Source organism: Micromonospora inositola (genome assembly GCF_900090285.1).
In the GTDB taxonomy this organism is placed as follows: domain Bacteria; phylum Actinomycetota; class Actinomycetes; order Mycobacteriales; family Micromonosporaceae; genus Micromonospora; species Micromonospora inositola.
This window is the reverse complement of the sequence record NZ_LT607754.1, coordinates 4,322,321-4,378,661: the sequence shown is the minus strand read 5'-3', so window position 1 is coordinate 4,378,661 and position 56,341 is coordinate 4,322,321. Positions and strand designations below refer to the sequence as shown.

52 protein-coding genes, 1 pseudogene and 1 riboswitch (2 of these 54 cut by a window edge) are annotated in these 56,341 nt (G+C 72.4%); of the genes and pseudogenes, 19 read left to right on the top strand and 34 right to left on the bottom strand.

From position 1 onward, the window contains the following. The 3 genes from GA0070613_RS20835 to GA0070613_RS20825 all read left to right on the top strand — a co-directional run. Positions 1–118, top strand: partial view of an SRPBCC family protein gene (locus GA0070613_RS20835; RefSeq protein WP_089013833.1) — the end only. The gene continues 524 nt to the left of window position 1, outside the view; only the last 118 of its 642 coding nucleotides appear in the window; its start codon lies off the left edge, out of view; its stop codon occupies positions 116–118. 109 nt (positions 119–227) lie between these two features. Further along, positions 228–743 (top strand): NUDIX domain-containing protein, encoded by a 516-nt coding sequence (locus GA0070613_RS20830; protein WP_231929321.1) that lies wholly within the window; start codon positions 228–230, stop codon positions 741–743. Positions 744–828: 85 nt separating this feature from the next. After that, positions 829–2,133 carry a molybdopterin-dependent oxidoreductase gene (locus tag GA0070613_RS20825; protein WP_231929320.1) on the top strand — a complete coding sequence of 435 codons (1,305 nt, stop codon included), beginning with the start codon at positions 829–831 and terminating at the stop codon, positions 2,131–2,133. A 51-nt stretch (positions 2,134–2,184) separates the two neighbouring features. Here GA0070613_RS20825 and GA0070613_RS20820 read toward each other — a convergent pair whose 3' ends face one another. From GA0070613_RS20820 to GA0070613_RS20810, 3 genes are all read right to left on the bottom strand, one after another. Further along, positions 2,185–2,724, bottom strand: a complete 540-nt coding sequence (locus GA0070613_RS20820; protein WP_089013830.1) for an RNA 2'-phosphotransferase — start codon at positions 2,722–2,724, stop codon at positions 2,185–2,187. Positions 2,725–2,773: 49 nt separating this feature from the next. Next, a complete protein-coding gene (locus tag GA0070613_RS20815) occupies positions 2,774–3,847 on the bottom strand; it encodes a hypothetical protein (RefSeq protein WP_089013829.1) in 1,074 nt (357 codons plus the stop codon). Positions 3,848–3,990: 143 nt separating this feature from the next. Beyond that, positions 3,991–5,040 (bottom strand): aldo/keto reductase, encoded by a 1,050-nt coding sequence (locus GA0070613_RS20810; protein ID WP_089013828.1) that lies wholly within the window; start codon positions 5,038–5,040, stop codon positions 3,991–3,993. A 294-nt stretch (positions 5,041–5,334) separates the two neighbouring features. On the opposite strand from GA0070613_RS20810, the gene pgi reads away from it, so the two are divergent. Further along, positions 5,335–6,969 (top strand): glucose-6-phosphate isomerase, encoded by a 1,635-nt coding sequence (gene pgi / locus GA0070613_RS20805; RefSeq protein ID WP_089016088.1) that lies wholly within the window; start codon positions 5,335–5,337, stop codon positions 6,967–6,969. Between the two features lie 28 nt (positions 6,970–6,997). On the opposite strand, the gene GA0070613_RS20800 is transcribed toward pgi, so the two are convergent. From GA0070613_RS20800 to GA0070613_RS20780, 5 genes are read right to left on the bottom strand one after another with little or no spacing between them, the layout of a single operon-like run. Next, entirely contained in the window at positions 6,998–7,408 is a 411-nt protein-coding gene (locus GA0070613_RS20800) for a hypothetical protein (RefSeq protein WP_089013827.1), read from the bottom strand. A 50-nt stretch (positions 7,409–7,458) separates the two neighbouring features. Beyond that, entirely contained in the window at positions 7,459–7,800 is a 342-nt protein-coding gene (locus GA0070613_RS20795; RefSeq protein ID WP_089013826.1) for a GNAT family N-acetyltransferase, read from the bottom strand. 22 nt (positions 7,801–7,822) lie between these two features. Beyond that, a complete protein-coding gene (locus GA0070613_RS20790) occupies positions 7,823–9,544 on the bottom strand; it encodes an acyl-CoA dehydrogenase family protein (protein ID WP_089013825.1) in 1,722 nt (573 codons plus the stop codon). Then, complete coding sequence (locus tag GA0070613_RS20785) at positions 9,541–10,113, bottom strand: PadR family transcriptional regulator (RefSeq protein WP_089013824.1); 573 nt, start codon at positions 10,111–10,113, stop codon at positions 9,541–9,543. Before GA0070613_RS20785 ends, GA0070613_RS20790 begins: the two co-directional genes overlap by 4 nt. A gap of 44 nt (positions 10,114–10,157) precedes the next feature. Next, positions 10,158–11,378 (bottom strand): hypothetical protein, encoded by a 1,221-nt coding sequence (locus tag GA0070613_RS20780; RefSeq protein WP_231929319.1) that lies wholly within the window; start codon positions 11,376–11,378, stop codon positions 10,158–10,160. A gap of 280 nt (positions 11,379–11,658) precedes the next feature. On the opposite strand from GA0070613_RS20780, the gene GA0070613_RS20775 reads away from it, so the two are divergent. The 4 genes from GA0070613_RS20775 (at position 11,659) to GA0070613_RS20760 (ending at position 16,144) form a co-directional block, all read left to right on the top strand. Next, positions 11,659–13,218 (top strand): NAD(P)/FAD-dependent oxidoreductase, encoded by a 1,560-nt coding sequence (locus GA0070613_RS20775; protein ID WP_089013823.1) that lies wholly within the window; start codon positions 11,659–11,661, stop codon positions 13,216–13,218. Between the two features lie 82 nt (positions 13,219–13,300). Further along, positions 13,301–13,412, top strand: a riboswitch (SAM riboswitch). 266 nt (positions 13,413–13,678) lie between these two features. After that, complete coding sequence (locus tag GA0070613_RS20770; protein WP_089013822.1) at positions 13,679–14,551, top strand: ABC transporter substrate-binding protein; 873 nt, start codon at positions 13,679–13,681, stop codon at positions 14,549–14,551. 40 nt (positions 14,552–14,591) lie between these two features. Continuing rightward, positions 14,592–15,395: an amino acid ABC transporter permease gene (locus GA0070613_RS20765; protein ID WP_089013821.1), complete on the top strand. Its 804-nt coding sequence runs from the start codon at positions 14,592–14,594 to the stop codon at positions 15,393–15,395. Then, complete coding sequence (locus tag GA0070613_RS20760) at positions 15,392–16,144, top strand: amino acid ABC transporter ATP-binding protein (RefSeq protein ID WP_089013820.1); 753 nt, start codon at positions 15,392–15,394, stop codon at positions 16,142–16,144. Before GA0070613_RS20765 ends, GA0070613_RS20760 begins: the two co-directional genes overlap by 4 nt. Positions 16,145–16,150: 6 nt before the next feature. Here GA0070613_RS20760 and GA0070613_RS20755 read toward each other — a convergent pair whose 3' ends face one another. Further along, complete coding sequence (locus tag GA0070613_RS20755) at positions 16,151–16,825, bottom strand: hypothetical protein (protein WP_157746419.1); 675 nt, start codon at positions 16,823–16,825, stop codon at positions 16,151–16,153. 149 nt (positions 16,826–16,974) lie between these two features. On the opposite strand from GA0070613_RS20755, the gene GA0070613_RS20750 reads away from it, so the two are divergent. Beyond that, positions 16,975–18,084, top strand: a complete 1,110-nt coding sequence (locus GA0070613_RS20750) for an FUSC family protein (protein ID WP_089013818.1) — start codon at positions 16,975–16,977, stop codon at positions 18,082–18,084. 7 nt (positions 18,085–18,091) lie between these two features. Here the strand turns inward: GA0070613_RS20750 and GA0070613_RS20745 are convergent, their stop codons facing one another. The 7 genes from GA0070613_RS20745 to GA0070613_RS20715 all read right to left on the bottom strand — a co-directional run bounded on the left by GA0070613_RS20745 (position 18,092) and on the right by GA0070613_RS20715 (position 23,792). Further along, positions 18,092–18,781, bottom strand: coding sequence for a RibD family protein (locus GA0070613_RS20745; RefSeq protein WP_089013817.1), 690 nt, complete (start codon positions 18,779–18,781; stop codon positions 18,092–18,094). Continuing rightward, positions 18,778–19,431 (bottom strand): GTP cyclohydrolase II, encoded by a 654-nt coding sequence (locus GA0070613_RS20740; RefSeq protein WP_089013816.1) that lies wholly within the window; start codon positions 19,429–19,431, stop codon positions 18,778–18,780. Before GA0070613_RS20740 ends, GA0070613_RS20745 begins: the two co-directional genes overlap by 4 nt. A gap of 66 nt (positions 19,432–19,497) precedes the next feature. Continuing rightward, positions 19,498–20,469 carry a lysylphosphatidylglycerol synthase domain-containing protein gene (locus tag GA0070613_RS20735; RefSeq protein ID WP_231929855.1) on the bottom strand — a complete coding sequence of 324 codons (972 nt, stop codon included), beginning with the start codon at positions 20,467–20,469 and terminating at the stop codon, positions 19,498–19,500. Positions 20,470–20,559: 90 nt separating this feature from the next. Beyond that, the gene (locus GA0070613_RS20730) at positions 20,560–21,375 is read right to left on the bottom strand and encodes a class I SAM-dependent methyltransferase (RefSeq protein WP_089013814.1); all 816 of its coding nucleotides are present in this window, start codon (positions 21,373–21,375) and stop codon (positions 20,560–20,562) included. After that, positions 21,372–22,409, bottom strand: a complete 1,038-nt coding sequence (locus GA0070613_RS20725) for a glycosyltransferase family 4 protein (protein WP_089013813.1) — start codon at positions 22,407–22,409, stop codon at positions 21,372–21,374. Before GA0070613_RS20725 ends, GA0070613_RS20730 begins: the two co-directional genes overlap by 4 nt. Before the next feature lie 3 nt (positions 22,410–22,412). Beyond that, a complete protein-coding gene (locus tag GA0070613_RS20720) occupies positions 22,413–22,811 on the bottom strand; it encodes a 6-pyruvoyl trahydropterin synthase family protein (protein WP_089013812.1) in 399 nt (132 codons plus the stop codon). A gap of 3 nt (positions 22,812–22,814) precedes the next feature. After that, complete coding sequence (locus tag GA0070613_RS20715) at positions 22,815–23,792, bottom strand: zinc-dependent alcohol dehydrogenase (protein WP_089013811.1); 978 nt, start codon at positions 23,790–23,792, stop codon at positions 22,815–22,817. Positions 23,793–23,883: 91 nt separating this feature from the next. On the opposite strand from GA0070613_RS20715, the pseudogene GA0070613_RS20710 reads away from it, so the two are divergent. Further along, positions 23,884–24,585 (top strand): annotated as a pseudogene (locus GA0070613_RS20710) (CDP-alcohol phosphatidyltransferase family protein); the annotation flags it as partial. A 190-nt stretch (positions 24,586–24,775) separates the two neighbouring features. Next, positions 24,776–26,479, top strand: a complete 1,704-nt coding sequence (locus GA0070613_RS20705; RefSeq protein ID WP_157746418.1) for a sulfatase-like hydrolase/transferase — start codon at positions 24,776–24,778, stop codon at positions 26,477–26,479. A 15-nt stretch (positions 26,480–26,494) separates the two neighbouring features. Here GA0070613_RS20705 and GA0070613_RS20700 read toward each other — a convergent pair whose 3' ends face one another. The 6 genes from GA0070613_RS20700 to GA0070613_RS20675 all read right to left on the bottom strand — a co-directional run bounded on the left by GA0070613_RS20700 (position 26,495) and on the right by GA0070613_RS20675 (position 32,205). Beyond that, positions 26,495–26,782: a hypothetical protein gene (locus GA0070613_RS20700; RefSeq protein ID WP_089013808.1), complete on the bottom strand. Its 288-nt coding sequence runs from the start codon at positions 26,780–26,782 to the stop codon at positions 26,495–26,497. A gap of 119 nt (positions 26,783–26,901) precedes the next feature. Further along, positions 26,902–27,963 carry an ABC transporter ATP-binding protein gene (locus GA0070613_RS20695; RefSeq protein WP_408630958.1) on the bottom strand — a complete coding sequence of 354 codons (1,062 nt, stop codon included), beginning with the start codon at positions 27,961–27,963 and terminating at the stop codon, positions 26,902–26,904. Beyond that, a complete protein-coding gene (locus GA0070613_RS20690; protein WP_089013807.1) occupies positions 27,960–28,787 on the bottom strand; it encodes an ABC transporter permease in 828 nt (275 codons plus the stop codon). Before GA0070613_RS20690 ends, GA0070613_RS20695 begins: the two co-directional genes overlap by 4 nt. Next, the gene (gene modA / locus GA0070613_RS20685; protein ID WP_089013806.1) at positions 28,787–29,569 is read right to left on the bottom strand and encodes a molybdate ABC transporter substrate-binding protein; all 783 of its coding nucleotides are present in this window, start codon (positions 29,567–29,569) and stop codon (positions 28,787–28,789) included. The genes GA0070613_RS20690 and modA overlap by 1 nt, the downstream gene beginning before the upstream one ends. Further along, on the bottom strand, positions 29,566–29,967 hold the full coding sequence (locus GA0070613_RS20680) for a TOBE domain-containing protein (RefSeq protein ID WP_089013805.1): 402 nt from the start codon (positions 29,965–29,967) through the stop codon (positions 29,566–29,568). The genes modA and GA0070613_RS20680 overlap by 4 nt, the downstream gene beginning before the upstream one ends. A 162-nt stretch (positions 29,968–30,129) precedes the next feature. Next, positions 30,130–32,205, bottom strand: a complete 2,076-nt coding sequence (locus GA0070613_RS20675) for a heavy metal translocating P-type ATPase (protein WP_089013804.1) — start codon at positions 32,203–32,205, stop codon at positions 30,130–30,132. 281 nt (positions 32,206–32,486) lie between these two features. Between GA0070613_RS20675 and ygiD the strand changes: the two genes are divergently transcribed. After that, positions 32,487–33,356: a 4,5-DOPA-extradiol-dioxygenase gene (gene ygiD / locus GA0070613_RS20670; protein WP_231929317.1), complete on the top strand. Its 870-nt coding sequence runs from the start codon at positions 32,487–32,489 to the stop codon at positions 33,354–33,356. Between the two features lie 113 nt (positions 33,357–33,469). Here ygiD and GA0070613_RS20665 read toward each other — a convergent pair whose 3' ends face one another. The 6 genes from GA0070613_RS20665 to GA0070613_RS20645 all read right to left on the bottom strand — a co-directional run bounded on the left by GA0070613_RS20665 (position 33,470) and on the right by GA0070613_RS20645 (position 39,164). Next, positions 33,470–34,141, bottom strand: a complete 672-nt coding sequence (locus GA0070613_RS20665) for a TcmI family type II polyketide cyclase (protein ID WP_089013803.1) — start codon at positions 34,139–34,141, stop codon at positions 33,470–33,472. A 78-nt stretch (positions 34,142–34,219) separates the two neighbouring features. After that, positions 34,220–35,446, bottom strand: coding sequence for a cytochrome P450 family protein (locus GA0070613_RS20660; protein ID WP_089013802.1), 1,227 nt, complete (start codon positions 35,444–35,446; stop codon positions 34,220–34,222). Beyond that, on the bottom strand, positions 35,443–35,763 hold the full coding sequence (locus tag GA0070613_RS20655; protein ID WP_089013801.1) for a putative quinol monooxygenase: 321 nt from the start codon (positions 35,761–35,763) through the stop codon (positions 35,443–35,445). The genes GA0070613_RS20660 and GA0070613_RS20655 overlap by 4 nt, the downstream gene beginning before the upstream one ends. Further along, a complete protein-coding gene (locus tag GA0070613_RS20650) occupies positions 35,760–38,030 on the bottom strand; it encodes an FAD-dependent oxidoreductase (RefSeq protein WP_231929315.1) in 2,271 nt (756 codons plus the stop codon). The genes GA0070613_RS20655 and GA0070613_RS20650 overlap by 4 nt, the downstream gene beginning before the upstream one ends. 8 nt (positions 38,031–38,038) lie before the next feature. Next, positions 38,039–38,173: a hypothetical protein gene (locus GA0070613_RS34025; protein ID WP_269459003.1), complete on the bottom strand. Its 135-nt coding sequence runs from the start codon at positions 38,171–38,173 to the stop codon at positions 38,039–38,041. A gap of 250 nt (positions 38,174–38,423) precedes the next feature. Next, positions 38,424–39,164 (bottom strand): AfsR/SARP family transcriptional regulator, encoded by a 741-nt coding sequence (locus tag GA0070613_RS20645; protein WP_089016084.1) that lies wholly within the window; start codon positions 39,162–39,164, stop codon positions 38,424–38,426. A gap of 454 nt (positions 39,165–39,618) precedes the next feature. Between GA0070613_RS20645 and GA0070613_RS20640 the strand changes: the two genes are divergently transcribed. The 3 genes from GA0070613_RS20640 (at position 39,619) to GA0070613_RS20630 (ending at position 46,591) form a co-directional block, all read left to right on the top strand. Next, on the top strand, positions 39,619–42,840 hold the full coding sequence (locus GA0070613_RS20640) for an efflux RND transporter permease subunit (protein ID WP_089013799.1): 3,222 nt from the start codon (positions 39,619–39,621) through the stop codon (positions 42,838–42,840). A gap of 64 nt (positions 42,841–42,904) precedes the next feature. Continuing rightward, on the top strand, positions 42,905–43,363 hold the full coding sequence (locus tag GA0070613_RS20635; RefSeq protein ID WP_089013798.1) for a hypothetical protein: 459 nt from the start codon (positions 42,905–42,907) through the stop codon (positions 43,361–43,363). A 36-nt stretch (positions 43,364–43,399) separates the two neighbouring features. Next, positions 43,400–46,591: an efflux RND transporter permease subunit gene (locus tag GA0070613_RS20630; protein WP_089013797.1), complete on the top strand. Its 3,192-nt coding sequence runs from the start codon at positions 43,400–43,402 to the stop codon at positions 46,589–46,591. A gap of 58 nt (positions 46,592–46,649) precedes the next feature. Here the strand turns inward: GA0070613_RS20630 and GA0070613_RS20625 are convergent, their stop codons facing one another. From GA0070613_RS20625 to GA0070613_RS20615, 3 genes are all read right to left on the bottom strand, one after another. Continuing rightward, positions 46,650–47,405 carry an AfsR/SARP family transcriptional regulator gene (locus tag GA0070613_RS20625; RefSeq protein ID WP_172875861.1) on the bottom strand — a complete coding sequence of 252 codons (756 nt, stop codon included), beginning with the start codon at positions 47,403–47,405 and terminating at the stop codon, positions 46,650–46,652. A gap of 434 nt (positions 47,406–47,839) precedes the next feature. Then, complete coding sequence (locus GA0070613_RS20620; protein ID WP_172875860.1) at positions 47,840–49,171, bottom strand: HAMP domain-containing sensor histidine kinase; 1,332 nt, start codon at positions 49,169–49,171, stop codon at positions 47,840–47,842. A gap of 31 nt (positions 49,172–49,202) precedes the next feature. Beyond that, positions 49,203–49,880 carry a response regulator transcription factor gene (locus tag GA0070613_RS20615; RefSeq protein WP_089013794.1) on the bottom strand — a complete coding sequence of 226 codons (678 nt, stop codon included), beginning with the start codon at positions 49,878–49,880 and terminating at the stop codon, positions 49,203–49,205. A 179-nt stretch (positions 49,881–50,059) separates the two neighbouring features. On the opposite strand from GA0070613_RS20615, the gene GA0070613_RS20610 reads away from it, so the two are divergent. Genes GA0070613_RS20610 through GA0070613_RS20600 form a run of 3 tightly spaced genes read left to right on the top strand, consistent with a single transcriptional unit; the run spans position 50,060 to position 52,424 of the window. Continuing rightward, positions 50,060–51,031, top strand: coding sequence for an ABC transporter ATP-binding protein (locus GA0070613_RS20610; protein WP_089013793.1), 972 nt, complete (start codon positions 50,060–50,062; stop codon positions 51,029–51,031). Further along, on the top strand, positions 51,028–51,870 hold the full coding sequence (locus GA0070613_RS20605; protein ID WP_089013792.1) for an ABC transporter permease: 843 nt from the start codon (positions 51,028–51,030) through the stop codon (positions 51,868–51,870). Before GA0070613_RS20610 ends, GA0070613_RS20605 begins: the two co-directional genes overlap by 4 nt. Next, positions 51,867–52,424 (top strand): hypothetical protein, encoded by a 558-nt coding sequence (locus tag GA0070613_RS20600; RefSeq protein ID WP_089013791.1) that lies wholly within the window; start codon positions 51,867–51,869, stop codon positions 52,422–52,424. The genes GA0070613_RS20605 and GA0070613_RS20600 overlap by 4 nt, the downstream gene beginning before the upstream one ends. A gap of 57 nt (positions 52,425–52,481) precedes the next feature. Here GA0070613_RS20600 and GA0070613_RS20595 read toward each other — a convergent pair whose 3' ends face one another. Continuing rightward, the gene (locus GA0070613_RS20595; RefSeq protein WP_089013790.1) at positions 52,482–54,155 is read right to left on the bottom strand and encodes a glycoside hydrolase family 10 protein; all 1,674 of its coding nucleotides are present in this window, start codon (positions 54,153–54,155) and stop codon (positions 52,482–52,484) included. A 372-nt stretch (positions 54,156–54,527) separates the two neighbouring features. On the opposite strand from GA0070613_RS20595, the gene GA0070613_RS20590 reads away from it, so the two are divergent. Continuing rightward, positions 54,528–55,436, top strand: coding sequence for a phosphotransferase family protein (locus GA0070613_RS20590; protein ID WP_089013789.1), 909 nt, complete (start codon positions 54,528–54,530; stop codon positions 55,434–55,436). Between the two features lie 71 nt (positions 55,437–55,507). Here the strand turns inward: GA0070613_RS20590 and GA0070613_RS20585 are convergent, their stop codons facing one another. Continuing rightward, entirely contained in the window at positions 55,508–56,284 is a 777-nt protein-coding gene (locus GA0070613_RS20585; RefSeq protein WP_089013788.1) for an alpha/beta fold hydrolase, read from the bottom strand. Next, positions 56,281–56,341: the 3' end of a GrpB family protein gene (locus GA0070613_RS20580; RefSeq protein WP_197698936.1), read on the bottom strand. Its footprint extends 467 nt past the window's final position; the window shows 61 of its 528 coding nt (coding positions 468–528); its start codon lies off the right edge, out of view — the gene reads right to left on this strand; it ends in the stop codon at positions 56,281–56,283. Before GA0070613_RS20580 ends, GA0070613_RS20585 begins: the two co-directional genes overlap by 4 nt.

The following is a 56,341-nucleotide window of genomic DNA, read 5'->3' as shown; positions in this document are numbered from 1 at the left end:
GACGCTGAGCAGCGAGCGCTGGCGCGAGGCGAGCGTGGCGGCGGGCACCCCGGCCGAGGAGGCGCGGGCCGCGGCGCAGCGGACCACCGCCGCGTACACCGGGGTGCCGGCCTCCTGACCGGCGGCGCGGGGCGCCCGGTGACCCGGGCGCCCCGCTCAGCCCCGCGGGGCCGGGTCGGCCGGGTGACGAGAGCATGTCGTCGGCCCGGCGGGTAACGTGCTGCGGCGTGACCGGCGCACCGTACTCGCACTGCTCCTCCTGCGGCGCGGCCTACCCGGCGGGAGCCGGCTGGCCGCGGGTCTGCGCGGTCTGCGGCGGTACGGTCTGGCGGAATCCGCTGCCGGTCGCGGTGGCGGTGCTGCCGGTGCGCACGGCGACCGGCCTGGGCGTGGTGGTGGTCCGCCGCGACATCGAGCCGGCCCGTGGCCAGCTCGCGCTGCCCGGCGGGTTCATCGAGTACGGCGAGGAGTGGTCCGAAGCGCTGGTCCGGGAGCTGCGCGAGGAGACCGGCCTGCTGGCCGAGCCCGGGCAGGCGCGGCTCTTCGCGGTGCACGGCGCGCCGGCCGGCGGCACCATGATGGTCTTCGGCGTGCTGCCCGAGCGGACGGCCGAGGAGCTGCCCCCGTCGGCGCCGACCGAGGAGGCCACGGAGTGGCTGGTCCTCACCGAGCCGGTCGAGTTGGCCTTCTCCACCCACACCCGGGTGCTGGCCGACTTCCTCGCCGGCCAGCCCGCGGTCTGACCTGAGGGGCCACCACCGGCTCTGATCGACCGCTATTTCTGCTGATTGAATAGGAATGCAGCGTCGCCGAGCCCGGAGGTCCCCCTTGTCACGCCCGCTCTCCCAGGACGAAGGCGACCACGACGCCCGACGGACCCGGCAGTGGCTCGCCGGGGAGGCCCGCTGCGACGGGATCTCCCGCCAGGAGCTGCTCGAGCTGGGCGCGGCCATGGGCGCCGTCACCGCCGCCGCCGCGGAACGGGAGCCGGTCGGCGTCACCCGCGCCCCGGTCGGCGTCGACCCCGGCGGAGCCGGACCCGCCCCGGCGCCCATCGCCAAGCCGCTGCCGCCGCACCTGTTCCGGCGGCTGGACAGCAACGCCGAGATGCGCTGGGAGGCGATGGCCGGGCGGGGGCATGTCGTCCCCAACGACCGCTTCTTCGTCCGCAACCACACCGTGACGCCACCGCTGGACGCCGACACCTGGCGGCTGAGCCTCTTCGGCACCGGGCTGCGCGGCGCGCCGACCCGGCCCGACCCGGTCGAGTTCGACCTGTCCGACCTGCGGGGGCTGCCCGCCGAGGAGCGCACCGCGCTGGTCGAGTGCGCGGGCAACGGACGCCGCTACTTCGCCGAGCAGCAGGGCTACCCCGCCCCCGGCGTGGCCTGGGGCCTCGGCGGGGTCGGCGTCGCGCGCTGGCGGGGCGTACGGCTGGGCACCGTCCTCCGGCTGGCCGGCCTCACCGACGCGGCGGTCGACGTGATGCCGGAGGGGCTGGACCCGGACTACGTCACCGGCGGGATGAACCTCGGCCGGGTACGCCGGCCGCTGCCGGTCGGCAAAGCCCTCGACGACGTGCTGCTGGCGTACGAGATGAACGGCGAGCCGCTCCCCGCCGACCACGGCTTCCCGGTGCGGGTGGTGGTGCCCGGCTGGATCGGCATCTCCTCGATCAAGTGGGTGGGAGCGGTCGAGGTCTCCGCCACTCCCCTCTTCTCGCCGTGGAACACCCAGTTCTACCGGATGTTCGGTCCCGGGCATCCGACCGGCGGCGGGGTGCTGGCCGCCCAGTCGGTGAAGAGCGCCTTCGAGCTGGCCTGGGACGCCCGCATCCCGGCGGGCGCGGAGGTGCTGCTGCACGGCCGGTCCTGGTCGGGCAACGGGCCGATCGCGCGGGTCGAGGTCGCCACCGGCGACGACGACTGGCGCCCCGCCGAGCTGGTCGCCGCCGACCGGGGCGGGGCGTGGCAGCGGTGGACCGTCGCCTGGCGGCCGCCCGCCCCCGGCCGGTGGACGCTGCGCGCCCGAGCCGTCGACGTGACCGGGGCCGGCCAGCCCGAGGCGGCCGGTCACAACGATTTCGGGTACCTCTTCGACGGCGTCGTCCGGCACCCGGTGACCGTGACCTGACCCGTCCCACGCATCTGGAGCGCGGCACCCCGGGGGCGCGGCCGGCAGCGGTCAGCTGGTCAAGTACGCAGCGGGCACGGCGTCGGCGAGCCAGACGCCGTTGGCGCTGCGGTAGAAGAGGTGGCCGTCACGCGCCATCGCCGCCGCGTCGACGGTGAGGATCGCCACCGGGCCGCCCCGCCGGGCGCCCACCCGGCGGGCGGTCTCCAGGTCGGGCGAGAGATGGACATGGTGCCGGCCGCCGCGCCGCAGGCCCTCGGCCATGATGGACGGTACGACCGTGGCGCTCGTGCCGTGGTAGAGCCGTTCCGGCGGTGGCGTCGGGGCCAGCCCGAGGTCGACCCGGATGGAGTGCCCCTGGCTGGCCCGGATGCGGTCGACGCCGTCGGCCCCCCGCTCGACGGCGAAGCGCTGCTTGTCGTTGCCGGCCACCACCTCGTCGAGGACGCCGCGGCTGATCCGCAGCGCGGCCAGCAGGTCGGCGACGGGCACCCAGCCGGCCTGGTCCGGCGTCAGCCCGAACCGGTCCGGCCGGTGTCGCAGCGCCAGGGACATCTTCTTGCTCACCCGGACCAGGTCGCGATGATCCACGGCGACAGTGTCGCCCAGGGCGGCGGCACCCGTCGACGGATACCGGCGATCAGCGGGTGGCGCCCGAGGTGGGACTGACCATCAGCCCGGCCGCGTCGACCACCTCGAAGTCGCTGCCGCGCAGGCCGCCCAGCGTCCGCAGGGCGTCGTTGTCCCACCGGTCGTCCGGCGCGCCGGAGAGGAACCACGCCGAGCCGTGGTCGGCGACGATCAGTCCGTACCGCTGCATGGCCTCGGCGACGATCCGGGCCTGCCGGGGCAGCCGGGAGACACCCACCGACCGCTTGAGCCGCAGCCGCTGACCGAGCTGCGGCAGCGCCGGGTCGGCCGCGTCGGAGGCGGAGTGGCTGGCCGGCCACGTCCAGCCGGCGCGGGTACGCGGCACGGTGACCCGGATGGCGTGGTCGATCCGGCCGGCGGCGACCTCGTCGTACCGGACCAGCCCGGCGAGGATCGACAGCCCGGCGGCCTCGGCGGAGGTCCAGCCCGCCCGGCGCAGCCGGTTCGACCGGAGGTCGAAGACCGCCCCGGAGCCGGCCCGCCAGCCGCCGCCGGCCGGGTGCGCGTCGAAGAGCTCGTACGCCCGGCAGGCAGCCCGGTCCCAGACGATGACGTGCCGGTCGCCGTCGCCGCGCGGCCCGCCCTCGATCGCCGCGTCCGGCGGGATCGGGTACGGCCCCGGGTCGCTCTCCGACGCGTACGAGAAGCTGACCGGGACCCGACGCTGCCCGGCGGGCACAACGGTGACCGGGATGCCGATCGGGGCCCCGTCCCAGGTGCCCGAGCCGAAGTCGGGGTGGGCGGTGGCGCCGGCGCCGATCGCGGCGACCATCGCCGCGGAGCGCGGATGCACGGGCAGCCGGGAGACGTCGGCGTGCCAGACGTTGTCCGCCGGCAGCACCGTGCAGGCCCGCGCCACCGGACGCGGCCGGCCGCCGAAGCCGGCCCGGGCCGAGGGCGCCCCGGTCGGCGCGGCGGGCAGGCTGGCCCCCGCCCCGGCCGGGGCGGTGGTGGCGGGCGCGGGCGCGGCAGCGGGCGTACGGTCGGGCGCCGCGCAGCCCGCTGCGAGCACCGCCAGCGCGGCCACGACGGCTCCGGCGCGGCGGATCGTCGACGATGACATCCCGGGCATCCTGCCGGAGGACCGGCGACGGCGTCCAGGGTCCGGCCGCCCCGGCCGCCTGCACCGGACCCCCGGCATCCGACGGTAGCCGCGCGGCAGCCCGGCCGGTGGCCGGACAGCGCCCCCTTTCGGGCCCGGTCGACTCAGGCCGCGGCGCGGTCCGCCGGCGGACGCCGCCGGCGCGCCGGGTCGGTGAGCACCGGCGGCGACCACACCCCGTCCGGCTGGTAGCGGTTCATCCCGGGCGGGACGATCTCGTCGATCCGGTCGAGGACGGCGTCGTCGAGGGTGAGCGTCGCGCCCTTGAGCAGTCCCTCCAGCTGCTCCATGGTGCGCGGACCGATGATCGCCGAGGTGACCGCCGGGTGCGCCACGGTGAACGCCACGGCCAGCTCGGGCAGGGTGCAGCCGATCTCGTCGGCGAGCGCGAGCAGCTCCTCGACCGCGGCGTACTTGGCGGCGTTGCCGGCGATCGCCGGGTCGAACCGGGCCGGGGTGAGGGCCGGCCGGCCAGCGGTGAGGTCGACCGCCCGGCCGGGGCGGTACCGGCCGGAGAGGAACCCCGAGGCGAGCGGACTCCAGACCAGCACCCCCATGCCGTACCGCTGGCAGACCGGCAGCACCGCGGTCTCCACCCCCCGGGCGAGGATCGAGTACGGCGGCTGCTCGGTGCGGAACCGCCCGAGCGCCCGCCGCTCGGCGACGTGCTGCGACTCCACGATCTCCTCCGCGGGGAAGGTCGAGCAGCCGAAGGCCCGGATCTTGCCGGCCCGGACGAGGTCGCCGAGCGCGCCCAGGGTCTCCTCGATGTCCGTGGTGTGGTCCGGCCGGTGCACCTGGTAGAGGTCGATCCAGTCAGTGTCCAGGCGGCGCAGGCTCTCCTCGACCGCGCGGACGATCCAGCGCCGCGAGTTGCCGCCCCGGTTGGGCCCCTCCCCCATCGGGAAGTGCACCTTCGTTGCGAGCACCACGTCGTCCCGCCGGCCCCGCAGCGCCCTGCCGACGATCGTCTCCGACTCGCCGGCGGAGTACATGTCGGCCGTGTCCACGAAGTTGATCCCCTGGTCGAGGGCGGCGTGCACGATCCGGACGCAGTCCTCGTGGTCAGGGTTGCCGACCGCGCCGAACATCATCGTGCCGAGACAGTGGACGCTCACCTCGATGCCGGTGCCGCCGAGCACGCGGTAACGCATCAGTCCTCCCCGAGGGGGTGTGCGCCGCACTGGCCGGGCGGCGGGGCCGGTCCGGCCAACCTAGGAATTCGAGCGCACTCGAGGTCAAGGCGGGACCGGGTCAGCCGGTGGCTGGCATGTCGAACAGGTGTCCCAACCGTGTGTCGCCCGGGACCACCCCCGGGCTTCCACGGGGTGGGCGATGTCGGGTCGCGTCGCGCCGGCCCGCCCCGGGTGGCAGGCTGAGGGAGTCGCCGGCGGCGGGCGCGACGACGGCCCGCCGACAGACCCGTCGTGAAGGAGAAGATGGACCCGATGGCTGCGGACGTCACCACCACCGACGAATGGCAGGCCCTGCGCAAGCACGCCGAGGCGGTGCGCGGCACCCACCTGCGGGAGTTGTTCGCCGCCGACGGACAGCGGGGTGAGCGGCTCACCGGCGACGTCGCCGACCTGCACGTCGACTACAGCAAGAACCTGGTCACCGACGAGACGCTGGCCCTGCTCACCGCCCTCGCGGAGCGGGTCCGGCTGACCGACCGGATCGCCGCAATGTTCTCCGGCGCGCACATCAACTCCACCGAGGACCGGGCGGTCCTGCACACCGCGCTGCGCCTGCCGCCCGAGGCGAAGCTGGTGGTGGACGGCCAGGACGTGGTCGCCGACGTGCACAAGGTGCTGGACCGGATGTCCACCTTCGCCGAGCGGGTCCGCACCGGAACCTGGCGCGGGCACACCGGCGAGCGGATCAGCACCGTGGTGAACATCGGCATCGGCGGGTCGGACCTCGGCCCGGTGATGGCGTACGAGGCGCTGAAGGCGTACCGGGACGCGGGCATCAGCTGCCGCTTCGTCTCCAACATCGACCCCACCGACATCCACGACAAGACCATCGACCTGGACCCGGCCACCACCCTGTTCATCGTGGTCTCCAAGACGTTCTCCACTCAGGAGACCCTGGCCAACGCCAACCAGGCGCGCCGCTGGCTGCTCGCCGGGTTGGACGCCGACGACTCGGCGATCGCCCGACACTTCGTCGCGGTCAGCACCAACGAGCAGCGGGTCCGCGACTTCGGCATCGACCCGGAGAACATGTTCGGCTTCTGGGACTGGGTGGGTGGCCGCTACTCGCTGCCGTCGGCCGTCGGCCTGTCGGTCATGCTGGCCGTCGGGCCGGAGCGGTTCCGGGAGATGCTGGCCGGCTACCACGCCGTCGACGAGCACTTCCGCACCTCGCCGGTGGAGCGGAACCTGCCGGCGTTGCTGGGCCTGCTCAACGTCTGGTACACCGACTTCCTCGGCGCGCAGACCCATGCGGTGCTGCCGTACGCGCAGTACCTGCACCGGTTCCCGGCGTACCTGCAGCAGCTCACCATGGAGAGCAACGGCAAGTCGGTGACGGTCGAGGGCGAGCCGGTGACGTACCGGACCGGGGAGATCTTCTGGGGCGAGCCGGGCACCAACGGCCAGCACGCCTTCTACCAGCTCCTGCACCAGGGCACGCAGCTCATCCCGGCCGACTTCATCGCCTTCAGCCAGCCCAACCACGACCTGGGCGACATGCACGACCTGTTCATGTCGAACTTCTTCGCGCAGACCGCCGCGCTGGCGTTCGGCCGGACGAAGGAGCAGGTTGAATCGGAGGGCACCCCGGCCGAGGTGGTGCCGCACCGGGTCATGCCGGGCAACCACCCGACCACGTCGATCATCGCGCCGAAGCTCACCCCGGCCACCCTCGGCCAGCTCATCGCCCTCTACGAGCACATCGTCTTCACCGAGGGCACAGTCTGGAACATCAACCCGTTCGACCAGTGGGGCGTCGAGCTGGGCAAGGTGATGGCCAACCAGCTCGCGCCGAAGCTCACCGGGACCGAGCCGGACCTGGGCGACGTGGACTCCTCCACCGCCGCGTTGATCCGCCGCTACCGGGCGCAGCGCGGCCGGGACTGAACCCGTTCGCCGGTGGCGGCGCGCCGGGTCAGTCGCGCAGCAGGTCGGCGTGCGCGGCCCGCAGCCGGGCCACCACCGGGTCGCCGGCCGGCGATCGACGGTCCAGCTCGGCCCAGACCTCGGCCAGGGCGTCGGTGACCGCACGCAGCTCGGCCGCGTGCCGGCGACCGGTTTGCCGGTGCAGGTCCTCCAGACGACGGGCCCAGCCGGCGGTGACCGCGGCGAGCCGCTCCGCGTCGGCCCGCGCCTGGGCCGCCGAGCGGGCGGCGGAGGCGGGCACGATCGCGGCCACCGGACGGGGATCACCGTCGCGGGTGACCACGGTGACCGTGTCGGTCAGCTCGGCCAGGGCGACGAGCTGGGTGAGGCGGGTGCGGACCTCCCGCAGCGGCAGGGCGCGCGGCGGATCGGTCTCGTGGGCCAGGGCGGGGACAGCCATGGACGCATGTTGACGTCCGGGTACGACCAAACTCGGGAACGCAACCGGCGTCAGGCGGTCCACTCCGGGGCCAGCACCGACCAGACCTCCAGGTCGATCCGCCCGTCGGGACCGGGAAGGACCTGGCGGAGCGTACCGTCGTGGCGCATGCCGAGGCGGCGGGCGACGGCGATGCTGGGGGCGTTGGCCACGTTGGTGTGCCACTCCACCCGGTGGATGCCGCGCTCCCGGATCGCCCAGTCGATGATCCGGCGGGCGGCGAGCGTGGCCAGCCCCCGGCTCTCCGCGCCCGGCTTCGTAGCGCACGCGGGTGCGGTGCCCGGCCGGCGGCGCCGGGAACCGGACCGACCGCGACCGACGCGACCACCGAGCGGGACGCCGGGATCGCCCAAGCCGACGGGCCGGGGCCGTGCGTCAGGGGCGCATCTCGTACGTGCCGGAGAGGGCGGCCACCCGCTCCCAGACCCGGGCGGTGCGCTCGGCGTCCCGCACCGGGCGGCGGATGTGGGCCAGTGCCCAGCCGGCCTGCTCCTCGGTGGTGGCCGCCTTGCCGTGCAGCTCGGTGGCGTGCGTGGAGAAGTCGCGGACCAGGAGGTCGAAGATCTCGTCCAGCACGTCGCCGTCCAGCCCGGTCAGCTCCGCCTGCTCCAGGATGAGGTGGCCGTAGACGACCAGCGCGAAGAGCTGGCCGAGGGCGAGCAGGAAGTCCAGGTCCCGCTGCTGGGCCTCGTCCGGGGCGTGCGCGGCGAGCAGCGCGCAGAGCCCGTCGGCCTGCTCCCGGAACCGGGCCACGTTCGGCACTCCGGCGTGCGCGTCGTACGCGGCGCGCCAGTCGTGGAAGCGGATCCCGCCCAGGCCGCGGGCCGGGCCCTGCCGGAACAGGAACTCGTCGTCACACGCGTCGCGGCGGGTCGGCACCGGCGGGTGGTCGGTCGGCTGGAACAGGTAGTTCGCCATGAACTTGAGGATCAGCGCCAGGTTGACGTGCACGGTCCCCTCCAGCTTCGGCAGGCCGCGGATGTCCTTGGCGGCCTTGTCGAAGTAGGTGTCGGCCTCGAAGCCCTTCGCGGCGATCACGTCCCAGAGCAGGTCGATGACCTTCTCGCCCTCGGTGGTGACCTTCATCTTGGTCATCGGGTTGAACAGCAGGTACCGCCGGTCGTCGGGGCCGGCCGAACGGAAGTAGTCGACCGCCCGGTCGCTGAACAGCTTCATCGCGACCAGGCGGGCGTACGCGTCGGTCAGCTCGCGGCGGACGTGCGGGAAGTCGGTGACCCGCCTGCCGTAGAGGACCCGGTTGTGGGCGTGGGTGACCGCCTCGTACATGGCGTGCTCGCAGATGCCGATGGAGGCGGTGCAGAGGTTGAACTTGCCGACGTTGACAGTGTTCAGCGCGGCGTCGAAAGCGGCCTTGCCGGTGTGCAGGAGGTCCTCGGCGCGTACCGGGTAGTCCTCCAGCCGGAACTCGCTGACGTACATCTGCGCGTTGACCACGTTGCGGACCAGCCGGTACGCCGGGTGCCGGCTGTCGGCGACGAAGAAGACGTACCCGTCGGGGCCCTCGACGTCGGCCCGGCGGCCGAAGACGGAGACCAGCCCGGCGACGTTGCCGTTGCCGATGTAGTACTTGCCGCCGGTGGCCCGGAAGCCGCCCGCGCCGTCCGGGGTGAGCACCATGTCGGTCGAGTAGATGTCGGCGCCGTGCGGGCGCTCGGAGAGCCCGAAGGCCATCACGTGCCCGGCGTCGAGCAGTTCGGCCGCGCGGGCCCGAGCGGCGGCGTTGCCGCTCTGCCAGACCGGGCCGAGGCCGAGGACGGTGACCTGCCAGGTGTACCAGTAGCCGAGGCCGTAGAAGCCGAGGATCTCGCTCAGCGCCGCGTTGCGCGCGGTGTCCCAGCGCTTGTCCGGGTCGCCGCCGCCGTCGGCGGCCGGGGTGAGGAAGGTGGCGAAGAGGCCCTCCTTGGCGGCGAAGTCGAGGAAGTCGCCGTACCAGTCGCGCCGGTTGTAGCTGTCGACGAGCGCCTGCTTGCCGCGAGACTCGAACCAGTCGACGGTGGCCCGCAGCAGCCGGCGGGAGGGCTCGTCGAGGTGGGTGGGGTCGTAGGTGTGCGGGTTGAGCAGCAGCGGGTCGGTCACGGGGTCGCCTTCCTGGTCGGGGGGTCGAGGTCGCGGAGGGTGGCGAGGACGTCGTCGAGCCAGGCCAGCACCATCCGCTCGTACGCGATGCCGCCGCGCAGCACGACGTGCTGGAGCGACTCGCGGGCGTCCAGTTCGTCGGGGTCCGGGAAGTCGCGGCGCTCGCCGGCCAGGTAGCCGGCGAGGGTGGCCTCGTGGTCGGCGCGGTACCGCTCGACCTCGGCGACCAGGGCGGCGCGGCCGGGGGCGTCGTCGAACGCCACGCCGCGGATCTTGACGGCCAGCTCGTGCCGGACCGCCTCCGGCTGAACCGGGGCGCGCAGCCAGGTCACCAGCGCGGCCCGGCCGGCCGGCGTGGCCGACCAGACCTTCTTGTCGGGCAGCCCTTCCTGGCCGATCTCCTCGCCCGCGATCCAGGTGTCCGCCTCCATCCGCTTGAGCACCCGGTAGATCTGCTGGTGGGTGGCGGTCCAGAAGCGGCCGATCGAGCGGTCGAAGCGCCGGGCCAGCTCGTACCCGGAGGCCGGCTGCTCCAGCAGCGAGACCAGGATGGCGTGCTCCAGCGACATGCCAGCATCTTGCTATGCAACTCGTTGCATAGCAAGGCCGGGGTTCAGATGACGAAGTGCGTCCAGTAGGTCAGCCAGACCACGAAGAGCGCCCCTTGGAGCAGCGCCAGCGCGGCGGTGAACCAGGTGTCGAGGCTGGCCCGGCGGGCCCAGCGCGCCAGCACCAGCGCGACCGGGAACGCGGCGAGCAGGTAGCGCAGCAGGCTCTTGTGCACCGGCGGGCCCATCGACAGCGGCACCAGCACCACGATCACCGTGTAGACCAGGTACGGCAGCTCGGCCCGGCGCAGCCCGGCCAGGACGACCACCAGGACGGCCACGGCGCACCAGACCCGCAGGGCGTCGGCGCTGTTCTCCCCGGTCAGCGCCGCGTACGCCACCCGGAACGGGTTCTGCACGCTGATCCCCCAGCCCCGCTCCTGGGCGTGCTTGTACGCGTACCAGTCGCCGGACTGCCAGCGGCAGAACGCCATGAAGGTCAGCCAGCCGGCCGGTACGAGCAGCAGCGGCCAGCCCCGCCGCAGGTACCGCCCGAGCGTGCGGGGGTCGAGCCGGTACCCGTGCTGGCGCAGCAGGACCAGGGCGAGCGGTACGACCAGCAGGAAGCCGACCGAGCGGCTCAGCGCCAGGAAGTAGCCGACGATCCCCACCAGCAGCCAGCGACGCCGCTCGGCGTACCAGAAGGCGGCCAGCGCCAGGCAGAGGAAGAGCGACTCGGTCAGCGCCGCCTGGAACAGGAAGGCGGTCGGCAGGAGCAGCAGGTAGCGCACGAACCGTCGACCCGCCGCCGGGTCGGCGCCGCCCGCCGCGCCGCCCGTGCCGATCAGGCGGGCGCCGAGCTGGTGGGCGTAGTAGAGCTGGAACACCAGGGCGAGGTTGCTGACCAGCAGCAGGGCCCACGCGGTGTGCCCACCGAGCAGCGGCGCGACCGGCCGGGCCAGGAACGGATAGAGCAGCGGGAAGCCGAAGTCCCGCCAGGGCCGGTCCAGCGGGAGCTGGGCCAGGTGGTCGTAGAGGAACGAGTCCCAGGCGAACCAGAGCGAGATCCACCGGTGCGGCGAGATGGCGTGCTGCTGGGCCCGCATCATCGCCTCGTCGGCGGGCGGCGCGCCGGGCACCCCGTCCCACGCGCTCAGCGCGATCACGCCGACCAGGCTGAGCACGACCTTCGAGCCGACGAAGACCGCCAGCACGAACCCCCACGGGGCGGGCACCCGGGCGGCGAGCCGGGACAGCGGCCGGCCGGCGCGTCGGAGCCGGACCACGGGCCCCGGACGGTCCGTGGCGGGACCGAGGGCCACACCGGCCGTCCGCCCGTTCACCATCCGTCCCCCACGCGTCGCCCCGCCCGCGACCACCCCGGACCGCGAACCGTCGCCCGGCATCCCCGTTCCGCGGCCGTTGACACCTGTTGTCGGTGGACGCGGGACGGCGGGCGGACCGGGGGCCGGCGACATCGCGCGGCACGGAGAGGTGAGTTCGGGGGCGGGCCGGGTAACCGCGCTGCCGCAACTGTCAGGCGGACGGGCGGAGGGCTCGGGCAGCATGGGCGAGAACAACGGCACCGTGGTCATCGGGGCGGGACCGGCGGGACTGACCGCGGCGTACGAGCTGCTCCGGCACGGCGAGCCGGTCCGGGTCTTCGAGGCCGACGACGTGGTCGGCGGGATCAGCCGCACCGTGGAGCGGGACGGCTGGCGCTTCGACATCGGCGGGCACCGGTTCTTCACCAAGGTCTCCCGGGTGGAGGCGTTCTGGCACGAGATCCTGCCCGACGAGGACTTCCTGCTCCGGCCGAGGATGAGCCGGATCTACTACCGGGGCGCGCTCTACGACTACCCGCTCAGCGCCGGCAACGCGCTGCGCAACCTGGGCGTCGTCGAGGCGTTGCGCTGCGTCGGCTCGTACGGGCGGGCGCGGCTGCGGCCGCCGAAGGACCAGTCGCACTTCGAGGGCTGGGTGTCGGCCCGGTTCGGCTGGCGGCTCTACTCGATCTTCTTCAAGACGTACACGGAGAAGGTCTGGGGGATGCCGGCCGACCGGTTGCAGGCCGACTGGGCCGCGCAGCGGATCAAGAATCTGTCGCTGTCCAAGGCGATGGTCAACGCCCTCCTGCCGCGCCGCAACCGCAAGGACGTGGCGAGCCTGATCGAGGAGTTCCAGTACCCCAAGCACGGCCCCGGGATGATGTGGGAGCGCTGCACCGAGCAGGTGGAGAAGAGGGGCGGCTCGGTGCGTACCGGCAGTTGGGTGACGGCCGTGCACCGCGACCCGGCGGCCCGCCGGGCCACCGGCGTGACCGTGGCCGACGCGGACGGGGAACGGACCGAGCCGGCCGACCACGTGATCTCGTCCATGCCGATCTCCGCGCTGGTCCACGCGCTGCGGCCGGCCGCCCCGCCCGAGGTGCGCGCCGCCGCCGACGACCTGCGCTACCGGGACTTTCTGACCGTCGCGCTGGTCGTGCCCGAGGAGTTCTCGTTCCCGGACAACTGGATCTACGTGCACGACCCGGCGGCGAAGGTGGGGCGGATCCAGAACTTCGGCTCCTGGTCGCCGTACCTGGTGAAGGACGGACGCACCTGCCTCGGGCTGGAGTACTTCGTGTTCGAGGACGACGAGATGTGGCGTACGCCGGACGCGGACCTGGTCGCGCTCGCCACCGGGGAACTGGAGCGGCTCGGCCTGGTCCGGCCGGGTTGTGTGGAGGCCGGTCACGTCGTGCGGATGCCGAAGGCGTACCCGGTGTACGACGAGCGGTACCAGCGCAATGTGGACGTGATCCGGGACTGGCTGGCCCGCGAGGTGCCGAACGTGCACCCGGTCGGGCGCAACGGCATGCACCGGTACAACAACCAGGACCACTCGATGCTGACGGCGATGCTGACCGCCGAGAACATCGCCCACGACGCCGGTCACGACGTCTGGACCGTCAACGTGGAGCAGGACTATCACGAGGAGAAAGCCTCCTCCGCCGACCGCCGGCGCGGTGACGGCCGGCACGGCACCGGCCGCGACGCGCCGATCGTGCCCGCCCGGCCCGCGCTGCGTCGCCGCGTGACCGAGGTCCACGAGGCCGCCTCGGCCCCGGTACGCCGGCCCTGATCCCGGGCGGTAACGCACGGGACGTGAGGGTGGTCATAACGGCTGGACGAGCCGGGCGGCGCTGCTGCTAGCCTTCTCGGCAGGTCATGAGCGCCAGCGTCAAGCCCCGGCTCGCTGGCCGGCAACCCTCCTCCGCGGTGGGGTGCCCCGGGTGAAGACCAGGCACCGGCAGCACGCCGGTGCAAGCGTGGCCTGGTACCCAGGTCATTACCGACCCGAGGGAACCATGTCTGCTCACTTTCGCGCCCCGCTCGCCGACGACGTCGCGTACCCGGCCGGCTTCGCGCTGGTCAAGCGGCGGCACGTCGACCTGATGCGGGTGTGTAGCGACGGCTGTCGTCGCCCAGACGCGCGCTGAGCGCCACACCCCCTTTTCTCGAACCACCCACTCCGGCTCGCCCGCCCCGGGCGTGCCGTCGGCGGCGTGCGCCCACGTCGCCATCCGACCCGGGAGACACCTGTGCGATTCCTTCCTGCCCTGACCCGCGTCGCCGCGCTCGGCGCCGCCGCCGTCCTCGCCGCGACCGCGCTCACCGCCTGCGGCGACGACGCCTCCACCAGCGAGGCCGCCAACCCGTACGGCCTGCTCCAGCCCGGGGTGCTGCGGGCCGGCACGCTCACCGACGCCCCGCCGAACGTCTACCTGAAGGACGGTAAGTTCACCGGCTTCGACAACGACCTGCTGACCGCGGTGGCCGCCAAGGCGGGCCTGAAGGTGGAGTTCGTCGGCACCGACTTCTCGGCGCTGCTGTCGCAGGTCAACAACCGCAAGTTCGACGTGGGCAGTTCGTCCATCACGATCACCGAGGCGCGGAAGAAGACCGTCGACTTCGGCAACGGCTACGACTTCGGCTACTTCGGACTGGACGTGCCGACCGGCTCGCCGATCACCAGCTTCGACCAGCTCGCCGGCAAGCGGGTGGTGGTCGTGCAGGGCACCGTGCAGGACGACTACGCCACCGGCAAGAACCTCAACCCGGTGCGGGTGCCCGACTACAACGGCGCGATCAACCAGCTCAAGGCGGGCACCGCCGACGCCTGGATCGCCCCCGCCGAGATCGGCGAGAAGTCGGCCGCGGACAGCAACGGCAAGATCAAGGTGGCGGCCAAGCAGCTCAGCCCGGCCCCGACCGCGTACGCGGTGGCGAAGGCGAACGACAAGCTGCGCGAGGCGCTGAACAACGGCTTGGACGAGGTCATCGCCGACGGCACCTGGACGAAGCTGCAGGCCCAGTACTACCCGGGCCGGCCGATCCCGGCCGACTTCAAGCCGGGCAGCGGCACCGTCGCCGTCCCGGGCGCGGCGGCGCCGTCGGCGTCGACGGCTTCCTGACGTACGCGAACACGACCGAGCGGGGCGGTAGGAGATTCCGATGGATCCGTTGAGCACCCTGTGGGAGACCTTCTTCGACTGGGACTCCATGCGCCAGGCGCTACCCGACATGCTCACCGTCGGGTTGCCCAACACGCTGATCCTTGCGGTCTCCGCCGCCCTGCTCGGCTCGGTGCTGGGCATCCTGCTGGCGATCGCCGGCATCTCCCGTACCCGCTGGCTGCGCTGGCCGGCCCGGGTCTACACGGACATCTTCCGCGGCCTGCCCGCCGCCGCGACCATCCTGCTCATCGGCGTCGGCCTGGCGCCGCTGGGCATGGAGGTCTGGGGGCCGAACCCGTACCCGCTGGGGATCCTGGCGCTGTCGCTGATCGCCGCCGCGTACATCGGTGAGATCTTCCGGGCCGGCATCCAGAGCGTCGAGGCGGCGCAGCTGGAGGGGGCCCGCGCGCTCGGCTTCTCCTGGGGCGAGGCGATGCGGCTGGTGATCGTCCCGCAGGGCATCCGGCGGGTGCTGCCGGCCTGGGTGAACCAGCTGATCGCCCTGATCAAGGACTCCAGCCTGGTCTACTTCCTCGGCCTGCTGGCCAGCCAGCGGGAACTGTTCCGGATCGGGCAGGACTACGCGGCGAACACCGGCAACCAGTCCGCCCTGCTGCTGGCCGGCCTGTTCTACCTGGCGTTGACCGTGCCGCTGACCCACGCGGTCAACTGGATCGACCGGCGGCTGCGCCAGGGCCGGGCGGTCACCGTCGACCCCGACAACGACGGCGGGCTGGCCGTGGCTGGCCAGGTCGCCCTGCCCCCGCAGACCGCCGCGCCGAAGCGTGAGGACCAGCGATGACCGCCACCAGCACCGTCACCACCACCTCGGTCAGCCTCGCCGTCCGCGACGTGCACCTCGCCTTCGGCGCGAACAAGGTGCTGCGCGGCGCGCACCTGGACGTGGCCCGGGGCGGCACGGCCTGCGTGATCGGCCCGTCCGGCTCCGGCAAGTCCACCCTGCTGCGCACCATCAACCGGCTCATCGAGCCGGACTCGGGCGACGTGCTGCTGGACGGCCGCAGCGTGCTGCGCCACGACCCGGACGCGCTGCGGCAGCGGGTCGGCATGGTGTTCCAGCAGTTCAACCTCTTCCCGCACATGACGGTGCTGCGCAACATCACCCTCGCCCTGCGGAAGATCAAGAAGCTCTCCGAGGACGAGGCCGCGCAGGTGGCCCGGGCCCAGCTCGACCTGGTCGGGCTGGCCGCCAAGGCCGACTCCCGGCCGGCGCACCTCTCCGGCGGTCAGCAGCAGCGGGTGGCGATCGCCCGCGCCCTGGCCCTGCAACCGCAGGTGATGCTCTTCGACGAGGCGACCTCGGCGCTGGACCCGGAGCTGGTCAAGGGCGTGCTCGGGGTGATGGCGGACCTCTCCGCCGGCGGCATGACGATGGTGGTGGTGACCCACGAGATGGGCTTCGCCCGCGAGGTCGCCGACACGGTGGCCTTCATGGACCGTGGCGTGGTCCTCGAGGCCGGCGAGCCGGCCGCCATCTTCGAGTCGCCCGAGCACCCCCGGCTGCGCCAGTTCCTCTCCCAGGTGCTCTGACCCAGCTCAGCCGGCGCCGACCAGGGCACGCAACTCGTCACGGAGCGCGCGGTCGTCGGACGCGACCGCGCTCCACAGCACCACGTCGCCCGCGACGGCGAGCCCGACCATGGCCGGCCCGTCGAACCGGTACAGCGCGTCGCAGCCCTGGTTGCCCGCCCAGCCGTGCGTGACGGGCAGCGCGGTCAGTCGCCCGGCCAGCCGGTCCAGCGCCCCGGACGGCAGCGGGTGGTCGAGGTCGAAGCCGTCGCCGGAGCGGTCCAGCGCCTCGAACAGCCGCGTCTCCCAGGCCCGCGCCAGGGTGTACACGGTGAACCGCTCGGCGTACACCCGGCCGGACTCCCCGGTGGCGTCGTCGGGGGCGAGCAGCAGCACCGGCGGGTCGTCACCGGCGTCCAGCGGCACCACCCAGGTGCAGCAGCCCTGACTGTCGTCCTCCAGGTGGAGCAGCCGCGCGCCGGGGCCGGTGTCGTCCAGGAGCGCGAGCCAGTCGACTCCGGCGAGGTCGTTGTCCTGCATGATCCGTCCCGGACCGCCCACCGCGAACCACTCGCGTACCGCGGCCGGCAGCGTGACGTCCCACCTCCGCTGCCACGCGTCGAGCCGCGCCGCGGCCGAAGGGTCGACGGTCACCTCTCCGTCGAGCAGGGCGTACGCCTCGGCGTTCCACATGCGAACCATCTCGTCATCCTGCCGTGCGCCTCCGACATCCCCGCTCGCCAGCATGCGAGGAACGGTCCTGTTACGACGATCAACTTCACGGGTACAAGCTGATCCGGCCGGGAGCGACGGTCCGGCCGGGCCGGTCCGCCAAGGGGAGGGTGCGGACAGTGCGAGGTTGGTGGAAGGCCGCCGTCGGGCGGCTGCGGGACGCCTGGATCCCGGTCGTCGAGGCCGCGCTCGCCGCGACCGTCGCGTGGCTGATCGCGGCGCGGCTCATCGGCCACCCCGACCCGTTCTTCGCGCCCAGCGCCGCGCTGATGGTCCTCGGCGAGTCCCGGGGACGGCGGGTCCGGCAGACCATCGAGCTGGTCCTCGGCGTGGCGGCCGGCGTGCTCATCGCCGACCTGGTGGTCCACGCGCTCGGCCCGGGCACCGGGACCATGCTGGTCGTGCTGCTGCTGACCCTCGGCCTCACGGTGGCGGCCGGGGCGAGCAGCACGCTGATCATCCAGACCGCGGTCTCCGCGCTCTACCTGGTCGTGGTGGCCGCGCCGAAGGGCGACTTCGTGCCGTTCCGCTTCGTCGACGCGCTGATCGGCGGGGCGATCGCACTCGCCGCGAGCCAGCTCGTGGTCGCCCGCGACCCGCTCGCTCCGCTCGTCGCCGAGGCCCGGCAGACCTTCGCCGACCTCGCCGAGCTGCTCGACCGGATCGACGAGGCGCTCGACCGGTGCGACGAGACGGCCGCCCAGGCGGCGCTGGAGCGCGCCCGCCAGGTGGACGGCTGCGTGGAACGGTTGCAGAAGGCCGTCCAGGCCTGCGGCGAGACGCTGCGGCTGCGGGTCCGTCGCCGCCGGCACCTGGGCCAGGTCGAGGAGGTCGAGGCCACCGCCCGGCAGCTCGACTACGCGGTACGCAACATCCGGGTGCTGGCCCGCAACGCCAGCACGCTGACCCGGCTGCACACGGCGACGCCGCCGGAGCTGGGCGCCGCGATCCGCGCCCTCGCCGCGGCGGTACGCGCCGCCGGCGCGGCGCTCGCCACCGACCTGACCGGCCACGACGACGCCCGCCGGCACGTCGGCCGGGCCGACGAGGCGGCCCTGGAGGCGGTCCGCATCGGCGCCGAACTGCTCGAGTCCGACCCGCCGCTGCCGGTGGTGATGATCGTCGGTCAGATCCGGGCCACCGCCATCGACCTGCTGCGCGGCGTGGGCGAGGACGACGTGGCGGTGCTCGGCCGGGTCGACGAGGCGCTCGGCCTGCCGGCGGTCTGACCGGCGCTCACCCGCCGCAGCGGTCGGAGAGGGCGTACCGTGTCAGCACCACGTCGTCGATCTGGCGGACCTCCAGCACGCGGGCGCGCCGGCCCGGGTGCCAGGGGAAGCGGCCGTCCCCGACGAAGCGCGGCGCCCGGCCGTCACCGACGAAGAAGGGCGCGACCACCAGGTGCAGCTCGTCGGCGAGGCCGGCGCTGAGGAACTGGGCGTGCACGATGCCGCCGCCCTCGACCATCAGCCGGCGTACGCCCCGGTCGGCCAGGTCGGCCAGCACCGACCCCGGGCTGACCGGCTCGCCGGCGTCGACCACGGTCGCCACCCCGCCCAGCCGCTCCCGGGTCTTCTCCAGCGCGCCGCTCGGGCAGTACACCAGCTTCGTCGCCGCGCCCATGCTGAAGAAGCGGGCCGTCGGGTCGAGGTCCCCGCTGGCGGTGACGGTGACCTTCGCCGGCGACGGCGGCACGCCCCGGGCCACCCGCTCGGCCCGGCGCCGGTCGGAGCGCACCAGCAGCCGCGGGTCGTCCCGCCGGACGGTGCCCGCGCCGACCAGGATGGCGTCGCAGCCGGCCCGGACCGCGTCGATCCGGTCCAGGTCGTCGGCGTTGGAGAGCAGCAGCCGCTCGGCCGAGGCGTCGTCGATGTACCCGTCGATCGACATCGCGCAGCTGAGCAGCACGTACGGCCGGGCGGTCACGGCACGAACGGGAGGTCGAGGGCGTGGTCGCCGCGGCTGGCCTTCGCCGCGAGGTAGCCGGCGTTGGCCGGGGACAGGTGCACGCCCGTCGGCACCCGCTCGGCCACCGTCACGCCGCACCGGTCGAGCTGGTCGGCCTTGTCCGGGTTGTTGCTGAGCAGGGCGACCCGGTACACGCCCAGCGCGGCCAGCATCTGCGCGGCCACCGTGTAGTCCCGCTCGTCCGCGCCCCGGCCCAGCGCCAGGTTCGCCTCGTACGTGTCCAGGCCCGAGTCCTGCAGGGCGTACGCGTCGAGCTTGGCGTACAGGCCGATGCCGCGCCCCTCCTGCCGCAGGTAGAGCAGGAAGCCGTCGGCCTCGGCGATGCGTTCGACCGCCTCCCGCAGCTGCGGGCCGCAGTCGCAGCGCTGGCTGCCGAAGACGTCCCCGGTCAGGCACTCGCTGTGCGGCCGGACCAGGGGCGGCGGCCCACCGGCAGCCTGCCCGTCCACGGTCGCCGCCCAGTCACCGAGGCCGAAGGCGAGATGTTCCCGGCCGTCCGCCAGGCCGTCGAACGAGAAGACCCGGGCGGTCGTGACGTACCCGTCGGGGAACCGCAGTGGCACCGTCACCTGGGTCCGGACCGTAGCGGCCGACAGCGCTTCGTCCATTGCTCTCCTTCGTCCGGTGCCGCCGGACGCGCCGGCAGCGCACACCAAGGTCCACCGTAGGCGCGGTCAGCGATCGGTGCTGGCCGTCGTGTCCCGGAGCCGGCGCAGCAGCAGCACGGCCGCGCCGGGCAGGCTCGCGACGAGCACCAGCGCGCCGTACACCATGGCGGCGGCGACGCCCTGCGCGGCGGTCAGGCCGGCGGCGGCGAACGCCCACGCCGCGACCCCCTCGCGCGGGCCGAACCCGCCGACGTTGGCGGGCAGCCCCATCGCCAGCAGGGCAAGCAACGTCAGCGGCACCAGCCGGGCCAGCGGCGCGTCGGCGCCCGCGGTGCGGGCCGCGACCACGAAGGTGGCCAGGTGGCCGGCCACCACGACGGCGGAGGCGACCACCACGCCGACCCAGGTCCGCCGCGCGAGCAGTCCGGACCGGACGTCGGTGACCGCGGTGCGCAGCGCCCGTCCCCACCGGGACGCGCCGGAGCGGGGCGCCGCCCGGGCGAGCAGGACCAGGCCGAGCCCGACGGCCAGCAGCGTACCGGTCACCGCCGGCAGGCACGGCCGGACCGGCGAGGGCAGCGCGGCCAGCACCACCACGGCGATGACGAGCTGGACGACCTGCCCGGCGGTGCGTTCCCAGACCACCGCGCGGATGCCCCGGCTGACGTCGCCGGCGTCTCGGCCGTGCCGCACCGCGCGGTGCACGTCGCCGAGCACGCCGCCGGGGAGCGTCGAGTTGAGGAAGACCGCGCGGTAGCAGTGGGCCACCGCGGTGCCGATCGGCAGCCGTACGCCGAGGCCGCCCGCGACCAGCGCCCACCGCCAGGCGCAGCAGACGGTGGTGACCAGGCCGATGGCGAGGGCCGCGGCGAGCGCCGGGCCGTCGATCAGCCGCAGCCCGTCGAGGAACGGCCCGGTGCCCACCCACCAGACCAGGGCGGCGAGCACCCCCAGCCCACCCAGCGTGCGGGCCCAGGCCCACGGCGACCGGGCCGCGGGGGCCGCCACCGGCGCGGCCGGGGACGCGGCGGTCGCCACCGGGGGTACGACGGGCGTGGCGATGGTCGCGTGCGACAAGCGGTCCTCCCTCTGTCCCACCTGGTGTCACGTACGCCGCCGCCGTCCGGTTCACCCCCCGGCCAGCAGGTCGGCGTGGTGCAGCAGCACCCGCAGCCGGCCCTGGGCCGCCTCGGCCAGCCTCCGCCGCCGGTACGCCCCGGCCGGCGCGGCCAGCTCCGGCCGCTGCTCGCCGGCCGCGTCGAGCCAGCCGGTCAGCCACTCGACGGTGAGCGCCGCCTGCTCCGGGCCGAGCCGCCACGGGCTGGGCCGGACCAGCACGTCGATCCGCCGCCGGGTGAACGCCGCCCGGGTGGCCTCGACCGCGCCCGGCCCGAGCAGGGCGCGGCCGTCGACGGTACGGCGCTGGTGCGCGTTGAACGCCGCGGCGAACTCCGCGTCCAGCGGATCGGCCGGGGTGAACTCCACCCGGCCGACCACGGTGAGCATGAACAGCGTGGGGTGCCCGGCGCAGGCCGCCACCACCCGCTCGACCTCCTCGGCGGTGAGCATGTCCAGCAGCGCCGACGCGGTGACCAGGCCGGCGCCGGCGAGGTCCGCGGCGGTCAGCCGGGTGATGTCGGCGCACCGGGTCTCGACGGTGACCGGGCTGCCGTCGGCGGCGGCGTCCACCAGGTCGGCGGCGGCCCGGTCGAGCAGGCCGGCGTCCCGGTCGTACAGGATCCAGTGCTGCGGCCCGGGCAGCAGGGGCGCCAGCCAGCGTCCCATCGAACCGGTCCCGGTGCCCAGGTCGTGCACGACCAGCGGCCGGTCACCGGCCAGCCGGCGGCGGACCGCGTCGACCAGTTGGGGGGCGCGGGCCGCGGCGTCGGCGGGCTCGCGCAGCCGCAGCCAGTCCGCGAAGTCGGGCGGGAGTTGCGTCGTCATGCCGCCGTCGCCTCCTTCAGTACGGCCGCCAGGCGGGTCGAGGTGACCGCCCAGTCGGTGAGGGTGTCGCGCCGGTCCCGGGCGGACCGGCGCAGCCGGGCCCGCAGCGCGGGGTCGGTGAGCCAGCGGCGTAGCGCGCCGGCCAGCGCGTCCGGGTCGTCCGGCGGCACGAGCAGGCCGGGTCGGCTGCCGTCGGCGGCGCGCCCGAGCGCCTCGGGCAGCCCGCCGACGTCGGTGCCCAGCACCGGTACGCCCCGGGCCAGCGCCTCGGTGACCACCATCCCGTACGTCTCGGCCCGGGAGGCGAGCACCAGCAGGTCGGCGTGGGCGTACGCGGCGTCCAGCGCCGCGCCGGTGCGGGCGCCGGCCAGGCGGACCCGGCCGGTGAGGCCGGCGCCGGTGAGCTGCGCGCGCAGCCGGTCGACGAAGTCGGGATCCCGGGTCAACGCGCCCACCCAGTCGCAGGTCCAGGGCAGGTCGGCGACGGTGGCCAGGGCCGCGGCGAGCACGTCGTGGCCCTTGTGCGGGGTGACCGCCGCGACGCAGAGCAGCGCGGTGCCGTCCGCTGAGCCGCTGGCCGGAGGCGCGGGGTCCACCCCGGGCGGGGCCGCCCGGACCCGGTCGGCGGGCAGGGCGTACCGGTCGAGCAGCCGGCGGCGGGTCCACTCGCTGGTGGTGACCACGGCGGTGGCGGCGGCCAGGGCCCCGGCCTCGGCGTCGGTCTCCAGCGGCAGGTGCACGAGCACCACCAGGCGCAACCGGCGGCCCTGCGGCGCCAGCACCTCCGGCACGGTCGAGGCGACCAGTCCGTCGAGCAGCACCAGCGCGCCGTCGGGCAGCCCCGCGAGCACCCCGGCGAGGGCGGCCCGCTCCCCCACCCCCGGTCGCGGCCAGCCGCCGGGCACGGGATGCTCCCGGACGGTCCAGCCGGCCGCGGCGAGTCCCCGGCAGGCCCGGCGGTCGTAGCCGTTGCCGCCGCTGGGGCTGGCCGGATCGTCGATGTCGCCCGGCAGCACCACGTGCACCGTGGTCATCCGCTACAGCGACCGCTCGTAGCTGGCCCAGGCGACGTGCGACTCGTGCAGGGTGACGGTGATGCCGGCCAGGCCGCGCGCGCCGTCGCCGAGCCGGCCGGCGTGCACCCGCTCGGCGAGCCGGTCGGCGACCGTGCGGGCCAGCACCTCGGTGGTGGTGTTCACCCCGGCGAAGTCGGGCTCGTCGTCCAGGTTGCGGTAGGTCAGCTCGCCGAGGACGGCCTTGAGCTGTTCGGTCGCCAGGCCGATGTCGACGACGATCCCGTCGGCGTCGAGGTCGGCGCGGCGGAAGGTGGCGTCGACGACGAAGGTGGCGCCGTGCAGCCGCTGGGCGGGGCCGAAGACCTCGCCGGTGAAGCTGTGGGCGACCATCATGTGGTCACGGACGGTCACGCTGAACACGGATCACTCCCCGTCGTAGGTGATGAGGTGGCAGAGCGCGGGCAGGCGGCCCGTGCCGAGTCGGTCGAGCACGTCGGGCAGTTCCGCGAACCGGGACCGGCCGGTGAGCAGCGCGTCGAAGGCCGGATCGGCGAGCAGGTCCAGAGCCAGCGCCAGCCGGTCGTGGTAGCTGCGGTCGGCCCGCCGCGGCGACACCGTACCCACCTGGCTGCTGTGGATGCGCAGCCGTCCCGAGTGGAACGCCCCACCGAGGCGGAGCGTGACCGGACGGTCGCCGTACCAGCTCAGCTCCAGCACGGTGCCCTCCGGGCGGAGCAGCTCCAGGGACCGCTGGAGACCGTCGCCGCTGGCGCTGGCGTGCACCACCAGGTCCCGCCCGCCGGCGGCGTCGGCCGGGAGGGCGAAGTCGACCCCGAGCGCGGCGGCCACGGCGGCCCGCGCCGGGTCGGCGTCGACCAGCTCGGTCCGTACCCCGGGGAAGCGGGCCAGCAGCGCGGCGACGCAGCAGCCGACCATGCCGCCGCCGACCACGGTGACCCGGTCGCCGACCAGCGGCGGGGCGTCCCAGAGCGCGTTCACCGCGGTCTCCACCGTGCCCGCGAGGACCGCCCGGGCCGCCGGCACCCGTTCGGGTACGACCACCACCGCCTGGGCCGGCACGACGTACGCGGTCTGGTGCGGGTACAGGCAGAAGACGGTCCGCCCGCGCAGCGCCTCGGGCCCCTCCTCGACCACCCCGACGCTGAGGTAGCCGTACTTGACCGGGGCCGGGAAGTCGCCCTCCTGGAACGGGGCGCGCATGGTGGCGTACTGGTCGACGGGGACCCGGCCGGTGAAGACCAGGGTCTCCGTGCCCCGGCTGACGCCCGAGTACCGGGTGCGGACCAGCACCTCGTCGGGGCCGGGGGCGGGGAGGGTCACCGACCGGATCTCGCCCTCGCCGGGGGCGCGGAGCCAGAAGGCGCGGGCGTCGCGGGTCACGAATTTCCCTCTTTCCGCATCCGGACCGAACCGGACGGCCGTATTTCCCGTGTTGAGTGGCAGGGTTGCCGATCATAGACACGGAGGCAGGGTGTCCACGGTTCGAAGTGGCCCGGTACTCGGGCTGATCGCCCAGTTCGTCCTGCTGGCCGGGCTCGCCGGTACGGTCGGTCTCGGCGCGGCGGCCTGGCTGGCCGGCCTCGCGTACGGCGTCGCCCTGTGCGGTCTGCTGCGGCGCGGCCTGCGGGCGGCCGGGGCGGACGCGCTCGGCCCGGCGGACCGGGTGACCCTGACCCGGGCGGTCCTGGTCGGCGGGGTGCTGGCCCTGACGGTGGAGGCCTGGGGGCGGCCGGTGCCGGTGGCGGTGCTGGTCCCGCTCACCGCCGTGGCGCTGGCGCTCGACGCGGTCGACGGCCGGGTGGCCCGGGGCACCGGGACCGCGAGCGACCTCGGCGCGCGGTTCGACATGGAGGTCGACGCGTTCCTGATCCTGGTGCTGAGCGTCCACCTGGTGCCGGCCGTCGGCGGCTGGGTGCTGGCCGCCGGCGGGATGCGGTACGCCTTCGTCGCCGCGGGCTGGCTGCTGCCCTGGATGCGCGGCGCCCTGCCGCGGCGGTACTGGCGCAAGGTGGTCGCGGCCGCGCAGGGCGTCGTGCTGGCCGTCGCGGCCGCCGCCGCGCTGCCCCCGGTGGCGACGGCCGTGCTGGTGGCGGGGGCGCTGGCGATGCTGGTCGAATCGTTCGGCCACGACGTCGCCTGGCTCTGGCGGCACCGCCCCGCCGCCATCCCCGTCCCGCAGGTCGCCGTCCCGCACGTCGCCGTCCGGCACGTCACCGTGCCGCGCGCCATGCGGGTCACCGTCACCCGCGCCACCCACGTCGCCGCCTCCGGCGAGCCGGCCACGGGCCGGTGGACGGCCCACCAGCCGGTCTGAGCCGGCACGACCGCCGGCACCACGGGCACCGCAGGGAAGGACCGAGGAGTTGTCACTCATCACGCGCTTCCGTCGACCGGCAGTGGAACCGCCGGACGACGATGCCGCCCCCTCGACGGTGGTCACACCCCGGGGCCGCCGCATCCTGGCCGGAGTCGTCACCGGGCTCGCGGCGGTGCTGGTGCTGGCCGCGCTCGTGGCGCCGGACCAGTTGGGCCGGCTCCGCCCCGGCGCGTTCCTGCGGATCCCGGTGGAGGCGTTGGTCGCCGTCGCGCTGCTGCTCGTCCTGCCGGCCCGGGCCCGCCGGCCGGTGGCTGTGGCGCTCGGTCTGGCGCTCAGCCTGCTGACCGTGCTCAAGCTCCTCGACATGGGCTTCTTCGTGGCCCGGGACCGGCCGTTCGACGTGCTGCTCGACTGGGGGCTCTTCGACGACGGCTTCGGCTTCCTCACCGACTCGGTCGGCCGGGGCGGCGCGGTCGCCGCCGCGGCCGGGGTGCTGCTCCTCGCCGGCGCGCTGTTCGTCCTGCTCACCCTCTCGGCGCTGCGGTTGACCCGGCTCGTGGTCCGGCACCGCACCGGCACGGTCCGCGCCGTCGCGGCACTGGCCGTGCTCTGGCTGGGTTGCGCCGTGTTCGGGGTGCGGGTCTCCTCCGGCGTGCCGGTGGCGGACCGGGAGGCGACCACGCTGGTCGCGGCGCACGCCGGGCAGGTGCGGGCCGGGCTGCGGGACCGGGAGGCGTTCGCCGGCGCGGCGGCCACCGACGCCTTCCGGGACGTCCCCGGCGACCGGCTGCTGACCGGGTTGCGCGGCAAGGACGTGCTGGTGGCGTTCGTGGAGAGCTACGGCCGGGACGCGGTCGAGGACCCGGAGTTCGCGCCGCACGTCGACGCGGTGCTCGACGACGGCTACCGCCGGCTGCGGGCGGCCGGGTACGACGCGCGCAGCGGCTTCCTCACCTCCCCCACGTTCGGCGGCGGCAGTTGGCTGGCGCACGGCACCCTGCTGTCCGGGCTCTGGATCGACAACGACCAGCGCCACCGGGACCTGCTGGCCGGGGACCGGCTGACCCTCAACGGCGCGTTCCACCGGGCCGGCTGGCAGACGGTGGGCGTCCTGCCGGCGGCCACCCAGCCCTGGCCGGAGGGGAAGTTCTTCGGCTACGACCGCTACTACGACGCCGAGAAGCTGGCCTACCACGGCCCGAAGTTCAGCTACGCGCCGATGCCCGACCAGTACACCCTGGCCACCTTCCAGCGGCTGGAGCGGGCGAAGCCGCACGCCCCGCTGATGGCGGAGATCCCGCTGGTCTCCAGCCACTCGCCCTGGTCAGTCATCCCGAAGCCGGTCGGTTGGGACGCGGTCGGCGACGGCTCGATCTTCCACCAGGCGTCCACCAGCAGCGGCGGCAGCCGGGACGTGGTGCAGCGGGACGCCACCCAGATCCGCGCCGACTACCGGCACTCGATCGAGTACACCTTGGACACCCTGGTCTCCTACGTGCTGACGTACGGCGGGGACGACCTGGTGCTGGTCTTCCTCGGCGACCACCAGCCGGCGACGGCGATCACCGGTGAGGGCGCCAGCCGGGACGTGCCGATCACCGTGGTGGCGCACGACCCGAAGGTGTTCGACCGGATCGCCAGCTGGGGCTGGCAGGACGGGCTGCGCCCCGGGCCGCAGGCCCCGGTGTGGCGGATGGACACCTTCCGGGACCGCTTCCTCACCGCGTTCGGTCCGCAGGGCGCCCGGTGACCGGTCCGGCGCCGGTCAGGCCGCCGCGCGGCGGTCCCGCGCCCGCGGCACCGGCGTCTCCCGAGGTTCAGACCCCCGGCCGACCGACGTGCCGGCGCGAGCCAGGCGCATCGCCCGCCGGGCGTTGACCATCGGCTCGCACGGGGCGCTCTGGTGGCCGCAGAGCAGGCTGGGGCACCGGCCCTCCTCGTCCGGCTCGTGCGCGGCGGCGACGTCGTACGCCGCCCGCCACAGCAGCGGGTCCGTCACGTCGTCCGGCAGGACGGCGTCGCGGCTGGACCGGGTTTGCGTCGTGTCGGGCACGCCGAACCCCTCTCGTCGTCGCTCTCTGTCTGACTGACCCGTCAGGACCAGGTCAAACCTCCCTCAGGCGGGCGGCGGCGTCCACGAGACGGCGGTCACGCCGGGCCTTCGCCCCCGGGTCACGCCGGATAGGCGTGGGTCTCGGCGGCCTTGACCGCCGCCCAGACCCGGTGACCGGGGGCGAGCCGCAGGTGGGCCGCCGCGGCCGGGGTGACGTCCGCCGCGACGGTGATCGGGCCGTCGAGCTGGACCCGAAGGTTGTCGCCGTGCCGCTGCACCCCGGTGACGGTGGCCGGCCACACGTTGCGCGGGCTGCCGTCGGGCCGGGCCGGGTGCAGGGCGACGGCGGCGGGCGGGAAGGCGACGAAGGCGTCCCCGACGACCCGGTCCGCGGCGGTGAGGGTCAGCTCGCCGACCCGCACGGTGTGCCCGTCGGCGCGGCCGCGGTGCAGGTTGAGCCCGACCAGCCGCGCCACGTAGTCGGTGCGCGGCCGGGCCGTGACGCTGGCCGCGTCCCCCTCCTGGACCACCCGCCCGTGCTCGACGATGAGGAGCCGGTCGGCGAGCACGAAGGCGTCCAGCGGGTCGTGGGTGACCAGCAGCGTCGCGACGGAGTGGCCACCGAGGTGCCGCTGGAGCTCGGCCCGGGTGTCCAGCCGGGTGCCCGCGTCCAGGGCGGCCAGCGGCTCGTCGAGCAGCAGCAGGGTGGGGTCGACGGCGAGGGCCCGGGCGAGGGCGACCCGCTGGGCCTGCCCGCCGGAGAGCTGCCGGGGCCGGCGGCGGGCCTGCTCGGCCAGGCCGACGCGGTCCAGCCAGCCCCGCGCCCGCTCGCGGGCGGCCCGCCGGTCGGCGCCCTGCCGGCGGGGCCCGAACGCGACGTTGTCCAGCGCGCTGAGGTGCGGGAAGAGCAGGTAGTCCTGGAACACGACGCCCACCGGACGCCGCTCGGGCGGCACCCAGCGCCGCCGGTCGGGGCGGTCGAGGTCGACGCCGTCGAGGGTGAGGTGCCCGGCGGCCAGCGGGTGCAGGCCGGCGAGCGCCCGCAGCGCGGTGGTCTTGCCGGCGCCGTTCGGGCCGAGCAGCGCGACGACCTCGCCGGCGGCGATCCGCAGCCGGACGTCGAGCTGGAAGGCGTCCCGGTCGGCGACGAGGTGTGCGTCCAGCAGGGGCGGTGCGGTCACGGGGCGCCGACCCAGCGGTCCCGCAGTCCGGCCAGGATGGCGACGGAGACGGTGAGCAGGATGAGGCTGAGCACGATCGCGGCCGGCAGGTCGGTCTCCAGGGCGAGGTAGACGGCGAGCGGCATGGTCTGGGTCCGGCCGGGATAGTTGCCGGCGAAGGTGATGGTGGCGCCGAACTCGCCGAGGGCCCGGGCCCAGCAGAGCACCGCCCCGGCGGCGACGCCGGGGGCGACCAGCGGCAGGGTGACGTGGGTGAAGGTGGTCCAGCGGCCGGCGCCGAGGGTGGCGGCGGCCTCCTCGTAGCGCGGGTCCGCGCCGCGCAGCGCGCCCTCGACGGCGATGACCAGGAACGGCATGGCGACGAACGCCTCGGCGAGCACCACCCCGGCGGTGGTGAACGGCAGGGTCACCCCGAAGGTGGCGTCCAGCCAGGACCCGAGCAGCCCGCGGCGCCCGAAGACCAGCAGCAGCGCCACCCCGCCAACCACCGGGGGCAGCACCAGCGGGACGGTGACCAGGGCCCGGACCAGCCGCCGGCCGGGGAACTCGACCCGGGCCAGCAGCCAGGCCAGGGGTACGCCGAGCAGGACGCAGAGCAGCGTGGCGAGGGTGGCGGTCTGCAGGGACAGCCGCAGCGCGGTGAGCACGCCGGGCTGGGCCAGCCGCTGCGGCAGGGTGGTCCACGGCGCCCGGGCGAGCAGCCCGACCAGCGGCAGGACGAGGAAGATCAGCCCGAGCCCGGCGGGCAGGAGCAGCGCGAGGGGCACCCGGTGCCGGCGGCGCGCCGGTCGGGCCGCCCGCCCGGCGGTGTCGCGGGCCGGCACTACGCCTGCGGGGCCTGGAAGCCGGCGGCGGTGAGCATGGCCCGCCCCGCGTCCGAGCGGACGTAGTCGACGAAGGCGCGGGCGCCGTTCGGGTCGCCCGCCCGCTTGAGCACCACGATCGGGTAGTCGTTGACCGCGCCGGCGGACTCCGGGAACTCGACCGCGTCCAGGTCGGACGCCGCGGCGCGGGCGTCGGTGCGGTAGACCAGTGCGGCGTCGACCTCGCCGAGCTTCACCTTGGCCAGCGCCCCCTTGACGTCCTGCTCCAGGGTGGCCGGGGTGAGCCGGGCGCTCGCCGCGTCGAGGGCCTTGCGGGCCGCCGCGCCGCAGGGCACCTGCTCGGCGCAGAGCGCGACCTTCACGCCCGGCCGAGCCAGGTCGGTCAGGCCGCTGATCCGGTCGGGGTTGCCTTTCGGCACGGCGATGACGAGCTGGTTGCGGGCGAGGGTGACCGGGCTCGCCGCGGCCTCGCCGGCGTCGGTCACGGTCTTCATGGTGGCGGGTGAGGCGGCGGCGAAGACGTCGGCCGGGGCGCCCTGGGTGATCTGGGTGGCCAGCGCCGAGCTGCCGGCGAAGTTGAAGGTGACCCTCGTGCCGGGGTGGGCGGCCTCGAAGTCCCGGCCGAGCCGGGTGAACGTCTCGGTCAGCGAGGCGGCGGCGAAGACGGTGACCCGCCCGCCGCCGGTCGTGCCGGCGGGCCCGTCGTCACCGCCGCAGCCGGCCAGGCCGAGGGTCAGCGCGGCCACCCCGGCGAGGGCGGCACGGATCCACCGTACGGTCACGGGCTGGTCCTTCCCCTGGGGGCGGTGGCGCGTTCCACCACGACGGCCGTCGACTTGATCACGGCCACGGCCACCGAGCCGACCGTCAGGTCGAGGTCGTCGACGGCCTCGCGGCTCATCAGCGACACGATGCGGAACGGCCCGGCCTGGATGTCGACCTGCGCCATCACCGTGTCCTTGACGACCGCGGTGACGATCCCGCGCAGCCGGTTGCGGGCGGACGACAGCTCCGGGTGCCCCGGGGCGCGGACGAACGCGGCCAGGTCGACGCCGTCAACCACCCGGTGACCGTGGTCGTCCCGGCTGGCGGCCAGCCGGCCGGCGTCGATCCAGCGGCGGACCGTGTCCGGGCTGACCCCGAGCAGTTCGGCGGCCTCGCCGATCCGGAACACCGTCACGCGGCCACCCTAACGGCCCGCACGTGCGATGGGGAAGCCGTCAAATCCCTGGCATCTTCAAGCCGGCATACCCGAGGTGGACCGCGCCTGCGGTCGGCGAAGGTCTGGCGGAGCCGGCGGGGGCCGGTCTCGGCGTACCGGCCGGCCCCGCCGGTGCCCGCGTCAGCGCGAATCGGGGGTCAGGCGTACCCGGCGGAGCAGTTGCGCGTTGAGCGCGACCACGATGGTGGAGCCGGACATGAGCACCGCGGCGACCGCCGGGTTGAGCGCGATCCCGGCCCAGGCCAGCACGCCGGCGGCGAGCGGTAGCGCCACCACGTTGTAGCCGGCGGCCCAGCCCAGGTTCTGGAGCATCTTCCGGTACGACGCCCGGGACAGCCGGATCACCGCGGTGACGCCACGCGGGTCGGAGGAGGCCAGGATCACCCCGGCCGACTCGATCGCCACGTCGGTGCCGGCGCCGATGGCGATCCCCACGTCGGCCCGGGCCAGCGCCGGGGCGTCGTTCACGCCGTCGCCGACCATCGCCACGGTCAGGCCACGGGCCTGTAGGTCGGCCACCGCCTTGTCCTTGTCGGCGGGCAGCACCTCGGCGAGCACCTCGTCCACGCGGGGGCGGAAGCCCAGGTCGGCGGCGACCGCCTCGGCGACCGGCCGGGCGTCCCCGGTGATCATGACGAGCTTCCGCACCCCCTGCTCGCGCAGCTCCGCGATGGCCGCGCGGGCCTCCGGCCGGACCTCGTCCTCCAGGGCGAAGCCGGCGACCACCTCCGGCGGTCCGCCCTGGGGCATCCGGACCAGGTGCAGCACCGCAGCGCCCCGCGCCGACCAGCCGTCCGCGGCCCGGGTCAGCTCGTCGGGAACCGCCGCCGCGAGCTCCCGCAGCAGGGCCGGCCCACCGACGGCCCAGGTGGCGCCGTCGACGACCGCCTGGACGCCCCGTCCGGTCAGCGACCGGAAGTCCCGCGCCGCGGCCCGCAGGCCACGGTCCTGCGCGGCCTGCACCAGCGCCCGGGCCAGGGGGTGTTCGCTGTCGGCCTCGACCGCTCCGGCGATCCGCAGCGCCTCGTCCTCGCCGAGACCGCCGGTCGCGGCCACTCCGGCGACGGTGTGCGCGCCCTTGGTCAGGGTGCCGGTCTTGTCGAACAGCACGGTGTCGACCGTCCGCATCCGCTCCAGCGCGAGGCGGTTCTTCACCAGGATGCCGGCTCGGGCCGACAGCGCCGTCGACAGCGCGATCACCAGCGGAATGGCCAGCCCGAGGGCGTGCGGGCAGGCGATGACGAGCACCGACACGGTACGCACCACCGCCTGGTCGGCCCTGCCGAGTGCCAGCCAGGCGACGAACGTGAGCAGCGCGGCGACGGTGGCGACGTAGAAGAGCAGCGCGGCGAACCGGTCGGCGAGCACCTGGGCGCGTCCGCTGGAGGCCTGCGCCTGCGCGACGAGCCGGCCGATGCCGGCCAGCGCAGTGTCGTCGCCGACGGCCTCGACGCGTACCCGGAGGGCGGAGTCGGTGGCGACGGTGCCGGCAACTACCCGGTCCCCGACGGCGCGCGGCACCGGCCGGGACTCCCCTGTGATCATCGACTCGTCCAGCTCGGCGGCCCCGTCGACGATCCGTCCGTCGGCGGGGACCCGGGCGCCGGAGCGGACCAGCACCACGTCGCCGACCCGGAGCTCGGCGAGCGGCACCCGCCGCACCTCGCCGTCCTCCATTCGTTCCGCGCTGTCCGGCAGCAGGGCCGCGAGCGCGGCGAGGGCGCCCTGCGCCTGACCGATCGCCTTCATCTCCTGCCAGTGCCCCAGCAGCATGATGGTCACCAGCGCCGCCAGCTCCCACCAGAAGTCCAGGTCGAACAGGCCCAGGCTGGTCGCCAGGGAGGCGACGTAGGCGACGGTGATCGCCATCGCGATCAGCAGCATCATGCCCGGCGCGCGGTCCCGCACCTCCCGGACGGCGCCGACGAGGAACGGCCAGCCGCCGTAGCAGAAGACCACCGAGCCGAGGACCGGACCGACCCAGCTGATGCCCGGGAAGTCGAGCGAGTAGCCGAACCAGTCCATCACCATGTGGCTGGTGGCCACGATCGGCAGCGTCAACACCAGGCTCAGCCAGAACTTGCGCCGGAACTGCTCGGGGTCGTGCCCGGCGTGCTTGTCGTGCCCCCCGCCGTGGCCGTGCTGTCCGCCCGCCGCCGCGTCCTGGTGCCCGGGCGTCCGGTGTTCGTGTTCCATCGAACTCCACCTCCGCAGCCACCATATACCCCCCGGGGGTATCGGGCAACGCTTCCCCGCCCGGTGTGGTCGGTCGGCCCCCGGCCAAGGGCCATCCTGCCCGGTCGGGGCCGCCCCGACCGGAGCAACGTCGAGGTCGGGAGCCCGGAAGGAGACGGCGACGGGGCTCCGCGTGGACCTCGCCCACCTGGCCTGACCCGGCCGACCAGGGGCCAGCGTCACGGGGACATCGGCGAGTCGTTCGGGTTAGCCTCGGGGCACGGTCTGCCCCGGGGAGCGGCATGAGCAGCCAGACGACGAAAACGGTGATGCCCGCGGCCTTCTTCGGCCACGGCAACCCGATGAACGCACTCGAGGTCAACCGCTACACGAGCGCCTGGCGGGACTTCGGCCAGGCCGTGCCGCGACCTCGGGCGATCCTGGTGGTCTCCGCGCATTGGTACATCGGCGCCACCGCCGTCACGGCCATGCCCCGACCCCGCACCATCCACGACTTCTACGGCTTCCCCCGGCAACTGTTCGACCTGGAGTACCCGGCGCCGGGGCTACCGGAGCTGGCCGAGGAGATCAGCGACGCCGTGCACCCCACCTGGGTCGGCGCCGACGTGGACTCCTGGGGCATCGACCACGGCACCTGGTCGGTGCTGACGCACGCCTTCCCGGACGCGGACATCCCGGTGGTGCAGTTGAGCATCAACGCGTTCAAGGGGCTGGACTACCACCTGGACCTGGGGGCCCGGCTCGCGCCGCTGCGGGAACGCGGGGTGCTGGTCGTGGCCAGCGGCAACGTGGTGCACAACCTGGGCGGCGTGGACCCGCGGCTGACCGACGACGGCTTCGACTGGGCGCGGCGCTTCGACGACGCGGCCCGGGAGGTCCTGCTCGACGCGCCGACCGAGGCGGCCCGGTTGGACGGCCACCGCGACTACGACCTGGCCGTCCCCACGCCCGACCACTTCATCCCGCTGCTGTACCTGGCGGGGCTGGCCGACGCCGCCACCGGCAGCCCGGAGGTGCTGGTCGACGGGTACGCGTACGGATCACTGTCGATGACCGCGTACACCCTGGGGCTGAGCTGCCGGCCGACGGAGCCGGCGACCGGCGCGCCCTCGCTGCCGGCCGACGTGCCGGCGGACTCGGCGAACATCTGACCGTGCCGCCTCGGGCGTCGCCCGGATCAGCGGGCCGTTGCCGGGCTGGTTCGCCCGGCCCCGGTCCCGCGTTCCGCGCACCCACCGATTGGCGCTCCGCCGCGGTCACGCCATCAGCTGTCGGCTCGCCAGCGGTAGAACTCCCTGGCCACCGCGTCCTCCGGGCCACGCCAGGCGTCCGGGTTGTACGGGCTGATGAACGGACTGAGCTCCGCCATGATCTTGGCAAAGGCCGCCTGGTCGTGGTCCTGCCCCGAGGCGTCGGCCAGCGCGGCATCGGTGCGCTCCAACAGGTGCACGTAGAGGTCGTCGATCGAGTACAGCCAGCGCCCGGTGACGCCCAGCTGGACCGGCAGCGACCCGGCGTCGGATTCGCCGAAGATGCGCGCGACGTCGGGCTCGGCGCCGGGCTTGATGCGCCCGACGATGACGGTGAGATTCCTGCCGGCGGACTCCGGCGCCGGATCCGCGGGAACCCAGCGGTAGAACTCCTTGGCGACCGAGTCGGACGGGTTCTGCCAGTTCTTCGGGTACGGCGTCACGTACGGGCCGATGACCTCCGCGATCTTCTGGAACGCGGGCAGCCCCCGGGTCTGGCCTGTCAGCTTCGGGTCCGCGACGCGCTCGATCACGTGGATGTAGAGGTCGTCCAGTGTCAGCAGCCTTCGCCCGATCACGCCGAGGTCCTGGGGTCGGGTCGTCTTGTCGTAGTGACCGAAGACATCGCCGACGATGCCGTCGCTGCCCGGAACCATGTGACAGACGATCACGTTTCGGAAGACCATGACTGCTCCTCGGGAGAGTGGACGGTGGTTCGGTGGACATTGATGTGTTGTTGCCGATCGGAGCGTGTGCCGGGCGGGTCAGGCGGTGAACCGGACCGGAAGCTCCAGCAGGCCACGGAACGGCGACGCCGCCGGCAGCCGACGCAGCTCGGCGACCGGCACCCCGAGCCGCAGCTCCGGTAGCCGGCGCAGCAGCGCCCCGATGCCGATCTGTGCCTCCATCCGGGCCAGCGAGACCCCCAGGCAGTAGTGGACGCCGTGGCCGAAGCCGATGTGCGGGCCGCGCTCGCGGCAGAGGTCCAGCCGGTCCGGGTCGGCGAAGTGCTCCGGGTCGTGGTTCGCCGAATTGATCACCACGCCGACGACCGACCCGCGCGGGATGCGGACGCCCTGATACTCGACGTCCTCGGTGGCGATCCTGGGGCTGGCCACCGGCAACGGGCCGTCGAACCGGAGCAGCTCCTCGATCGCCGAGGGCAGCAGCTCCGGCTTGGCGCGCAGCAGGTCGAGCTGGTCGGGATTGGTCAGCAGGGCCACCGTCGCGTTGCCGATGAAGTCCGCGGTGGTCTGGTGCCCGGCGAACAGCAGCAGGAACGAGGTGGTGACGAGCTCCGCTTCGGAGAGCTTCCCGTCGTGGTCGCAGGCCTCGATCAGCGCGCTGATCATGTCGTCGGCGGGGTGTGCGCGCTTGGCCTGCACCAGGTCGGCGAAGTAGTGGTGCAGCCGCAGCTGGGCCTCCTGCACGGCCGCGCGGTCCTCCTGGGGACTACGTCCGGACGACCCGGACGTCCTGATGACCTGGGTCCAGTCGAGGACCCGGTCGTGGTCGGCCTCCGTTATCCCGATCAGCTCGCTGATCACCCGCATCGGCAGCGGGATCGCGAAGTCGTGCATCAGCTCGGACTGACCCTGCGGGACGATCTTGTCGAGCAGGTCGTCCACGATCTGCGCCACCCGGGGCCGCAGCGCCTCGATGCGGCGCGGCGCGAACGCCTGCGACACGATCCGGCGCAGCCTGGTGTGCTCCGGCGGGTCCGAGTTGAGCATGTTCTTGTTCAGCCCCTCGGAGTTCGGCCCGAAGATCCGGAGGTAGTGCTGGTCGGGGCCGTACAGGTCCTTGGACAGCCTGGGGTCGGTCAGCGCCGCCCTGGCGTCGTCGAACCGGGTGATCAGGTACGAGTCGAACCGCGGCGAACTGACCGGGCACACGGGTTTGTCTTCCCGCAGCCGGGCGAAGGTGGGATAGGGGTCGGCGGCGAACTCGTCGGTGTAGAGCTCCGACGCGGGTACGGCATCCTCGGTCATCGCGACTCCCCGGCCTCGCTCCGCACACTGTGCAGGACCTGGTAGGTGTGCCGTTGCGCGGATTCGCGAAGCTCGCGGATCATGCGCAGCAGCCGGTCACGGTGTTCGCTGCGGCCGAAGGCGTCCAGCCGGTCGCGGTCCGCCCAGTCGCTGATGATCAGGTAGCTGCGCGGGTCGTCGGCATCGCGGACCAGGTCCTGGTGCAGGCATCCGTCCAGCGTGCGGATCTCCTCAGCCGCCGAGAGCCACTCCGCCTCGAACCGCTCCTCGCAGCCCTCCCTGGTACGCATCGCGAGCACGGTGCGTACGGTGGTCATCGCGCGCCTCCGAAGACCAGTTGCAGGTTCTTGCCGAGCGCGTCGGCGTCGATCGGCTGGCTGCGGAACCCGATGTGCCCGTCCGGGCGGACCAGGTACAGGGCGGTGCCGGCGACGCCGTACGCGGCCCGGAACTCGCCCCCGGCGTCCCGCACCATCGGCGGGTCGAGCAGCACCGGCGCGTCGGCGTCCGGGCTGAGCAGCAGGTAGACGTCGATCTGCCCGGGCGCCTGCCGGCGGACGTCGGCGCACGGCTTCCCCACCGCGGTCAAGGTCCCCTCGTCGGCCGTGCCGTCCGCGTAGACCAGCAACGTGTGCCGGGTGCCGCGGGTCAGGTCGTGCAGTCGCAACGGGTGCCCGACGCCCCGCCGGCGCAGGCCGCCGACGTCGGGGGCACGGTCGCCGGGCCCGGGGCCGGCCCGCAGGGCGTCCGGAGCGGACAGCGACTCGCCGACGAGCGGGCTGTCCGAGTAGCTGAGCAACATGGACATCTCCTGCAGGAACTGCCGCTTCAGGTCGTTGCGGTCCAACTCGTCGGTGAAGGCCATCCGCACCGCGCGCCCGACGATCTCCTCACCTTCCGGCCGCCGTTCGGTCTCGTAGCTGTCCAGCAGCCCGGGCGCGGCGATCCCCCGCACCGCCAGGGCGAGCTTCCAGGCCAGGTTCCAGGCGTCCTGGATCCCGGTGTTCATGCCCTGGCCGCCCGCGGGCGGGTGCAGGTGCGCCGCGTCGCCGGCCACGAACACCCGGCCGTCGCCGTACCGGTCCACGATCCCGTGGCTGATTCGGAACACCGACGACCAGCGCAGGTTCGACGCGCGCGTGCCGGGCGGGGCGAGCTGGTCGATCGCGGCCTGGATGTCGGCGAGGGTCGGTTCGGCGAGTTCCTCGCTGAATCCCGGCGGGGCGTCCTGCCCGCCGATCTGGGCGAAGAACCTGGGCGGCGCCAGGGTCGCGATCCGGTACCGGGACTCGCCGCGCAGTGGGACGCACACCAGCATCCCGTCCATCCGGCCGTCGGTCTCGTGCATGAACCGGAGCAGGTGCCCCTCCGGCATGTCCCAGTCCACGTCCACGTCGCCGAGCATGAACAGCTGCGGGAACCGGCCCAGCCCGCCCGAGAACGTCAACCCGAGCAGCTCGCGGACCCTGCTGTGCGCGCCGTCGCAGCCGACCAGGTACTTCGCGCGCACCATCTCCTCGCCGCCACCAGCGGTCGCGACCGCGGCCAGCACGCCGTCGTCGTCCTGGGTGAACGCGATCAGCTCGGCGCCGCGTTGCGGGCGCACGCCGAGGGTGGCCAGCCGTTCGGTGAGGATGCGCTCGGTCTCGTACTGCGGAAGGCCGAGATGCGCGTACGGCAACTCCGGCAGCTCCCAGCTCATTCGATGGGTCTCGTCACCGTTGACGAACACCATGTTCCCGGTCAGCCAGATCCCGGCGTCCATCGCCTCCCGCACGATGCCCTGGTCCGCCCAGATCTCCATCGTGCGGCAGTGGATGCCGATCGCCTTGTCGGCCTGTGCGGGCGGGGTGACCTGCTTCTCGATCACCCGGCACTCGATGCCGCGCCGGGCCAGCTCGACGGCGGCGGTCAGCCCGGTGGGCCCCGCTCCGACGATGAGTACGTCCGTTGTGGTGTGCACGTCGATCTCCTTGCCCGTACTCGGTTCTCGGCTGCTTTCGGGATGGTCCATGTCGTGGAAGAGGCGGCGCCGGAAGTCGCGGAGGAGGAACGGCGCGATCGGCCCGGCCTCCTCCTGCGCGTGCGCCGGGTTGCCGATCCACCGGTAGAACTCCGCTTCGCTCGCCCATTCGGCGAAGATGTGATGGACGTCCGAACCGGGCTCGCGCAGCAGCTCCTCGCGGAGATATCCGGGCACCTCGGCCATCCTCTCGGCGACCTCGACGTACCCGCGATCGAACTCCGTGAGCCTGGCGGCCGGCACGGTGATCTCGACATCCACGAAGACCTTCGAGCCGTTGCCGTCGGCGTCGCGCATCACCCGGTAGCTCTCCGCTCCGGAGGTCTCGCACAGCGCCTGTACGGCATCGGCGAAGCGCGCGGCGATCGGTCCCTTCTCGTAGCCGCGCAGCGCGGACTCGTCGGCCCACTCGGTGACGACGACGAACGACCGCGGGTCGTTGGCGTCGAGCAGCAGCTCCTGCCGCAGATTGCCGGCCAGCCGGCCGATCTGGCCGGCGGCCGTTCGCCACGCGGACTCCACGGCGTGCTCGAACCCTGGACGCGCACGAAACCGGACCATCGTCCTGATCATGAATTCCCCTTCGAGCGCCTGCGGAAGACGGTCGGGCTGATGAACCCGCCGTAGCCGCGCGCGCTGACCAGGAAGACGTCGACAGCCATCCGGCAGGACTCGCGAACGATGAGCAGCAGCTTGCGGATCATCACGGGCCTCCTTCCTGATCCCGATCAAGGTTCTCTTCGTCGTGCGGCAAGGTCCCGACCGGTGTCGCCCGGACCACGACGACGTCCTGCGACCCTGCCGGACGTCGCGTCACGCCGCCGTCACCGGCGACCGGTGTCGAGTCCACCGCTTTTGACGTCGTGGGGACGGGCCCGGGACACAGTGGAGGCCGCGACAAGTGGGCCGGCCGGCCCGGGACGACCCGCACCGGAAGGGCCCGGGCCGGCGCCGCTACGCCGGCGCGTGGATCGGCGCGAGCACGTCGTTGATCAGCGCACACATCGCCGCGGACGGTTCCAGCTGCAGCTCGCGCAGCAGCAGATCCCGATAGCCGGAGAAGGCGTGCAGCGCCTCGTACGCGTTGCCCTCCGCCAGGTGCGTCTCGACCACCAGCCGGTGCGGCGTCTCCCGCAGCGGATCGGCCGCCATCGCCTCGAGCGCGGCCTGCAACGCCTCGCCGTGCTCACCGGCGCGTAGGTGGGCCCGGGCCAGCTCGTCGAGCAGGTGCAGCCGCAACTGTCTGAGCCGTTCCCGCTCCACCAGCACCCAGTCGTCGTACCAGCCGGGCAGCAGGTCGTGGCGCGCGGCGGCGAGGACCGCCGCGGCGGGCCGCGGATCGCCGCCCTGGCTCACCCGGGCGGCGACCCTGGTCAACTCGTCGACATCCAGGTCGACCATGGGGTGCAGGCAAACCGTGTCACCGGCCGTGATCATCGGGCAGAGTGGATCCCGACGCAGCCGCCACAACGCCGTCCGCAACGAGGACAGCGCGCGCTCCTCCGACACCTCCGGCCACAGCAGGCCCGCCAGCTGGGCACGGGTGGCGCCCGGTCGCAGGCCGATCAGGGCGATGCTGCGTTGCAGGCCGCGCGGCGCCACCACGGCCCGCCCGCCGTGCAACAACCGAAAGCCGCCGAGCAGCAGAAGGCGGACCCTCGGCTCGATGTCGGACACCGGCTCTGGCCCGGTGATGCCTGTCGTGGACAACCGCGTGCTCTCCTCAGAGGTCACGATCGAACCCCCTGCATCGGGACCCTGGTCGGCGAAAGCCGCTGTGGTGGACTGGCCGGTCCGCGACGCCACTGTCGGGCGGCCCGCTGGCACCCTGCTCGGACCATCACGAGATCCAGCGAAGCGTGACGAACTTCGTCATCGTTGCCACGCCGCGTCGGTGCGCGATCGGCCCTCCGACCGGGCTTGAACTGCCCCGGGACCGCTCGCCTCAGCTGGGAGTCTGCGGGATCGGCGTCACTCCAGCGTCACCGTGCGGCAAAATCCGTGGGCTTGCGGTGACGGTCCGTTGACACCCGTGGTCGCCCGAACCCGCGCGCCTGATGTGAGTCCGGTGTGAGCGGAGCGTGAGCGAGCGGCACGATTCTTGGCCCTGGTTGGCAAACCCGTGAATCCAACTGAGAGGTCTCGGGCCATGATGCGGTGGATCGTCGGGTCAAGCGTCAAATATCAACGACTGGTGCTCGCCATCGCCGTCGCCCTGATGGCCGTCGGCTTCGTTCAGCTTCGCAACACGTCCGTCGAGGCGCTGCCGGAGTTCGGGCCGGTGCGGGTGGACGTGCAGGTCGAGGCGCTCGGGCTCTCCGCCGAAGAGGTGGAGAATCTGATCACCAACCCGATGGAGAACGAGTTCTTCAACGGGATCCCCTGGCTGGCCAAGCTCGAGTCCCGCACGTTGCCGGGACTGTCCTCGATGGAGATGACGTTCGAGCCGGGAACCGACCCGATCCGGGCCAGGCAGGTCGTGCAGGAGCGGCTCACCATGGTCGCCATGCTGCCGGCCGCCTCGTCGAGGCCACCCCTGGTGGTGCAGCCCCTCTCGTCGACCAGCCGGCTGATGATGGTCGGTCTGTCGTCCCAGGACCGCTCACTGATCGACATGTCGCTCCTGTCGCGCTGGACGATCGTGCCCCGCCTGCTGAGCGTCCCCGGCGTGGCCAACGTGGCCATCTGGGGGTTCCGTGACCGCCAACTGCAGGTGCAGGTCGATCCCGCCAAGCTGATGCAGCACGGCGTCACGCTGGACCAGGTGCTGCGCACGTCCGCGAACGCGCTGTGGGTCTCGCCGCTGACCTTCGTGGAGGCGTCGACACCCGGACTGGGCGGCTTCATCGACACCGCCAACCAGCGGATCGAGATCCAACACAATCAGCCGATCAAGACCGCGGCGGACCTCGGCAAGGTCACCGTTCAGGGTGCCGAGAACCGCGGGGTGCTCCTGGGGGACGTCACCCAGATCGTCGAGGACCACCAGCTCCTCATCGGCGACGCGGTCGTCCAGGACGCCCCGAGCCTCATGCTCGTGGTGGAGAGGTTCCCGGGCGCCAAGGTCTCGGACGTGACGCGGGACGTGGAGGCCGCACTCGACGAGCTGCGCCCCGCCATGCCGAACGTCCAGATCGACACGACGGTGTACCGGCCGGCCACCTTCATCGAGAAGATGGTCGACAACCTGACCACGACGCTGATCCTCGGCGCCATCCTCCTGCTGCTGGTGCTCGGCGCCTTCCTGTTCAGCTGGCGCACCGCGCTGGTCAGCCTGCTGACCATCGCGTCCGCCGTAGCGGTGACGGTGCTCGTGCTGTCCTGGTTCGGCGTACCCCTCAATATGATGTCCCTGGCTGGGTTGGTGATGGCCCTCGCCATCGTCGTGGACGACGCGGTGGTCGCCGTCGACAACGTCAGGCAACGGCTGCGGCAGCGCCGGGAGGATGCCTCCGACGCGCCCGTCTCCGACACCATCCGGGGAGCCATCCTCGACGTACGCGGCCCGCTCTTCGTCGCCGCCCTGATCGCCGCGGTCTCGGTCGTGCCCCTCTTCGTCCTCGACGGGGTGCGCGGCGCGTTCCTCACCCCGGTCGCCCAGGGCTTCCTGGCCGCCACGGTGGTCTCCCTGGTGGTCGCGCTGACGGTCGCCCCCGTGCTGGCCACCCTCCTGCTCTCCCGGCCCTCGCTGCAGCACGGCCCGTCGCCGCTCGCCCGAGCATTGGAGCGGGCGTACGGCGCGCTGCTGCCCCGGCTGCTCCGGAGACCCGTCTGGTCCTATGCCCTGGTCGGGCTCCTCGTGGTGGCGGGCCTGGTCGCCCTGCCGTTCCTCGGTTCGCGGCCGCTGTCCCCGACGCTTCAGGAGCGGGACCTGCTGATCACCTGGGAGGCGCCACCCGGCGCGTCCCGACCGGAGATGAACCGGATCACGAGCGCGCTCAGTGCCGAGCTGCGGGCCGTCCGCGGAGTACGCGACGTCGGCGCGCACACCGGGCGGGCACTGGCGTCGGACCAGGTCGTCAACATGAACTCGGGCGAGGTGTGGCTCAGCATCGACCCGGCGGCCGACTACGGCCGGACCCTGGCCGCCGTGCAGCAGGTGGTGGACGGCTATCCCGGGGTGCAGAGCGACGTGATCACCTACTCGGACAAGCGGATCCGGGAAGTGGTGACCCGTGGCGCGACGGAGGACCTCACCGTGCGCATCTACGGCAACGACTACGCGGTGCTCAACGAGAAGGCCCAGGAGGTGCTCGGCATCATCTCCGCCATCGACGGCGTCACCGAACCACGGGTGCGGACCGCACAGGTCGCCCCCACGGTGGAGATCGAGGTCTCCGTCGCGAAGGCCGCGAAGTACGGACTCAAGCCGGGCGACGTGCGCCGGGCAGCCGCCACCCTCATCTCGTCCACGGTCGCGGGCAACCTCTTCGACGATCAGAAGGTGTTCGAGGTCGTCGTGTGGGGCGTCCCCGCGGTGCGCCAGAACCTGTCCACCATCCAGAGCCTGCTGATCGACGCGCCGGTCGGTGGCCCGGGCGGCGGCCCGACCCAGGTGCGCCTGGCCGACGTCGCCGACGTCAGAGTCGTGGCGAAGCCGGAGGTCATCACGCACGACCAGGTCTCGCGCAGCATGGACGTCGTCGCGAACGTGCGCGGGCGTGGCCTGGGGGCGGTCACCACCGAGGTCAAGAACCGCCTCCAGCAGGTGACCTTCCCCCGCGAGCACCACCTTGAGGTGCTCGGCGAGGCCCAGGCAAAGGCGAGTTCCGACTTCCGGGTGTGGACGTTCGTGATCGGCGCCGTGATCCTGATCTTCTTCCTGCTACAGGCCGGCTTCGGTAGCTGGCGGGTGGCGTCGCTGTACTTCCTGCTCCTGCCGACGGCACTGGCCGGCGGGCTGCTGCTGGCGGCCGTCGACCGGGCGGCCGTCTCGGTGGTCGCGCTGCTGGGGCTGCTCACCGTGCTGGCCATGGCCGTTCGGGGCGGCATCCTGCAGATCAAGCGGTACCAGCAACTGGAAGACGAGGGCCACGTGCCGGGTGCCGATCTGGTCGAACTCGGGTCGCGGCAGCAGCTCATCCCGGCCGTGGCGGCCATCCTGGCGGCAGGGCTGGCACTTGTTCCCATGGCGATCTACGGCGGCGTGTCCGGCCTCGAGATCGCGAGTCCGCTCGCCCTGATCATCCTTGGTGGCCTGATTACGACTGCGCTGCTGAACCTGCTCGTCCTGCCCGTGCTGTATCTGCGGTTCGCCGTCCGGTCTCCGTCGGTGCCCCCGTCGGAGCCTCGGGCCGGATCGCTACCCGCGCCCAGGCCACAACCCGAGGCAGCGGGCAAGGAACCCACGTCAAGCCCGGCGCCGGCCTGATCGAAAGCCGGAGAGTCCCATGCGCAGACAAGGAGGCGACCACATGCGACACGGTGGTCGGTGGATGGCAGCGATCCTGATCACGCTGGCGTCGGCAGCCTGCACGACGCCCGCCTCGAACACCTCGAGTGGCCACAAGGACAGCCCTGCCATGGTCGAGGCGATCCCGGGCAGGGACGTCAAGAAGGTGACCTTGACCGAGCAGGCGGCTCGCCGGGTGGGCATCGCGACGGTCACGGTCGGCGCGATGCAGCCGGCGGCACCGGTCGGGCCGAGCCCGTCGCATGGAACGCCGGCGACGGTGGTGCCCTACTCGGCAGTGCTCTACGACGCGAACGGCGTGACGTGGGTCTACACGGTTCCCCAGCCATTGACCTACGTCCGCGAGAAGGTCGCGGTCGCGACCGTCGGCGGGGCGCGCGGAACGGATGCGTTCCTTTCCCAGGCACCGCCGGCGGGGACTTCGATCGTGACGACCGGCGTGATCGAACTGTGGGGCGCCGAGCTCGGGGTCGGCAAGTAGTCCATCCAGTCGATACGAGGGTAGGGACCCCAAGCCATGATGCGTTGGATCATTGGAACGAGTCTGAAGCTCCGGTTCCTCGTGGTTGTCGGGGCCTCGATGTTGATGTTCTTCGGCGTGCTGCAGATTCGCGACATGCCCGTCGACGCGTTCCCCGAATTCGCGCCGCCCCGGGTGGAGATACAGACGATCTGCATCGGGCTGTCCGCCCAGGATGTCGAGGAGCTTGTCTCCGTCCCGCTGGAGCAGGGGCTCACCGGGATCGAGGGCCTGGACGTGATGCGCTCCAAGTCGGTCTCCCAGCTCTCCTCGATCGTCCTGATCTTCAAGCCCGGGACCGACCTGATGGCGGCCCGCCTGCTGATCCAGGAACGCCTCACCGCCGTCACACCCAGACTGCCGCGCTGGGCCAACTCCCCCTTCATGATCCAACCGCTGTCGTCGACCAGCCGGGTCATGAAGATCGGAATATCCCAGGCGGACAAGTCCGACGCCGCCCACGTCGACATGGCGCTGCAGGCGTATTGGACGGTCCGGCCCCGGCTGATGCGCGTACCCGGGGTGGCGAACGTGGCCATCTGGGGCGATCGGTGGCACGTCAAGCAGGCCCTCGTCGATCCCGAGCTCATGAAGCAGCACAACGTCACGCTGGCCCAGGTCATGGAGGCCGCCGGCGACGCGGTGGACGTGGGCCAGCTGAAGTTCAACGGTGGGTTCGAGATCGGCACCGGCGGGTGGGTCGACACGCCCAACCACCGATTCCAGGTGCAGCACCAACTGCCCGCCCTGACCGGGCAGCAACTGGCCGAGATCCCCATCGACGTGCCAACGGGCGCCAAGCCGGTCTATCTCAAGGACGTCGCCTACATCACGGACGACATCATGCCGCCGTCCCTGCTCACGGGGGACGCGGTCATCAACGACGGTCCCGGCCTCATGCTCATCGTCGAAAAGCTGCCCTGGGGCAACACCCTCGAGGTGACCCGCGGGGTCGAGGCCGCGCTGCAGGAGATGGCGCCTGGCATGCAGGGCCTCAACGTCGACACCGAGATCTTCCGGCCGGCGACCTTCATCGAGACCTCGGTCGAGAACCTCGGTCGGGCGATGGTCATCGGATTCATCCTGGTGGTCCTGATCCTGGTGCTCTTCCTTTTCGAGTGGCGGGTCGCGTTGATCAGCGCCATTTCGATCCCGCTCTCCCTCGTCGCGGCGGGACTCGTCCTGCACTGGACCGGGGCCACCATAAATACGATGATCCTGGCAGGGCTCGTGATCGCCCTCGGCGTGCTCGTCGACGACGCCATCATCGACGTCGAGAACATCGTGCGCCGCATCCGCCAGCATCGGCGAGCGGGCAGCACGAAGTCGACCGCCGCCATCGTCCTCGACGCGTCGGTGGAGGTGCGGGGACCGATCGTCCAGGCCACGATGATCATCCTGGTCAGCACGGTCCCGATCTTCCTGCTCACCGGGCTCACCGGCTCGTTCTTCCGGCCCATGGCGTTCGCCTACGGGCTGGCCGTCCTGGCCTCGCTGCTGGTGGCCCTGACCGTAATCCCGGCGCTCGCCCTGATGCTGCTCACCAGGTCACCGATCGAGCGGCGGGAGTCGCCCCTGGTGCGCTGGCTCCAGCGCGGCTACACCGCGTCGCTGGCACGCATCATCCCGCGTCCCGCCGTCGCCTACGCGACCGTCGTACTCGTGCTGGCGGGCGGCCTCATGGTGGTACCGATGCTGGGACAGAACCTGTTCCCCGCGTTCAAGGAGCGGGACTTCCTCATGCACTGGGTGACCCAGCCCGGCACCACCCGGGAGGAGAGCGTCCGCATCACGGAACAGGTCAGCAGGGAGCTGAGGGCGATCCCGGGGGTCCGGAACTTCGGCGCCCACATCGGACAGGGAACGTTGGCCGACGAGGTCGTCGGCATGAACTTCACCGAGAACTGGATCAGCATCGACCCGAAGGTCGACTACGACAAGACTCATGACGCCGTCCAGAAGGTGGTCGACGGCTACCCCGGACTGCAGCGCGATGTGCAGACCTACCTGAAGGAGCGCACGAAGGAGGTGCTCACCGGCTCCAGCGACGCCATCATCATCCGCATCGTCGGCGACGACCTCGACGTGCTTCGCAACAAGGCCAACGAGGTCAAGGAGCTCATTACCGGGATCGACGGCATCATCGACGAACACGTGACGCTCCAGACCCCGGTTCCTCAGGTGGATGTCCAGGTCGACCTGGCCAAGGCGGCGTCGTACGGGATCAAGCCCGGCGACGTACGCCGAACCGCCGCCACGTTCATCGCCAGCGAGGAGGCGGGCGACATCTGGCGGAACGGCAAGAACACTGAAGTGCACGTGTGGAGCGTGCCGAGCGCCCGGTACAGCATCGAGAGCGTCCGTAACCTCCTGATGGACGCGGCGGACGGGAGCAAGGTCCCCGTGGGTGAGCTGGCCGAGGTCAAGATGGTGCCCACGCCCAACCAGATCCTGCGGGAAAACGGATCGCGGTATATCAACGTGGGTGCCAACGTGGCCGCGGGGAAGGCCCTGGGCGACGTCGCGGCCGAGGTTGAGCGCCGCTTGGCGACGGTGGACTTCCCGCCCGGCTACCACCCGCAACTGCTCGGTGAGTACAAGGAAGCGACGAGCGCCCAGGACCAGCTGCGGCTCTTCGCCGGCGTCGCGGTGATCGGGATCCTCTTCCTGCTGACCACCGCCTTCAACAGCTGGCGGCTGTCGTTCCTGGTCCTCCTCACGCTGCCCATGGCTCTGGTGGGCGGGATCCTCGCGGCATACGTCGGTGGCGGCATCCTCTCGCTCGGCTCGCTCGTGGGATTCTTCACCGTGCTGGGCATCGCCGCCCGCAACGGCATTCTGATGATCAACCATTTCCAGTATCTCGAGCGGGAGGAAGGGGAAAGCTTCGGTCGCAGCCTCGTCCTCCGTGGCGCGAAGGAGCGGCTCTCGCCGATCCTCATGACCTCGCTGGCGACCGGGCTCGCCCTGGTTCCCCTGGCCATCGAGGGCAGCCTGCCCGGTCACGAGATAGAACACCCGATGGCGGTCGTGATTCTGGGCGGCCTGGTCACCTCGACGCTGCTGAACCTGTTCGTCCTCCCGTCCCTCTATCTGCGCTTCGGCCGACACGGGGACTGGTCAACGCGCCGGCCCCTAGCAGCACGCGTGTGGCCCACGGCCCTGCGGCCCGGAAGGTCACCTGCTTGACTGGCGGACTCTCAGCCGAGCTACGACGAATCGCCGGAGTTGCCGACGGGCCGTTGGGTCATGGCAGGTCAAGCGCAGGATCGCCGCGAAGTATCGCTCTCTCCAGCCGCTGCAGCTGCGGCGATGGGTCGAGTCCGAGTTCGTTGACGAGCCGGCTCCGCGCGAGCCGGTAAGCGACCAGCGCGTCGGCGGCGCGGCCGGCGCGGTACAGGGCGAGCATGAGCTGCGCGAGCAGTCGTTGGCGGTACGGATACTGCCCGGCGTACTCGGCGATTTCGTCGAGGACGGCCTCGTGCCGACCGAGCCGCAACTGCGCGTCCAACCACTCCTCCATGGCCGTCAACCGCGCTTCCTCCAGCCCTCGGCACAGATCTTCGATTCGTGGTGTCGCCACGTCGGCCAGCGGGGGTCCGTGCCACAGGTCGAGCGCCCGGCGCAGCATCGACGCCCTTTCCAGGTCGTCCGTCTCAAGACGAGCCTCGGCGAGGAGGGCGCGGAAGCGGTGGGCGTCCACATCCATCGGATCGGCTTGCAGGACATAGGTCGGGCCGCGCGTGCTGATCCTTACGCCTTCACGTCCCGCACCGGCCATGGCCAGGACGGTGCGCAGTTGTGAGACGCGGACGTGGATGGCATGGCGAGCGGTCTGTGGCGGCGATTCAGGCCACGTCAGGTCAACCAGACGGTCGAGTGGAACAAGCTGATTCACGTTCAGCGCGAGGATCGCCAGCACAAGCCGCTGTTGGCGTGGCCCGAGATCGACCTGTCGAACCCCCGCCCATACCTCCACCGCCCCCAAGAGCCGGAACTCCACAACCCCCTCCCCCCGTGATGCGTCTGCACCTCCTCCGCCTCGCTGCGCAGGGTCTCGGATCCAGGCCGTCGATGCTGTGATGGTCAGGTAGATCGGTGGGTCGGCAACGTCCTCAGTATTCCGCCGACACCACCTCACAAGTGGTATACACGAGCCAAGACAGTCGAACGCACTCAAACTAGGCTATAACAGAATGCGCGTATGAATGTCAAGGCTTGAGTCTCATTTCTGAAATTGGAGGCCGACCCAATCTGTATTCGCGGATAAAAAGCGAGTAATCATCAGAAATTCTAGTCGGAAAACGCCACAATTTTAATTTCCCACCAACCCGCGCAGTTCCGCAACGGGCAAGTGCACCTGGCCGCCTTGTTCTCCTCACAAGGTGCGTTTGCCGTAAAGGGGATTGGCGGGACCTTTCCCGGCAAGGCGGTCAATTAGCGCGCAGGCAGGCGGATGACGAACCGTGCGCCCCGAGGCGCGTCCTCGACGACTATCGAGCCTCCGTGTGCGTCGATGATCTCTTTCGCAATCGCCAGACCGAGACCGGTGCCGCCGGTTCGACGGCTCCGGTCCTCGTCCAGGCGCGTGAATCGCTCAAAGGCACGCTTCCGGTCCGCGGCCGGAATCCCCGGCCCGTCGTCGTGGACGATCAACCTGACTCGGCGGTCGTCGCTGCCGAGCTCGACGCGGACCGATGACGAGGCATAGTGCTCGGCATTGTCGAACAGATTGCGTACGGCCCGGGTCAGGTCGTCGCGACGGCCGTCGACGGCAGCCGCCGAGACCGCGCCGGTGTCGACCCGCAGGTGGCCGCCGCCACGGATCCGGGCCGCTTCGGACAGGACGATGTCGTCGAGGTCGACCGGACGGGTTGCCGCGCGAGGGGCGCCGGCGTCCGCCCGGGCGAGGAACAGCAGGTCCCGGACCAGGCGCTCCATGCGACGGTTCGCCGCGAGCAGGTCGGCTGCCGTGTCGTTCCAGTTGGTGCGGTCGGGGTGGGCGAGTGCGACCTCCAGGTCGGTGCGCGCCGCGGCGAGCGGGGTCTGCAACTCGTGTGAGGCGTCCGCCACGAAGCGACGTTGACGCTCGGCAGCGGCGTGCAACCGGTCGAGCATCATGTTCATCGTGCCCGCGAGCCGGCTGATCTCGTCGTCTGTGGGTGGCACGGACACACGCCTGTCGAGGGAGCGTTCGGAGATGTCGGCGACCTCGGCGCGGATGGCGTCCACCGGCCGCAGGGTGCGGCCCGCGACCGTCCAGGTGGTGAAGGCGACGAGTGCCAGCAGCAGTGGAGCGCCGGCGGCAAGGGCGCTCTGGAGAACCTCGACGGCGTCATCGACCGGAGAGAGGCTCGCCGCCACGTAGACGGTCGCCGGTCCTCCCGGTGTGGCCGTCGGCAGCGCGATGACCCGGTAGCTGCCGCCCTCGCCGAAGGGAACGTCATCGACTGTGCGAACCTCGGGCGCAGCCCCGGGAGGGCGGAACCGGGCGAGAGACTGGTCGCGCCGCAGTCCGGCGGTGGCGGACACGACTCTGCCCGCGCCGTCCACGACCTGGGCGATGCTGCCGTCGTCACCCTCGACAGCCAGGTCCGCGGGGAGCATGCCCTGACGGGCCAGGGCCGCGACGTCGTACGCACGCGCCCGCGCGATGTCGTCGACGCGTTCAACCAACGAACGGCGCAGGAACACCACCAGGCTCACGGCGGTGATCACGAGGGCGAAACCGACGACGATCGTGGCGGCGATCGTGGTGCGGGCGCGCACCGTCGATAGGCGCGCCCGGGACCGGTTGCCGTCAGCCCCCATCGGGGTCCAGTCGGTAGCCGACGAGACGGACGGTCTGGATCGCGGAACGACCGAACGGCTCGTCGATCTTCTTGCGTAGGTGCCGGACGTAGACCTCCACGATGTTGGGGTCGCCGTCGAAGGCGAAGTCCCAGACGTGGTCGAGGATGGTGCTCTTGGAGAGCACCTGGCCCGGGCGTCGCATGAGGAACTCGAGGAGGGCGAACTGGCGAGGGGTGAGTGACACCTGCGTGTCCCCCCGCCAGACCCGATGGGCGGCGGGGTCGAGCCGCAGGTCGCCGACGGTCAGCGTGGCCGGGCGCTCCCGCGAGCCCCGGCGCAGCAGCGCTCGGATTCTCGCGACCAGGACGACATAGGAGAACGGCTTGGACAGGTAGTCATCGGCTCCCGTGTCGAGTGCTTCCGCCTCGTCGAGTTCGCCGTCCTTGGCCGTGAGCATGAGAATCGGGGTCCAGTTTCCGGCCTCGCGCAACTCGGCGCACACCTGATAGCCGTTCCTGCCGGGGAGCATGATGTCGAGAACGATGACGTCGTAGTCGCCGTCAGTGGCCCGCCAGAGGCCCTCGACGCCATCGAGGGCAACCTCAGCAGCGAACCCCTCGGCCTCCAACCCACGCTTGATTGACCGGGCGAGGTGCTTGTCGTCCTCTACCACGAGGATGCGCACTCCCCAAGTGTGCCACCCGCCGGCTTACCGCCCGCTGAAGCCCGCCGACCAGACCTCCGGGTTCGTCCGCATTCAGCCGGTCTTCAGCCAGTCCGCCGTACAGTCACGGTGATGTCCTGGTCGGACGGACCGCAGGTGGCACGTCGTCACCTCGCGCTCGGCGGGAAAGGGGGACGCTCATGGCCAGCGTGCAACTCGAGGCTGTCCGGCTCACCAAGCGGTTCGGGGATCGTACGGCGGTCGATGGGCTCAGCTTCGCGGCGCGACAAGGCGAGGTCATGGGCTTGCTCGGCCCGAACGGATCGGGCAAGACGACGACGATCCGACTGCTCACCACGGTGCTGGCACCGACGACCGGGGAGTTCTCGGTGGCTGGTGTTCCATGCACGCGGCCGGGCGAGATTCGACGGCGGATCGGGGTGCTGCCCGAAAGCAGCGGCTATCCCGGACACCAGACCGGCGAAGAGTACCTGCGCCACCACGCGCGGCTGTTCGGCCGCGCCCGTGCAGACGCCGCCCGGGTCGCCGGGCGGCTGTTGGCGGAGGTCGGCCTGGCCGAGCGGGCCTCGTCGCGGATCTCCACCTACAGCCGGGGCATGCGGCAGCGCCTGGGTATCGCGCGGGCGCTGGTCAACGATCCCGCTGTCGTGTTCCTCGACGAACCGACGCTCGGGCTCGATCCGGCCGGGCAGCGTCAAGTGCTGTCGATCGTCCGCGAGATCGCGGTGAGCAGAGGAGCCACCGTCATCCTGAGCACCCACACCCTTCCGGAGGTCGAGGAGATCTGCACGAGCGTGCTGATCCTCCACAAGGGGAAGGCACTCGTCTCCGGCACGTTCGCCGAGGTCACCCGCGCCGTCCCCACCCAGCAGCACGCGCAGGTGAGGGTGCCGATCGAGCTGGTCGGTCGGGCCCGGGAAGCGCTCGCGGGCGTTGCCGGCCTGACGATGGAGCCCGCCGACGAACGCCCCGACATCCTCAGGATCTCCCTGAGCGGAAGGCCGGTCGCAGGACAGGGCGGCACGGAGACGGGGATGAACGGACCACTGCGGGCGGTGCTGAGCGCCGACGTACCGGTCCTCGCCTTCGAGGTCGAAGGTGCGCGCCTCAGCGACGCGTTCCTGGCGATGACCACGGAGGGTGTCCGATGACGGCGGGTCTGCGTGGGCGCGTCCGGAACGCCGAAGCCAGCGCGGGCACGGTTCGTGGCGACAGCCAGGGCTGGCTGGTCGTCGCCGAACAGGAGTGCCGCGATCTGTGGGTGAGCGGGCGCGGTCCCGGGTTGGTCTTCGCGTTCAGCGTCGTCCTGAGCGTCATGACCTACCTTGCCGGCACCAGTCAGGTGCTCAACTTCCTCGAGCAGCGGGAAGCAGTGAACCTCACCCTGCAGGTCGCGGTGGCGGTCGGCGTCCTCGTCACGCTCGTGGTCGCCGCCGACGCGATCAGCGGGGAGCGGGAGCGGGGCACGCTGGAGAGCCTGCTGCTCACGCCCGTCTCCCGCCGTGCGATCGTGCTGGGGAAGATGGCCGCCGCGCTGTCGCTCTGGCTCGCGGCCTTCGTCGTGAGCGTGCCGTACCTCTGGGTCCTTGGACGCGGTGTGTCCATCGTGGGGCAGGCGCTGCTGCTCGGCCTGCTCGTCGGCACGCTGCTGGCGGTAGCGCTCGCCGCCCTCGGTCTCCTGATCAGCGCAGTGTCGAGTTCCAACAAGGTCAGTCTCGCGGTAAGCCTGTTCCTGCTTCTGGCTCTCTTCGCGCCGACCCAGTTGCCCGGCGGCGCGCCAAAGGGCTGGTTCGGAGATCTCCTCGTCCGGCTCAATCCGGTCGGCGCGGCGCTGCACTACCTCACGGCTGTGCTCGTCAACGGGCACGCCTGGACACGGGACCTGTCCTACCTGGTCTCTCCGCTACTGACCGCTGTACTGGCCGGGGGCGTCCTGATTGCCGCCGGCACCCGGATCGTCCGCCTGCATGGAGGGGTGAGCGGAGAATGAAGGCAGGGTTCGCGCTCACCGGGCTGCTGCTGGCGCTGACGGCTCCCGTTGGCCTGGCCGCGTCGGCGGCAGCCGCTCCGCCGCCAGTGCCGGGCGCAGTCGAGGTCGAATTGGACCAGAGCCGGCTCAACACCGTCGTGGGCGAGAGATTGACGGTCAGCTCTCGCGTGATCAACTCCGGTGACGCACCGACCGACCGGCTGGTGGCCCACCTCAACGTCGCGAGCCTGGACGGCATCTACGTCGACCTCGAGGACTGGTCGGCGGACGTGACACGGGAGGTCCCACCAGTGGCGCCGGGCAGCAGCACGTCACTGTCCTGGCAGTTCCAGGCCGTCAACACCGGCAGTTTCGACGTCTACGTCGTACTCATGCCCAACGGCGACTCCACGGCGGGCACCGGCCCGCTGGTGGCGAGCCAGCCGGTGCACGTGACGGTTGCCGGGAAGCGGACCCTGACCGCGGCGGGCTCGCTGCCGGTCGCCCTCCTGGTTCCGGTGGTGCTCGGCCTGGTGGCCGCGGCCGCCAGATACCGCGTCCGGCGTACGGGCTGACAGGAGCTACTCAGGCTCGGAATCAGTTGATCGATCTGCTTCACCGCCGACCGCCTCTCACTGCGCGGCGACGGACATCGGCGCGCTGAGTCGGCCCTCGTTCCCGCTGCGGTCGAGCCCGGACACGCAGTAGGAGAGCGGGCGGTCGGCCGGCGCGGTGCGGTCGACCCAGCCGGTACCCCGGGCGGTGGCGACGAGCCGGGCCGCGTCGCCGTCCACGCGGTAAACGGCGAAGCTCGCGGCGCCGTCCCCATGCCAGGTCAGCGCCACCCCGCCGGCGTCCTCACGCCGCGCGCCGGCGACCGCTGGCACTGCCGGCGGCGCCGCCGGCAGCTGCGCCATCGGGGGCACCAGCGCCGGGCCGGCGTAGTGCGCCTCGCTGTACCGGCTGACCGCTCCGAGCTTGTCGGCGCGCACCTGCCTGGCGCTGAAGTGCACGCTCCCGCTCACGCCGTGCCGCCGGTTGAGGGCGAGCTGGCGGTCCAGCTCTCCCGGGTCGCGCCAGGCGCCGCGCTCGCCCACCCGGTAGTCGGCCTGGCCGATGTAGAGCTGCACCCGGGTGCCCCGCACCGTGGCCGCCCACCACGGCAGCAGCTTGGCGTAGTCGGCCTTGCCGAACCCGATGTGCCAGTAGAGCTGCGGCACGACGTAGTCCAGCCACTGCTCCCGGACCCAGAGCCGGGTGTCAGCGTAGATGTCGTCGTAGCTCTGCAAACCCGCGGTCGCTGAGCCGGTCGGGTCGGTGCGGTTGTTACGCCAGATGCCGAACGGGCTGATGCCGAACTTCACCCACGGCTTGATCGCCTTGATCCGCTCGCTCATCTCGCGGACCAGCGTGTTCACGTTGTCCCGGCGCCAGGCGTGCTTGTCCGCGAACCGCCGGCCGTACCGGGCGAACGCCGCGCCATCCGGAAAGTCCTGCCCGGCCTCCGGGTACGGGTAGAAGAAGTCGTCGAAGTGCACCCCGTCGACGTCGTACCGCTGGACCGCCTCCAGCATCGAGTCCTCGACGAACTTACGCGCCTCGGGGACGCCCGGGTTGAAGTAGAGGCGGCTGCCCGGCTGATCGGCGCTGGGATAGGTCACCACCCAATCGCCGTGCCGCCGCAGCGGATGGGTCGGCGCGAGCTGATCCAGCCTGGGGCCGGGCCCGCCCACCGCGGCCGGCTGTCCGCCCCGGTACGGGTTGAACCAGGCATGGAACTCCAGGTTGCGGGCGTGCGCCTCGGCGACCATGAACTCCATCGGGTCCCAGCCCGGGTCGCGGCCGTCGCGGCGCCCGGTCAGCCACTCCGACCACGGCGCGTACCTGGACGGCCAGAGCGCGTCCCCGCTCGGCCGCACGTGTACGAAGACCGCGTTGTGGTTGCGCCGCACGGCCAGGTCCAGCCAACCCCGGAACTCCGCCCGCACCGTCTCGGCCGGCAGCCCGCGCCGGCTCGGCCAGTCGATGTTGTTCACCGTCGTGATCCACATGCCGCGCAGCTCGCGGGGCGCCCGGGCCGGCCGCCCGGCACAGGTGGGGGTGCCCCCCGCCGGGCCGGCGTCGGGCGCCGCGCCGAGGACGGCCGCGTCGCCCGGCTCCGGTGCACCGCCGTCGCCATCAGCCCGATCCCGCAGCGACCAGGCGCCGACCGCGACCGCCACGGCGAGCGCGGCGACCACCGCGACCAACGCCTGCGGCGTACGACGGCGGTGGGCGGACGGAGCGGACGGGTCGGCGGCAGGCATCGTCCCAGTCTGCCCAGCGCGGCCCGCCGGGCGAACCAGTTAGGCGGTAACTTAACGGTCAGATAAGGCTGGCCGCTGACTCTGTGGTGACTTCAGCCGAAGCCTCGCCCTCGATGACACCTGCGCTGCGCGGCGCATCAGAAACGCCTCGCTCGCCGGCGCGGCGGCGGTCATCCCCTCGGGCCCGACAGCGCGTGGCCTGTCGAGCGTTCTCTGACGCTCCCGTGGCCAAATATCTCACCCGAAGCAGACCGGGCTTCGGGGGCGCTCCGAGAGCACAAGGTATGAAGACCATGGCAGATCAGGTATCGGAGACAGCTCTCATAGCGGGTAGACCAATCAGGCTGGTCTGTCAGGAGGGGTACCGCTCTCATGCCGAATGACTTCTTGTCAATAGCTCTAGATCAGTTCCGGGTGGCCGGCCAGGAGTCGGACGGGCGGCTCGAGTCCCGGTCCGGCGCCAGCGTCCGCACCGTTCGCACCGTGGACGGGCGTGCCGCGTACCTCAAGATCGTTCCCGCCACGCTGGGTTCCCAGGCGATCGCAGCCGCCCGGCGGGAGCTGCGCTTCTACGAGGACCTCGCACCGGTCGCACCGGTACGCACGCCGAGGCTTCTCGACTGCCTGGACACCGAGAACGGTGTGGCCGCACTGCTCGAGGCGGCAGGCGAGAACCGACAGGCTCAAGCGTGGACGGGCCGGATGTGGGCGGACCTGGGTCGGGAACTGGCCGGCCTACACAACATGCCGCTGCCGACGGGTGCGGACTGGAACCGGCCCGATGCGCTGCAAGAGGCTCTCGCCGATCCGGACCTGGACCAGATCAGCGCCTTCTGGGCCCCGACGCTCCCCCAGCTCGCCGCACTCCTCGCCCTGCGCGTCGAGCTGGGGGCTCACATCGGGGCGCTGCCGCCGACCTTCATCCACGGCGACTGCCACACGGGCAACCTCGTGCACGCTGCCGACTCTCTGGCCTTCTGCGACTGGCAGGCAGCCGGCATCGGCCGGCCCGCCGCCGATCTGGCCTTCCTCAGCGTCCGCGCCACACCCGCCGGCTCAGTTGTCCCCCCGGCGCTGATCAATGCGTACCTGGACATTCGGCCGTGCGATCACCAGACGCTGCAGCGCGCGCTGCTGGCAGAAGAGCTCGCCACCTTCGTCTTCCTGTGGCCACCTTTCGCGGCGGTCAACAGCTCGCTGGGAATCGCCCGCGTCCGCCGGAGGACCCTCGAACTCGCAAAGCGGTGGTTCGGAACAGCAGCTGACGGAAGCGGAGCCTGACATGAACGATCAAGCGGTCGACGCCCGCCCGTTCACCGGGCCGCCGGACCTCTGGAGCCAGAGTCGGTCACCTACGCCCCGAGGAAATCGCCTGTCACACGCTCGAACTCGGCGGAGTGTGTCCAGATGAGCGCGTGGCCAGCACGGTCGATGACGACCATCTGGGAACCAGCGACACCGTCGTGGAGCATCTTCGCGTGGTGGATCGGTATCGCTTGATCGTTCGACGCGGCGATGATGAGCGTCGGACATGCGATCTCCGCCAACCGGCGCCTGCTGTCGAACGCCATCGTCTCCTTCCAGGCGGACACCATCATCTTGCGGTCCTGGCCCGCCATGAGCCCGGCGAGCCAGTCGGCACGTTCCTTGCCCAGCTGCGGCGCCGCCTGGGAGACGACCAACCTCGCCGACAGCCGCATGCCGAGGACCTGGAGCACCAGCGGCAGGAGATGGCCCTCAACTTTCTCGCGAAAGGTCGCCATGTTGAACGCGAAGGTGCAAGCGAGCACCAGGCGGTCGCATCGGTTGGGGAAGTCGAGGACCATTTGTTGAGCGATTGCACCGCCCTGCGAGTAGCCGAGCACGGCGGTGGAGTCGATGCCCAGATGGTCGAGCAGCTGCGACAGGTCAGATGCGAGTTGCGCCGCCGCGTACGGCGGCGGAAGTCCCCGACTTCGCCCGTGGCCGCGCAGGTCGGGAACGATCACGCGATGGCGGGTGGCGAAATGCTCAACCACCGGCTCGAACATCTCGCCGGTGACCATCAACCCATGCACGAGGAGGAGGGACGGCCCCGATCCCCGCTCGGTGAAGTAGAGGGGCTGTGAAGGTGATCGTGCAGAGCTCATGGCAGTCCTACGGCCTTCCGCGCAGTGTTTGCGACCCCCATCGCCGTCCCGGCCGAC

Excerpts from the sequence above, each read along its gene's own strand:
- GA0070613_RS20675 (WP_089013804.1), bottom strand. The coding sequence starts at position 32,205 with ATGGAACACGAACACCGGACGCCCGGGCACCAGGACGCGGCGGCGGGC.
- GA0070613_RS20595 (WP_089013790.1), bottom strand. The coding sequence starts at position 54,155 with ATGCCTGCCGCCGACCCGTCCGCTCCGTCCGCCCACCGCCGTCGTACG.
- GA0070613_RS20650 (WP_231929315.1), bottom strand. The coding sequence starts at position 38,030 with ATGGTCCGGTTTCGTGCGCGTCCAGGGTTCGAGCACGCCGTGGAGTCC.
- GA0070613_RS20665 (WP_089013803.1), bottom strand. The coding sequence starts at position 34,141 with ATGGTCTTCCGAAACGTGATCGTCTGTCACATGGTTCCGGGCAGCGAC.
- GA0070613_RS20810 (WP_089013828.1), bottom strand. The coding sequence starts at position 5,040 with ATGCGTTACCGCGTGCTCGGCGGCACCGGCATCGAGGTGAGCGTCCAC.
- GA0070613_RS20765 (WP_089013821.1), top strand. The coding sequence starts at position 14,592 with ATGGATCCGTTGAGCACCCTGTGGGAGACCTTCTTCGACTGGGACTCC.
- GA0070613_RS20605 (WP_089013792.1), top strand. The coding sequence starts at position 51,028 with ATGACGGCGGGTCTGCGTGGGCGCGTCCGGAACGCCGAAGCCAGCGCG.
- GA0070613_RS20590 (WP_089013789.1), top strand. The coding sequence starts at position 54,528 with ATGCCGAATGACTTCTTGTCAATAGCTCTAGATCAGTTCCGGGTGGCC.
- GA0070613_RS20800 (WP_089013827.1), bottom strand. The coding sequence starts at position 7,408 with ATGGCTGTCCCCGCCCTGGCCCACGAGACCGATCCGCCGCGCGCCCTG.
- GA0070613_RS20755 (WP_157746419.1), bottom strand. The coding sequence starts at position 16,825 with ATGGTTCGCATGTGGAACGCCGAGGCGTACGCCCTGCTCGACGGAGAG.
- GA0070613_RS20640 (WP_089013799.1), top strand. The coding sequence starts at position 39,619 with ATGATGCGGTGGATCGTCGGGTCAAGCGTCAAATATCAACGACTGGTG.
- GA0070613_RS34025 (WP_269459003.1), bottom strand. The coding sequence starts at position 38,173 with ATGATCCGCAAGCTGCTGCTCATCGTTCGCGAGTCCTGCCGGATGGCT.
- GA0070613_RS20725 (WP_089013813.1), bottom strand. The coding sequence starts at position 22,409 with ATGACCACGGTGCACGTGGTGCTGCCGGGCGACATCGACGATCCGGCC.
- GA0070613_RS20785 (WP_089013824.1), bottom strand. The coding sequence starts at position 10,113 with ATGTCGCTGGAGCACGCCATCCTGGTCTCGCTGCTGGAGCAGCCGGCC.
- GA0070613_RS20610 (WP_089013793.1), top strand. The coding sequence starts at position 50,060 with ATGGCCAGCGTGCAACTCGAGGCTGTCCGGCTCACCAAGCGGTTCGGG.
- GA0070613_RS20660 (WP_089013802.1), bottom strand. The coding sequence starts at position 35,446 with ATGACCGAGGATGCCGTACCCGCGTCGGAGCTCTACACCGACGAGTTC.
- GA0070613_RS20585 (WP_089013788.1), bottom strand. The coding sequence starts at position 56,284 with ATGAGCTCTGCACGATCACCTTCACAGCCCCTCTACTTCACCGAGCGG.
- pgi (WP_089016088.1), top strand. The coding sequence starts at position 5,335 with ATGGCTGCGGACGTCACCACCACCGACGAATGGCAGGCCCTGCGCAAG.
- GA0070613_RS20740 (WP_089013816.1), bottom strand. The coding sequence starts at position 19,431 with ATGGACGAAGCGCTGTCGGCCGCTACGGTCCGGACCCAGGTGACGGTG.
- GA0070613_RS20760 (WP_089013820.1), top strand. The coding sequence starts at position 15,392 with ATGACCGCCACCAGCACCGTCACCACCACCTCGGTCAGCCTCGCCGTC.
- ygiD (WP_231929317.1), top strand. The coding sequence starts at position 32,487 with ATGAGCAGCCAGACGACGAAAACGGTGATGCCCGCGGCCTTCTTCGGC.
- GA0070613_RS20600 (WP_089013791.1), top strand. The coding sequence starts at position 51,867 with ATGAAGGCAGGGTTCGCGCTCACCGGGCTGCTGCTGGCGCTGACGGCT.
- GA0070613_RS20815 (WP_089013829.1), bottom strand. The coding sequence starts at position 3,847 with ATGTCATCGTCGACGATCCGCCGCGCCGGAGCCGTCGTGGCCGCGCTG.
- GA0070613_RS20635 (WP_089013798.1), top strand. The coding sequence starts at position 42,905 with ATGGCAGCGATCCTGATCACGCTGGCGTCGGCAGCCTGCACGACGCCC.
- GA0070613_RS20630 (WP_089013797.1), top strand. The coding sequence starts at position 43,400 with ATGATGCGTTGGATCATTGGAACGAGTCTGAAGCTCCGGTTCCTCGTG.
- GA0070613_RS20775 (WP_089013823.1), top strand. The coding sequence starts at position 11,659 with ATGGGCGAGAACAACGGCACCGTGGTCATCGGGGCGGGACCGGCGGGA.
- GA0070613_RS20655 (WP_089013801.1), bottom strand. The coding sequence starts at position 35,763 with ATGACCACCGTACGCACCGTGCTCGCGATGCGTACCAGGGAGGGCTGC.
- GA0070613_RS20730 (WP_089013814.1), bottom strand. The coding sequence starts at position 21,375 with ATGACGACGCAACTCCCGCCCGACTTCGCGGACTGGCTGCGGCTGCGC.